Here is a 57,671-nt window from a genome sequence, read left to right as displayed (position 1 = left end):
AGCGGCCCGCCCTTGTGGGGGCAATGGTCCTCGATCGCGAAAACCTCGTTCTCGGCCGTGCGGAACACGGCGATTTTGCCCTGAGGGGTCTTCACGCAGCGCGCGCCACGCAGCGGGATGTCGTCGATGTGCCCGATCTCGATCCAGTTCATCGTCATCTCCTCACTCGGCAGCCTGGTTGAAGCCGATGGTCGCCATGGGCTTGAATTCATGCTTGTCCTTGCCGGAGACGCGCTCCGACCAGGGATCGACCTGGGCAAATTTCTGGGAAAAGACGAAGCGGTCGTAATACGCCTTGCGCTTGTCGGCATCACCCATGATCTGACGGCGGATTTCTTCGAGACCGATGCGCTTTGCCCATTTGTAGATGCGCTCCAGATAGCGGGCTTGTTCGCGATACATCTGTGTCAGCGCCACGATATGCTCGAGCGCGTCGTCCTCGGTCTTGACGAGGCCGAGAACCTCCGTGCCCTTGATGTCGAGGCCGGCGGCGCCTGCGAAATGGATCTCGAAGCCGGAATCGACGCAGATGACACCGATATCCTTGCAGGTCGCCTCCGCGCAGTTTCGCGGACAGCCGGAGACAGCCATCTTCAGCTTGGCCGGCGTCCACGATCCCCACATGAATTTCTCGATGCGGATGCCGAGCCCCGTCGAATCCTGTGTGCCGAAGCGGCACCAGTCGGAGCCGACGCAGGTCTTTACCGTGCGCAGGCCCTTGGCATAGGCTTGGCCGGAGACGAAGCCCGCCTTGCCGAGATCGGCCCAGACGGCCGGAAGGTCCTCCTTCTCGATGCCAAGAAGGTCGATGCGCTGCCCACCGGTGACCTTGACCAGCGGGATCTCGAACTTGTCGACGACGTCCGCAATCGCGCGAAGCTCATCCGCGTTGGTGACCCCGCCCCACATGCGCGGCACGACCGAATAGGTGCCGTCCTTCTGGATGTTGGCGTGGACGCGTTCGTTGATGAAACGCGATTGGTAATCGTCGGCATATTCATCCGGCCAATCGCAGACGAGGTAGTAGTTGAGCGCCGGCCGGCATTTGGCGCAGCCGCAGGAGGTCTTCCATTCCAGCTCCTGCATGACGGCGGGAATGGTCTTCAGCCCCTTCGCCTTGATGAGGCGGCGCACGTCATCGTGGCCGAGTTCAGTGCAGGTGCACATCGGCGTGACGGCAGCAGGGTTGTAGCTGTCGCCAAGCGTCAAAGCCATCAGCTGCTCGACAAGGCCGGTGCAGGACCCGCAGGAAGCCGACGCCTTGGTGTGGGCGCGCACGTCATCGAGCGAGGTCAGTCCCTTGCCCGAAATGGTCGAGACGATCTTGCCCTTGCAGACGCCGTTGCAGCCGCAGATTTCCGCATCATCCGGCAAGGCTGCAACGGCCGCCATAGGGTCCAGGGGAGCTCCTCCCTGGTAAGCCTGGCCGAAGATCAGCGTGTCGCGCATCTCCGAAATGTCGGTGGCTTTCTTCTTGAGATCGTTGAACCAGGCGCCGTCGGAGGTCTCGCCGTAGAGAACCGTGCCGATGATGCGGTTGTCCTTGAGCACGAGGCGCTTGTAGATGCCCGCGGTCGCATCACGCAGGACGATCTCCTGGCGGTCGTCGCCATCGGCGAAATCTCCGAGTGAATAGAGATCGATGCCGGTGACCTTGAGTTTGGTCGGCGTGTCGGAGTGCACGAAGGCGGGCTTGGTATCGCCGGCGAGATGCGATGCCGCGACGCGCGCCATTTCGTAGAGCGGAGCGACGAGGCCATAGACCATGCCGTCCACCTCGGCGCATTCGCCGACCGAATAGATATCGCCGTCCGAAGTCTGCATGCCGGCATCGACGACGATGCCGCGGTTGACCGCGAGACCGGCATCCTTGGCAAGTCCGGCATTCGGGCGGATGCCGACGGCCATGACGACGAGGGTCGCAGGAATGATGCGGCCGTCGTCAAGCTCGACACCTTCCACCTTGCCGTCACCGATGATCGCCTTGGTATTGGCCTTGCAGACGACCTTGATGCCGCGCTCCTCGACCGCCTTCTGCAGCAGATAGCCGGCGGCCGGATCGAGCTGGCGTTCCATCAGCGTCGGCATGACGTGCAATACCGTCACGTCCATGCCGCGCTGTGCGAGGCCTGCGGCGGCCTCGAGACCGAGAAGCCCGCCACCGATGACGATTGCCTTCTGACGTGACTGCGCTGCGAGAAGCATCGCCTGCACGTCGTCCAGGTCGCGATAGGTGATCACGCCCGGCAGGTCCTTGCCGGGCACGGGGATGATGAAGGGCACCGAACCGGTGGCGATCACGAGCTTGTCATAGCTCTCGGTGACGCCGTGGTCGGAAGTCACGGTCTTTTGGGCGCGGTCGATCGCAACAATCTTGTGACCTTTGTAGAGTGTGATGCCGTGCTTGATGTACCAGCCGTCGCCGTGGATGATGATCTGCTCGTAATCCTTCTCGCCGGACAGTACCGGCGAGAGCATGATGCGGTCATAGTTGACGCGCGGTTCGGCGTTGAAGATCGTGACTTCGTATCGGCCGGGCGCCTGTTCGAAAAGGTGCTCCAGCATGCGTCCCGGCGCCATGCCGTTGCCGATGATGACGAGTTTCTCGGTCATGATTCTTATTTCCTTGGTTCAGGTGGCCGCAACGGCGGAGACGGAGAGCCCACGGCGATCCATCTGCTTGATCGACACATGCATCCAGATCAGTGAGACGGCGACGACGGCAAAAAGAAGCAGGAAGCAACTGGACCAGAGGCCGGTTACGTCCTTGAGCAGCCCGAAGGCGATCGGCAGGATGAAGCCGCCAAGGCCGCCGACCATGCCGACGACGCCGCCCACTGCACCAACGCTTTCGGGGTAGTAAGCGGGGATGTGCTTGTAGACCGCGGCCTTGCCGAGGCTCATGACAAACCCGAGCATGAAGACGACCACGATGAAGACTATCGGCGTAACGCCCACCGGCAGCGACAGGACGAGCGTCGAGACCGCCGAGACGCCGAACATCCAGTACATGACGCTACGGGCGCCCTTCTTGTCGGAGAGCATGCCGCCGAAGGCGCGGAAGATGCTGCCAGGGATCGAATAGGCGGCGGCGATCATGCCGGCTGCGGCAAGATCGAAGCCGTAGACGCCGACCAGATAGCGCGGCAGCCAGAGGGAGAGCGCCACAAACCCGCCAAATGCGAAGAAGTAGTAGAGGCAGAAACGCCAGACCTGGGCGTTCTTCAGTGGTGCGAATTCCTGGGCGAGACTGCGGGGGGCGGCACCCTTTTCGCGGCGAGCGCGGTAGGCCGGGTCATCGGTGGTGATGAACCAGAAGACGATCGCCATGACGACGAGGGCGGCGGCCCAGATCTGGGCAACAGCCTGCCATCCCCAGGCGAGAAGGACGAACGGGGCGACGAATTTCGTCACCGCCGCGCCGACATTGCCGGCGCCGAAGATGCCGAGCGCCGTGCCCTGCTTCTGCGGTGGGAAGAATGGCGAGATATAGGCGACGCCGACGGCGAACGAGCCGCCGGCAAGCCCGACACCGAGACCGGCGAGCAGCATCTGCGGATAGGTGGTCGCAAAGGAGAGCAGGAAGGTCGCCACCGCCGAGGCGAGCATGGTCAGCGTATAGACAAGGCGGCCGCCATAGCGGCCGGTCCAGATGCCAAGCACGATGCGCACGAGCGATCCGGTCAGGATCGGGGTGCCGACGAGAAGTCCGAATTGAGCCTCGGTGAGGCCGAGATCCTGTTTGATGCGGACGCCGATGATGGCGAAGATCGTCCAGACGGCAAAACAGATGGTGAAGGCGAGCGTGGACATCCACAATGCCTTTTCCGGTTCGTGGCCGCTGCTGATGTCGGTTGTCGAAATCTTGGTCATGCACTTGTTCCCTTGTCTGGTGGCCGACGGATTTTCGGACATAAAAAAACGCCGCTCGGAAAACGTGTCTCCAGGGATGGGAGGATCCCGGACACGAAGACCTTGCGACGTCGATGTCTTTGTGGGCGCTTATCGTGCGCTCATCCGCACCGATCGCCGTTGACCGGTGCGCTTTCTACCACGCAAACAGCGTGCCAGTTTTGGATGAGATGCGTAAGCGATTGTAGATAAACGTAAATTTAGGGAATAATTCGACGATTAAATTTTAGGCAGGCGAAATGGCCTGCAAATTGTTTATGCTGTTGCTTTTCTGAAGAGCCCGACTGATAGGCAGCCGATACGGAAGTCTCAGACTTCGTCGCCGTTCGAGCCAGCCCCCGAGCGGCTCCTAACAGCGAACCTATCCACGTAATCGCCGATATCCGAAGGATCGAAAACATGGCCATCCATGAAGCGGTCGCCCTCGACGTTTCCTTCCACGCGAATGTCTCCGCCCTCAGGCATATCTGCCTTTCCGAGCGCGGTGCGATAGAGATCGGGACGATAGGCGCTTGCCGCAGCCTGCAGCCCTTCCTCGGTCAGTCGCGCCTGGCCCCAACGGATCATCTGGCTGTAGATCCACAATGCCTGGCTGGGACGGGGATAATTCGCAAAACCCTCATGGAAGGTGAAGTAGCGGTCTATGACGCGTCGGTTGCCTCGCGCGTCGAGGCTGAACTGCCCGCCGAGCACGTGGCGGATGATATCGACAGGGGCCGCGATATAGCGGGCGTCCGCCAGAACTTCGGCCAGCGCATCGTGGTTTTCGGGCCGGTCGCACCAACGGGCGGCCGCATCGAGCGCGACGAGGAGGCGGGATACGGTTTCAGGATGGCTTTCCGCCCAGTCCGGACGCATGCCGATCACCTTTTCGGGTGCGGACGGCCAGATGTCCTGCTTGGCCGCAACGATGCGGCCGACGCCACGCTCGGAGGCGACCATGTTCCACGGCGCACCGACGCAGAAGCCGTCGATCGCGCCTGCTGCAAGCGCATCGGACGTCAGCGGGGGAGGGACCACGACCAGCTTCACATCCTTGTCGGGATCGATGCCGCCTGCTGCCAGCCAATAGCGGAACTCGTAATTGTGGGAGGAGAAGGGATAGGTCATGCCGAGTGTCGGCAGAGGCTCGCCACGCTCCTTCATCTGCCGCACCACAACCGCGAGCGCCTCGGCGTTGTCGAGCGCATTCGCCGTTTCGGAAAGGCCGGCCGCCTCGCGCATCCGTTCGAAAAGCCGCAGGGAAAGGGTAATGGCATTGCCGCCTCGCCCGAGTGAGAAGGGCGTGATCGTCGGGGAGGGGTTGGAGCCGAGGCCCAGCATGGAGGCAACCGGCATCGGCGAAAGCATATGGGCGATATCGAACTGCCGGAAGGCCAGGCGATCGCGGACATTGGCCCAGGAAACATCCCGCACAAGATCGAGCGTCAGTCCCTCTTTCGTCGCAAAGCCGAATTCCACCGCCGCAATCAGCACCGACGCATCGACCAGCGGGATGAATCCGGCCCGCAGGATCTTCGGCCCTTCGCCAATGATGCGGCGCGGAGCGGAAAGAGCGTCTCGGCTGCTGTCAATCTTCGTCATCATGCTCATCCGGCTTCCCGAGAGGCTGTGTCTGCCGCCTCCTCACATCAAAAGTCCTGCGGCCGTCACCACGCTCTGGGCGATTTCCGCGATCTTCTTCTTCTCGTTCATGGCTGACTGGCGAAGCAGCGCAAAGGCCTCTTCCTCCGAAAGCCCCTTCATCTTCATGAGGATGCCTTTGGCCCGCTCGATGACCTTGCGTTCTTCGAGCGCCGATTTCGCTTCGGCGAGTTCCCGCTGGAGCCGGCTGAAGGCGTTGAAGCGGCTGACCGCCATGTCGAGGATCGGCTTGACGCGCTCCTTCTTCAGCCCGTCGACGACATAGGCGGAGACGCCGGCCTCGACGGCGGCCTCGATCGAGGCCGTATCGGAACGGTCGACGAACATGGCGATCGGCCGGCTGACGGTGCGCGTAAGTTGGAACAGGTGCTCCATCATATCGCGGTTCGGGTTTTCGATATCGATGACGATCACGTCCGGCTTCAGCGTCTCGATGATCTTGGCAACCCCGTTTACCTCATGGATGACGGTGACCTTGCTATGACCCGCCTCGCGCAACCCCTCCTCGATGATCGAGGCGCGGATCGCGTTTTCGTCTATCACAAGAATGGTCAGGTCAGGCGCCGGCATTGACTAGTGATGCCGCACTGCAGCAAGCTTGGCAAGCGATCCGCAACGAAGATTATCGATGCGGCTGTTCCGCCTGCTCCCGCCAGGCCGCACGATAACCGGAGAGATCCAACGACAAGGCGCCGGCTTTTGATTGGACGCGAATAGATTGCAGGGAACTGCCCGCCAACATCGCCGCGCCCTGGCTCGTGCCGGTCGAACCGGAAATCGCGATCACCTCGCGCTTGAGAAGAGCCCCAAGCGCCTGCAGATAGGCGGCATTTGCCGAGAAGGGGCCCTCCACCAGGATAGGTCCGCTTGCGCCGATGAGGTCCAGACAGGTCTCCGTCATCAGAGCGAGGTAAAGACAAGCGGCAGCCCAGCGCTCATCGACGATTGCGCTTTCGTCATTCACCCATTCATGGCTACGAGCTGGATATGGGCCGGAGCCCGATGCTATATTTGGCAGCAGCATCAGGCCTTTTTGAACGACCTGCGGCATGGCGGAAAGCGCAGCTTGGGGGGAAAGCTTTCCAAGTTCGGCCGTCAAAAGCTCGAATTCGCGCCCGCCCATGAAGCGGGAAGAAGGCACCGCACGGCCATAGRCATCGACATTGGCCAGCGTGTCGCGCTTAGGGTCGAGATGGTCGAGATCGCCACCGACGGCGAAGCTGATGACCCAGGTGCCGGTCGAGACAACAGCAAATGGCGCTTCCCGCGCGATCAGATGCGGCAATAGCGAGGCGTTGGAATCGTGAATGCCGCAAAAGACAGGGATGGGCTTTTGCAGGCCCAGACTTTCGGCGATGTCCCGCCGCATCGGCCCTAGCGCATCAAAGGCCGAACGCACCGGCGCCATGAGATCGCCAATGCCCAATTCATCGACCAATGAAGAATAGCGGCCATGCCGGGGGGCCCAAAGGTCCGTGTGGCAGCCAAGCGATGTGCCTTCGTTCGCCGCAACGCCCGTCAGTCGCCACGCCCAATATTGCGGATAGGTCATGATGGTTCGAACGCGGGCGAAATCCTCCGGAAAGGCGGTCTTCTGGTAGTGGAGCTGCGCGCCCGCGTTCAACCCGCCGGAAAGGGCAGGGGAGAAGGTTTCTGAAAACGGCGGACGGATCTCCCGGTAGGCCGCTTGAATTTCCCGCGGATACTGGTGCTCATAGTCGAGCACGGGCAGGGCGAGCCTTCCATCGGCATCGAGCAGCGCCATGGATGCACCATGCGTGGTGATCGAAATGGCGTCGAAGCCGGGCGCGCTGGTGAAGGCGGTCAGCGCCTCCAGGGCGAAGGCCCAAAGGGCGTCGATATCGTAATGCGGGTAAGGCGGGCCGGGCAGGGCCCGGTTCGGCATTCGTTTCTCTCCAACCTCTTCGCCTGTCGCGCAATCGAGCACGACGACCTTGGCATTGGTCTTGCCGATATCGAGGACGGCGATCTTTGCAGGCTTGCTCATGGCAGATGGAAGACCGTCGCGAGATCGCGTGCCACCGGCGAATTGTCCGGATTGGTTTCCATGATATCGGCCATGTGAGCCCACCATTTCTGCATCACTGGATGCTCGGGAAGCTTCGCCATGGCGTGATCTCGCGGGCGCGTCAGCACACCGAACAGGATATTGGTCTCTCGATCCAGATGGATCGAGTAGTCGCTGACGCCGGCCTCATGCAGCAGGACGACCAGCTCCGGCCAGATTTCGTCATGCCGTTTCCTGTATTCGGCCTCCATGCCGGGGTTGAGCTTCATCTTGAAGGCATATCTTTCGAGCGTCATCGGCTCATTTCCTTGATGCGACGGGCGACGATCGGGATCGCTATGGTGGTGATGAGAAGCAAGCCGACGAAGATCGACATGACGATGCCGGGCACGTTCAAAAGGCCAAGCCCAAAGGTGACGAGCCCCATGACGAAGGCGGCGATGACGACGCCGGGTATCGTTCCGGAGCCGCCGAGGATCGAGACGCCGCCCAGCACGACCATGGTGACGATCTCGAGTTCCCAGCCCTGGGCGATCGAGGGCCGCGTCGAGCCCAGCCGCGAGGTGAGGCATATGGAGGCGATACCCGCCATCAGGCCCGTCAGCAGGAAAAGGGTGAATTTCACCCGCTCGACGGAAATGCCGGAGAAACGCGCGGCGAACTCGTTGTTACCGATGACGTAGATCTGGCGGCCGAAATTCGTCGCGTGCAGCAGGATGGCGAAAACGATCGCCAGTAGGATGAAGAGGACGAACTCGAAGGAGAAGACCCAGAAGACATAGCCCTGGCCGAAATAGGCGAAGCTGTCGGGATAATTCCCGTAGGCCTTGTCGCCGAGGACGATGTAGGAAACTCCCCGGAAGAGGCTCATCGTGCCGATCGTCACGACGATCGAAGGCAGCCTCAGAACCGAAACCAGAAAACCGTTGAACGCACCGCAGGTGAGCCCGACACCGAGGCCGATAGCCACCAGTCCCGGCGTGCCGATGCCTGCCTGTGCGGCCGCTCCCATGGCGGTCGAGGCAAGCGCGATGATCGCTGCAACCGAGAGATCGATCTCTCCGGCGATGACGAGCAGGGCCATGGCAAAGGCGATCATTGCCTTTTCAGTGAAGTTGAACGTGGCGTCCGAAAGGTTCCAGGCGTTCAGGAAGTAGGGCGAGGCGAACGAGTTGAAGACGAAGATCGCGACCGCCACTCCGAGGAGCAGAACCTCCCAGCTCGACAGCAGCCGGGACGTCCGGGTTCCGAGCCGATCTGGGATCACGCGCTTTGAATTGGCGGCATCGCTCATGCGGAGACCTCCGGAGCTGCGCGATCGCGCAGGATGATGCGGCCGGCCTTGCGCTCGGCCCGGGCGTTGAAGACGACGGCAAGCACGATGACGATGCCGGAGATCGCCATCTGTGCGAAAGGCGAGATGCCGATCACGGGCAGCGCATTCTTGATGACGCCGAGGAAAAGCGCGCCGAGCACGGCGCCTGCGACCGAACCGATCCCCCCGGCGATCGAGATCCCGCCGATGACACAGGCCGCGACCGTATCGAGTTCAAATCCGACGGCAATATCGACATAGGCGACCGCATAGCGCGATACCCAGAGATAGCCGCAAAGACCTGCAAGCGCACCGGAAAGCATGAAGGCGATGAAGCGCGTCCAGCCGATATCGATGCCCGCATAGACGGCGGCTGTCGGATTGCCACCGGAAGCGTAAGCCGAGCGTCCGAAGGGCAGGCGGGTCAGCACGAACCAGGCGCCGAGCACGATGGTGATGGCGATCCAGGAAAGCACGGGCAGGCCGAGAAGCTGCGTGCGGGGGATATTGAGAAACGGCGCCGTCATCTGGTGGGCGTTCACCCAGCCGCCACCCGAAAGCACGAAGGCCATGCCGCGATAGATGGTGAGCGTGCCGAGAGTGACGACGATCGGCGGTATCTGCAGGGCCCAGACGAGGAAACCGTTGATTGCTCCGAGAAAGGCGCCGATTCCCACCGCCATCACAATCAAAAGCGCAAGAGGCACGTCCGGGAAAGCGGCATTGGTCATGGCGACCGCCATGCCGGTGAAAGAGAGATTCGCCGCGACGGATAGGTCAATCGACTTCGTTAGGATCACCGTCATCTGACCGAGCGCCAGTATGATCAGGATCGACGTATCATTGAAGATATTGGCGAGGTTGCCAGGCGAGGCGAAGCCCTGCGCGCGTGTCGCAAAGCCGATCACCATCAAGCCTATGATGACGATGAGCAGAAGTTCGCGGTTCTTCAGGAGATTGGTCATCGGCTTTCCTCACGCATTACCGGTCGCCGCGCGCACCAGTACCTCGGCACTCAGGCGCTCGCGATCGAAGATGCCGGCGGCAAGGCCCTCGCGCATCACCATCACGCGATCCGACATGCCGAGGATTTCTGGCAGTTCCGACGAGACCATGATGATCGAGAGCCCCTCGGCGGCCAGTTCACTGATGAAACCGTGGACCGCCGCCTTTGAGCCGATATCGATGCCCTTGGTCGGCTCGTCGAGAATGATGACCTTGGGCTGTGTCGCCAGCCATTTGCCAATCACCACCTTCTGCTGGTTGCCGCCGGAAAGCGTGCCGACCGGCACGGAAAGGGCCGCCGCGCGCAGGTCGAGCCGCTCGGCATATTTGCGGGCGAGCGCCAGTTCGTTTGCGGCCTTGAGAAAGCCGGATCGCGAGGTGCGCGAAAGCGAAGGCAGCGACATGTTCTGGAAGATCGGCATGGGCAGCGCCAGACCGTGGCGGCCGCGCTCCTCCGGCACATAGACGATGCCGGCGCGGATCGCATCGCTCGACGAGCGGATGTCGAGGGGCTCGCCCTCCAGCGTCAGTCGGCCGGAAGAAGGGCGCGTGATCCCGAAAAGCGCCTGGCAGAGCTCGGAGCGCCCGGCCCCGATCAGACCGTAGATGCCGAGGATTTCACCGCGCCTGAGTTCGAAGGAAATATCGCGGAACTCGGTCGGATGGCTGTAGCCTTCGACGGCAAGCACCGGTGCGCCGATTTCAACCTTCACCTTCGGAAAGACATCCTTGACGTCCCGTCCGACCATCAGCCGCACGATCTCGTCCTGTGCGGTTTCCTTCAATCTGCCCTTCCCGACAGCGCGGCCATCGCGGAAGACCACGAAATTTTCGGCGATCTCGTAGACTTCGTCGAACTTATGGCTGATGAAGAGGATCGCCTTACCCTGGCGCTTGAGGTTGTTGACGATGCGGAAGAGGTCGTCGATCTCCTTGCGGGAAAGTGCCGCCGTCGGTTCGTCCATGATGACGATGCGCGCATCGACGGAAAGCGCACGGGCGATCGCCACCAGATGCCGCTGTGCGATCGAAAGGTCCTTCAAACGGATCGTGGGGTCGATCTCGCTTTCCAACGCCCGCAGGAGGTCGCCTGACCTTAAATTGATCTGCCGCCAGTCGAGCGTGCCGAAGCGGGTCCGTGGCGCATGGCCCAGGAAGATGTTTTCGCCAACGGAGAGTTCGTCGAAAAGCACGGTTTCCTGATGGATGGCCGTCACCCCCGCATCAATGGCGGCTTGTGCGCTGTGGAAGGCGGCGGGCTTGCCGTCGATCAGGATTTCCCCCTCGTTAGGGCGATAAATGCCGGTCAGGATCTTTACCAGGGTCGACTTGCCGGCGCCGTTTTCACCAATCAACGCCGTCACCTGGCCCGGAAAGAGCTGGATACTGACGCCATCGAGCGCTTTCACACCAGGGAAGATCTGGGAGATGCCGCGCATCTCCAGGATGGGCGCAGATTCAACCTGAGGTGCCGGATGAGGGGATCGATTTTGGGTTTTCGTCGCGCCATTCATTATGCGTAGCCGCTTTTCCGTAGCAAATTTAGCGTTGAGGCCGCGGCCCCGATCCGGCCTCCGCTTCGCTCAGTCCTCCTTTCCCGAGGGGAGAGGAGGACCGGGAACGTTGCGGCATTACTCTTCTCCCCAGCGGGAGAGGGAGTCGGCAGGTGGATGAGGGGGCCCACATCGCCTGCTGTTGGATCGGAGTCCCAGCGATCAGAAGATCTTCGAGAACTCGTCGATGTTCGAGGCGTTGTAAACGARGGGATCCGCCATGGCGGCTTCGCCGTTATCGCCGACCTTGATCTTGCCCATGCGGCCAGCTTCGATTTCCGCGCCCGGTGCGCCGTCCGTATCGCCCTTGACGATGTGGTAGGCAATCTGGGTTGCGGAATAGCCGAGGTCGATCGGGTTCCAGATCGCGAACTCCTTCGTGGCACCCGACTTGATGGCGCCCGCCATTTCAGAGGGCAGGCCAAGCCCGGTCACGTAGACCTGGCCGATCTTGCCGGCATCCTTGACTGCCTGAGAGGCGGCGAGCACGCCGACAGTCGTCGGAGCGACGATGACCTTCACGTTCGGCTGCGAGGTCAAGAGCCCCTGGGCCTCGCGATAGCTCTTGTCGGCCAGGTCGTCGCCATAGACGGTGGTGGCAAGGTTGAGGCCGGGGAAATCCTTCAGCTGCTTTTTCATTTCCTCGATCCAGGTGTTCTGGTTGGTCGAGGTGGTGGTGGCCGAGAGGATCGCGAAATCGCCCTTACCGCCTTCCAGATGGTTGGCCGCAAGCTGCAGGCACATCTTGCCGATCAGCTCGTTGGACGAGGGGTTCAGGTGCATGATGCGGCCTTCAGCCGCCACGCCGCTATCCCACGAGATCACCTTGATGCCACGCTGAGCGGCTTTCTTGAGTGCCGGAACGACCRCATCAGGGTCGTTGGCGGAGATGGCGATAGCGTCGACGCCCTGGGCGATCAGCGAATTGATGACCTCGATCTGGCCTTCCGCGGTCGTGGTCGTCGGTCCAGTATAGATGATCTCGACGCCGCCGAGTTCCTTGGCAGCTTCCTGCGCGCCCTTGTTGGCGGCTTCGAAGAAACCGTTGCCGAGCGATTTGACGACAAGTGCTATCTTCATGTCGGCGGCGCTTGCCGCCGTGCTCATGGCGGCGAAGGCGAGTGCCACGCCGAGAGCGAGTTTCCTTGCAAGTTTCATTTCCAGTCCTCCCAGTTTAAGATTTCAGTCCCCTCCCATCGGATGGCGTCACGCCGCCGATGGGGAATCCTCCTTTGCGGCAGAAACATCGACTGCGCCGGCCACGACCAGCCTGATGCCCGCGTCCTCGATCATGCGGACGGCTTCGTCCGAAACGCCCTCGTCGGTGATAATGGTTGTGACCCGCTCGAGCGGGCAGAGAATAAGGCTGGATCGGCGGCTGAACTTGCTCGAATCCACCATGACGATCAGCTCTTCGGCCTGATGCATCAGTTTCTGCTCGCTCTGGATCACCAGCGCATCCGCCTCCATCACGCCGAGGGGGCCGACCCCTTGCGCGCCGATGAACATGCGCCGCGCATAGAAATTGCGGATCGCATCATTATCGAACGGCGACAGGATGAGGCTCTGCTCGCGATAGATCGCCCCGCCCGGCACGGAAACTGTGCTTTTCGAGTGCTTGACCAGATGCTCGGCTATCGCGAAGGAATTGGTCATCACCTGCAGGCGCCGAGCCGACATGTAATGGACCATCTGGAAGGTCGTCGTGCCGCCATTGATGATGACGGAGTCGCCTTCCTCGCAAAGCTCGACGGCAGCGCGAGCGATCGCGCGCTTCTTGTCGATATTGACCGATTCGGAAACACGGAACGGGCGAGCGGCGAGATTGCCGAGTTGCGGAGGGTGAACCGCTTCGGCACCGCCGCGCACGCGCCGGAGCTTGYCCTGTACATGCAGCGAGGCAATGTCGCGCCGGATCGTTGCCTCGGAAGCATCGGTCAGCTCGGCGATATCCTGCACGGTGATCACCGGCTTTTCCTGGATAGCGCTCAAGATGATGCGATGGCGTTCACGTTCGTGCATGGGGCTCCTCCTGATGCTCAACTATCGCTGGAAAACTTACGTTGTCAATCATAAACGATCAAATTCGAATTTACCGCAGCGCACAATGAACGTTTGTGATCGTTTTTGATTGACATAGGCTACGGCAATGCGCGATACCGACGTCATGGGATAGCGGCCACCCTGGCCGCCGTGAGCCGAAAACATCTGGGAGGAAAGCGATGTCGGGCAAAACCCGCCTTCTCGAAAATCGTTGGGATGATTCCCATGCCGCCGGCCTCGATGAGCCGGGCAAGCTGCTCTATCGCTCCAACCTCCTTGGTGCGGACAAGCGCATCACCAATTACGGCGGGGGGAATACCTCAGCCAAGGTTATGGAGATCGATCCGCTGACCGGCGAGAAGGTCCGCGTCATGTGGGTGAAGGGCTCCGGCGGTGACGTTGGAACCATCAAGCTCGATGGTTTCGCAACTCTCTATCTCGACAAGCTGGAAGCTCTCAAAGGCATCTATAAGGGCGTGGAAGACGAGGACCGCATGGTTGGCTTCCTGCCGCATTGCACTTTCAATCTCAATCCGCGCGCAGCATCCATCGACACACCGCTGCATGGCTTCGTGCCCTACAAGCATGTCGATCACATGCACCCAGACGCGATCATCGCGATCGCGGCGGCGAAGAACTCCAAGGAACTCACGAAGCAGGTTTTCGGCGGTGAGATCGGCTGGCTGCCCTGGCGGCGTCCCGGTTTTCAGCTCGGCCTTGATCTCGAAGCCTTCGTGAAGGCCAATCCGAACGCCAAGGGTGTCGTGCTCGAAAGCCATGGCCTCTTTACCTGGGCCGACGACGCCAAGGCCTGCTACGAGCTGACGCTCGACATCATCAACAAGGCGATCGATTGGTTCGCGGGGCAGACGGAAGGCAAGACGATCTTCGGCGGCGCTGTCGCACAAAGCCTGACGGTGGCGGAGCGTCGTGCCATCGCCGCCAGGCTCATGCCGGAAATTCGCGGCCGGATAGGCAGATCTGAGCGCAAGCTCGGTCATTTTGACGATCAGGACGCGGTACTCGAATTCGTCAATTCGAAGAACCTGAAGCCGCTTGGAAGCCTCGGCACGTCCTGCCCGGACCACTTCCTGCGCACCAAGATCCGGCCGCTGATCCTCGATTTCGATCCGGCCAAGCCGGACATCGACGGCGTGGTGGCCTCTCTCGATCAAGCGCTGGAAGATTATCGCGCCGGCTACACGCGCTATTATGAAACCTGCAAGCACGACAATTCGCCGAAGATGCGGGATCCCAATCCGGTCATCTTCCTGGTGCCGGGCGTCGGCATGCTGTCTTTTGCCCGCGACAAGGCGACGGCCCGCATCGCCGGCGAGTTCTACGTGAACGCCATCAATGTGATGCGTGGTGCTTCGACTGTCTCCGAATACCAGGGGCTACCGGAGCAGGAAGCCTTCGACATCGAATATTGGCTGCTTGAAGAAGCGAAGCTGCAGCGCATGCCAAAGCCGAAGAGCCTCGCCGGCCAGGTCGCCTTCGTCACCGGCGGCGCCGGTGGCATCGGCCGCGCGACCGCCGCTCGTCTGATGGGCGAGGGGGCCTGTGTGGTGCTTGCCGATATCGATGGCGGAGCACTGGGCGAGACCAAGGCGGATTTCGAAAAGTCCTTCGGCAAGGATGCCGTTCGTGCCGCCATTCTGGACGTCACCAAGGAAGACGCCGTTATCTCCGCCTTCGCGGAAGCTTGCGTCGAATTCGGTGGCGTCGATATTCTCGTCTCCAATGCCGGCATCGCCTCCTCCGCGCCGGTGGAGGAAACGACACTGGCCATGTGGAACAGGAATATCGACATCCTGGCGACCGGCTACTTCCTTGTGTCCCGAGAAGCGTTCAAACTCTTCCGCAACCAGAAGCTCGGCGGCAATGTCGTCTTCGTCGCGTCCAAGAACGGGCTTGCTTCCTCGCCGAACGCTTCGGCCTATTGCACCGCCAAGGCGGCCGAAATCCATCTCGCGCGCTGCCTGGCGCTCGAAGGAGCCGAAGCCGGCATTCGCGTCAACACAGTCAACCCGGATGCAGTGCTGCGCGGCTCGAAGATCTGGAGCGGTGAATGGCGCGAGCAGCGTGCTTCATCCTSCAAGATCGAGGTGAGCGAGCTCGAGGAGCATTACCGCAAGCGCTCGCTCCTGAAGCTCAACGTCTTCCCGGAGGATATCGCCGAGGCGATCTACTTCCTGGCATCCGACGCGTCCGCCAAGTCGACCGGCAACATCATTAATGTGGATGCCGGCAACGCACAGAGCTTCACGCGCTGACAATCGCCAGGGGAGGAAGAAATGGCCGAGTTCAAGATCGCGGCGGATGTGGTTTCCGCCGAAAATGAAAAACGCAGAGCAGCGCTGAAATCCGATTACGAGGCTCTCGGGGACAATCTGTCCCGTCGCGGCCTCGATATCGAGGCGGTGACCAAAAAGGCGGCTGAGTTCTTCGTCGCCATTCCCTCCTGGGGTGTGGGCACCGGTGGCACGCGCTTTGCCCGCTTTCCGGGGCAGGGCGAGCCGCGCGGCATCTTCGACAAACTGGACGACTGCTCCGTCATCCAGCAATTGACGCAGGCGACGCCCACCGTTTCGCTCCATATTCCCTGGGACAAGACGGATGCGAGGGAGCTAAAGGCGAAGGGCGATGCGCTCGGCTTGCGCTTCGACGCAATGAACTCCAATACCTTTTCCGATGCTCCTGGCCAGATCCATTCCTACAAATACGGCTCGCTCAGTCATACGGACGCCGCGACACGCAGCCAAGCCATCGAGCACAATCTCGAATGTATCGAAATCGGCAAGGCGATCGGCTCCAAGGCGCTGACGGTGTGGATTGGTGATGGCTCCAACTTCCCGGGCCAAAGCCATTTCACTCGTACTTTCGAGCGCTACCTCGCCTCCATGGCGGAGATCTACAAGGCACTGCCGGATGACTGGCGGCTGTTTACCGAACACAAGATGTACGAGCCCGCCTTCTATTCGACGGTGGTGCAAGACTGGGGTACGAACTACCTCATCGCAAATACGCTTGGGCCAAAGGCCTTCTGCCTCGTTGATCTCGGGCACCATGCGCCGAACACCAATATCGAGATGATCGTCGCGCGCCTCATCCAGTTCGGCAAGCTCGGCGGCTTCCATTTCAACGATTCGAAATACGGCGACGACGATCTCGACGCCGGCGCGATCGAACCCTATCGGCTGTTCCTCGTCTTCAACGAACTGGTCGATGCGGAGCACCGTGGTGTGAAAGGTTTCCATCCGGCGCATATGATCGACCAGTCGCATAACGTCACCGACCCGATCGAAAGCCTGATTTCCAGCGCCAATGAAATTCGCCGCGCCTATGCGCAGGCACTGCTCGTCGATCGCAAGGCGCTCGATGGCTATCAGCAAGAAAACGACGCGCTGATGGCATCCGAGACCCTGAAACGTGCCTATCGCACCGACGTGGAGCCGATCCTTGCCGAAGCTCGTCGCCGGACGGGCGGGGCGATCGACCCGGTTGCGACCTACCGCGCCAGCGGCTATCGGCAAAAGGTTGCGGCCGAACGCCCGCAATCCCAAGCAGGCGGCGGCGGTATCGTGTAGCAGGAGCCGCCGTCAGGGCCGTCGCGTGAGTAGCCAGAGAAGGTACGGCCCGCCGATAAGGGCCGCGAATAGTCCCACGGGTACCTGATAGGGATATATCACCACCCGCGACAGCCAGTCCGCCAACACCAGCACGCAGGCTCCGATCAGCAGCGTGGCCGGCAGTTGGTGGGCCGGCCGGTGAAAACCGATGAGCCGCGCCAGATGCGGGGCGATCAGTCCGGTAAGGCTCAAGGGACCGACCAGGAACGAGGCGATCGCCGTCATCAGGGCCGCCAAAACGGCGAGCACGAGCCGGGAGGGCATGATCCGCAACCCGACGCTTCTGGAAAGCCCCGAACCGAGCGGCAGTATGGAAAGCCAGCGCGTCATCAGGAAAAGCGGGGTCACCAGCACGGCCAGCGAGATCAGCGCTGTCCACGCCTCAAAGGCCCCCGCGCGGTTGGTGGAACCGGAAAGCCAGGTGAGCAGGATATAGCCGCGCATATCGCCCTGGGCGAGAACGATGCTGACGATCGCCATGGAGAAGGCGGCCACCGCAATACCTGCGAGAAGCAGCCGTTCCGCCGACAGGCCAGAGCGGGCGGCGACCCCCATGATGATGACGAAGGCGGCCAGTGCGCCGAACGCCATGCTTGCAATCATCAGAAGCGGAGAGGGAAAGCCGAAGAGAAGAAGCGCCAGGGTAAGCCCGGCGCCGCTTCCGCTCGATACGCCAAGTACTTCGGGACTGGCGAGCGGATTGCCCGTAACCCGCTGCATGATCAGGCCGGCGGCTCCCAGCATGGCTCCTGCGCCCATGGCGACCACGATGCGCGGCAGCCGGAAGGGCAGGAGATCGGATAAGAGAGCGCCTGTAGCGATGTTCCAGCCACTGTCGCCTCGGCCGAGGACGAGAGCGACCCCCAGGGAAACGACAAGCAAGACGGCAAGGATCAGCATTCTTCCAGGCGCGCCAAGGCGGCGGATGCCCGCGCCGGCTTCCGCCGTCACGGCGGAAAAGCCATGGACGCGTGGCAGGAGAAAAAGCAGCAAGGGGCCGCCGAGCAGGGCGGTGGCCACACCCGTCGGCACGAAATCGGAAAAGCCGGAACCGAACAATTGCGTGAGGCAATCAGCGAGGAAGAGGATAGCCGCTCCGGCGAGCGGTGCGGCCAGCATGACCTGGCTTGTGGTACGGGCGCCGCAAAGCCTTGCGAGGGTTGGAGCAGCCAGACCGAGAAAGCCGATAATGCCGACTGTCGCCGTGACGGAGGCTGACAGCCAGACGGCAAGGAGAAGGATTGCGAAGCGCACCGTTTGCAGCGCCACGCCAAGGCTTTTTGCGCTCGCGTCATCGAGCGCCAGGACCGTCAGCGGCCGCCTGAGGAAAAGTGCGGCGGCAAAACCGAGCGCCAGTCTCGGCGCCAGCGACAGAACACCGTTCCAGTTCTGCTGGCTGAGCGATCCCGCGCCCCAGATATGGATAGACATCGCATATTCGCCGCGCGCCAGAATGGTCGTCACGCTGAGCGAGCCTGCAATCAGGCTTATGATCATGCCGGAGAGCGCCACCGTTACCGGATCGAGCCCCCGCCGCCAGCTCAGCACGAGAACGATGAGGAGAGCAGCGAGCCCGCCGCCGAACGCGAGGAGTTCGCGCGACGCGCCGATCAGCAAGGGCGAGAAGCTCAATCCGAGGGTAAGTGCCAGTTGCGCGCCGGAAGCGATGCCGAGTGTCGAGGCGTCGGCGATCGGATTGCGCAATACCCTTTGCAGAAGCGCGCCGGCAAGACCAAGTGCTGCACCAGAAACGAGCGCGATCGCGGCGCGTGGCAGCAGGCTGTTCCAGAAAAGCAGGTCGTTCAGGGCCGCAGCGGTAGCGGGATCCCCAAGCACGCTGGGCCGATAGATGAGCAGCAGCGCGAAGCTGAGTGCGCAGGCAAGGGTGAGGATGACAATAGGGATAACCCCTGTCCGGGTTCCACGGCTACTCGCCGAAAGGCTAACGGTTTCGGGCACTGGAGAGTCCCTCCGCCAGGAAATCGGCAAATCTGCTGGCCGCGGGCAGGGCGCCATACGGGTTGACTGAACCAATGGTAAGAACCCGGCCCTCGCGTACCGCCGGCAGGGTCTTCCAGAAGGCGCCTTCCACCAGTTCCCGGAACGCATCCTCGGGATGCGGCGGGATCAGCACGATCCAGGCATCTGGCATGGTGGCGAGTGTTTCGATGCCGACCGGGGCCATGGCCGAATAGCTGGTAGTGCCAGACCAGGCGTTGCGCAGGCCGAGGCGGGCCAGAACCTCGCCGAACATGCTGTCCGAACCGAAGACACGGTAGTGGCGCGCATCGCCGAGATTGATCGGCAGGATCGGCCGGCCGTCGCCGCCGGCGAGTTCCTTTCTATAGCGGTCGAGCCGTGCCGAAAGCTCGTCGACCAGGCTGCGAGCAGAGGCAAGCTGCAACCGGTCGCCAATCGCGAGCGTCGCCTTTTCGGCAAGCTGATAAGGGCTCTCGCCCGGCACATAGACAGAATGGCTTTCCACCGGAGCGATCCTGCTCATCAGGGGATCGGCCCAGGCATAGAAGTTCGAATTGAAGACCAGGTCCGGCTCGGCGAAACGTAAAACCTCGAAATTCGGCGTTCCGCGCAAGCCGAGATCGGCTACGGTTCCGGGGACTTCGGGCGTCACCGCCACCTGCCGGAACTGCAGTAGTTCAGTTCCCGCCACCACGTTCGCGCCGATCGCAAGCAGGGTTTCGAGCAGAGCCCAGTCCAGGGTTGCCACTCGTGGACCGGGCTGTTTTGCGCGCACGCGGCCGGTGGTCGCCAGGAGGGCGGCGGCTCCGGCCAACATGGCCCTGCGCGTCAGCGAAAACGGGTCGTTCAAATGGTTCTCCAGTCGCAGAAGAAGGCCCATGGGAGGGCCTTCCTGCAAAACCGCACTTCGGGAGTCAACTTACCAAACTTTGCTGAGCTTGAAGGTGAGGGTGCGTGCATCACCATAGCCGCAGGCGCCAATGCCGCCGCAGCTCTCGACATATTCCTTGTCGAACAGGTTCGTGACGTTCAGCGAAGCGGTCCAGTCGTTTTTCTTGTAGCGAATGGCGGCATCGACCACCGTCGCATCCGGAACCTTGAGCGTGTTGGCTTCATCCGCCCAGGATTCCCCCTTGTAACGCAGGCCGGCGCCCAGGCTCAGCCCTTCGAGCGCACCGGTCGTCACGGTATAATCGAGCCACAGCGAGGCGGTCACGTCCGGTACGATATAAGGCGTCTTTCCGACCAGCGCAGGGTTCAACGGGTTCTCGGTGACTTCGACATCCGTATAGGTGAAGGAGCCAAGAAGTCGCCAATTTTCATTGAGGTTTACCTTGGCCTCGAGCTCGATCCCTTTCGATTCTACCTCGCCGAGCTGCGACCGCGTGAACGGAGGGGTGGGCAGCGAAACGACATAGTTCTGCTTGTTGATGTGGAAAACGGATGCGGTCAGAGAACCGTCGAAGAAGGTCGGATCGTATTTGATGCCCGCTTCGAATTGCTCTCCTTCCTCAGGAACAAGAGGACCAGAGGCTCCGGTCCCGACAAGAGGATTGAAGAAGGTGGCGGCGCTCACATAGGGCGTCAGGCCATTGTCGAATTCGTAGGCAAGACCGGCGCGACCGCTCCAGGCGTTGTCGGAGCTTTTGTAGCTGCTGGCCGGCGTGAGCTGGTTCTCGAAATTGCTATGGACATAGTCATAGCGGCCGTTGAGGGTGAGAAGCCAGTTATCCGCAAAACGAATTTGGTCCTGAGCATACAACCCGACCTGGTTCATCGTCACGACTTCATCGTAAAGCGGGCTCAGCGGTGGCTGTGTCTGCCCATAATCTGGATTCAAGACGTCGATCGTGCCCGGGAAGGGCGAGGGCGGAAAGCCAGCGCCGAAAACAGAATTCTGCACGTTGTCGATGCGGTAGTAGCGATAGTCGATGCCGGCCATCACTTTATGCGTCGCACCACCCAGCTCGAACTCGCTCTCGATGYGGTTGTCCCAGGCAAGGCTGTCGGCGGTCGTGTCACCCTCGAAGCCGATCCGATTGAGTTCCGTCGGGGAAGCATAGAGATATGGATAGGGGCCGAACTCGTATTTATCGAGATGTCCGTAGCGGAAGTTCGACGAGACCTTCCAGCCTCCGTCGAATTCGTGCTCCAGATCGTAGCCGATCATCTGCTGGTCATAGCGACCCTTGTCGAGATCCGGTTCGCCGGGGAAGAAGTCGCGGGGGATTCTTCCAAAAGGCGCATCGACGACGGTACCGACATAGGGAAGGAAGCCGTTTCCGACATGCACCTGATCGAGCGCGCCCGCATAGCCCCAGATCGTGAATTTCGTCGCATCGTCGGGCGAAACCGTCAGCTGCGGCATGATGAAGCCGCGCAGATCGTGGCTGTAGTCGGAGTAGTTGTCGCCGCCGGCGATCTTGCCCGTCAGGCGATAGGTCATGGTATCGCTCGACCCGACCTTGTCGGAGATATCGAAGCCGCCGAAGGCGTTTCCGTTACTGTTGATGCCCGTCTCGGTATAGTAATACGGCTCGTCGGTCGGCCGCTTGCGCACCATATTGACGATGCCGCCGGGATTGGAACCGCCATAGAGGACGGACGCGGGCCCTTTCAGAACCTCGACCCGTTCGAGCATGAACGGGTCGATCTGAAACCCGCCGAAGCCATAGCTGAAGAGATGCAGGCCATCCATGAAAACGCCGGTCTGCGTAGCCTCGAAACCGCGGATATAGAACCAATCGGTATCCGGGTCCGTCCCGTAGGGCGCGGCGACGACGCCCGGCGTATAGCGAAGCGCCTCATCGACCTTGTTGACCACGCCGCGATCGTCCATCTCCTGCTTTCCGACGACGGAAACGGCCTGCGGAATCTCGTTGAGCGGCGTTCCGGTCTTGGAACCCGTAGCAGAGCTCTTGGCCACATAGCCCTCAACAGGCCCCGTCGCGTCAGACGCCGCATCGGCGCTGATGGTGATCTGCTCGAGCACCGTCTCCTGCTGCGCGAACGCCGGCCAGGCCGCTGCAAGCCCGATCGCAGCCGTGCCGGCCATCAAACCCGCTCTCACCGTGAAAACCGCAGCCCTCTGCATCATCTTGCCCCCAGTTCAACCATATGCGGCAACGCAATAAGATGAGGCATTAACTCAGATTTACTTGCGGGGCTTGCCTGGATTCACGGCAATTGAACGTTCTTGGGCAAATTTTATCTTGTCGGGCAGAAGTTCGGGCGTTGCTAACTTCGCCGGGCCTTCTGCCAGCGGGCCGGCGTTGTTCCCACATGCTTGCGGAATACCCGCGTAAAGTGGGCCTGATCGGAAAAGCCGGTCTCGACAGCGATATTGGTCAGTGGCTGATCGTCCGCGGCAAGCAATTGCTTAGCTTGCTCGAGGCGGGCATTCATCTGCCATTGATGCGGCGCCATCCCGGTTGACGCCTTGAAGGAGTGACTGAAATGGGAAGGTGAGAGGCCGGCGAGGCCGGCCACCTCATCGAGGCGGATATTGCGCAGGCAGTTGGCCTCGATGAAGTCGGTCACCTTCCGAAGCTGCCAGGACGTAAGCGCACCGCGCCTGCGAGGCGCGGTCTTCGTGAGTTTCAGGACATCGATGATGAGAGAGAGCGAAAGCCCRTCTCCATAAAGATCGTGAAGCGGTTTCGGATTAGCGACTTCCGCGGCGATCAGTTCGGCAAGCGCCACCACGCGCGGATCGTGGAAGAGCAGTTGCGGATCTCTGAGGCGTGCCGGATCGATCTCCTCCATCAGGCGCCGACTGATGGTTTCGGCATCGAAATGCAGGTCGAGATGCCGGATATACTGGACATCCGTGATATCGACCCAAAGATCCATATCGGCAGGCACATAGGAAATCGGGCTCTCGCGACTATCCTGCGGGGCGCCGCGCCCGGTCGGAGAGAGTTTGATGGATGGGCGGCCTTTTCCGCGGTGATCGAGCAGGATGAACAGCCTGGGATCGTGCGCCACGTAATATCCGCCGGCATAGGATGCGCATTCCACATCCCAAAGGTCGGCGGTAATACCGTTCCAGTGACGGCGACGCAATCCGCCGATCACTGAAAACCCCTCGATCTTGTTACGCATACGCGGCTGGAAAGTCATGCTGGTATCTCTGCAGCAGTAGCCTAAAACTATCCTTTACTTATCAAGTTTTAAAGGTGCTATCAATCGTCAGCACTCGCATCCTGCCGGATGCCCCCGATCTGGGCAGCGTGAAGCCGGCTATAGGCGCCGCCAGCCCTGGCAACCAGGTCCTGATGAGTACCTTGTTCGACAATGCCGTTCCCATCGATGACAACGATCCGGTCGGCGCCCTGGATGGTGGCGAGACGATGCGCGATGATCAGCGTCGTGCGCCCCTCGGCGAGCTCTGCCAGTGATCGCTGGATTGCGCGTTCGGTTTCGGTGTCGAGCGCGGACGTGGCTTCGTCCAGGATGAGGATCGGCGGGTTCTTCAGGAACATCCGGGCAATCGCCACGCGTTGCTTTTGACCGCCGGAAAGCTTTACGCCGCGTTCGCCGATAACCGTATCGAGCCCCTCGGGAAGGGCGGCGAGCATGTCTTCGAGGTGGGCGCGGCGAGCTGCCTCGAGGATATCGGCTTCACTCGCTGCAAGYCGGCCGTAAGCGATATTCTCCCGGATCGTGCCGGCGAAGAGGAAGACATCCTGCTGCACGATCCCAATCTGCTGACGAAGCGATCGCTGCGTCATCTTGCGGATGTCGATCCCGTCGATCGTGATGCGACCGTCAAGAATCTCGTAAAAACGGGGCAGCAGTGAACAGATGGTCGTCTTGCCCGCCCCGGAAGGACCCACAAAGGCGATCGTCTCCCCAGCGTGGATATTGAGGTCGATGTCCAGCAGGATCGGTTTTTCGGGCGTGTATCCGAAGGAGACGTTTTCGTAGACGATTTCGCCCTTCAGATGGTCGACCTCGATAGCGTCAGGCGCGTCGGCGATATCGGGTTCGGTATCGACAAGCTCGGTGAAGCGGCGAAAACCGGCAATCCCCTTCGGATAGGTCTCTATCACAGAATTGATCTTCTCGACGGGACGGAAGAAGACGCCGACCAACAAGAGGAAGCTGATGAACCCGCCGGTCGTGAGTTCTCCGGCCAGCACGAAATAGGCGCCGCCAATCATCACGATCATCTGCGTCAGGCGCATGCTCATGTAACTCAGCGATGTGCTGGCGGCCATGATCTTGTAGGCTTCGAGCTTTACGCGGCGATAATTTTGATTGTCTTCTTCGAACAGCCTCCGCTCGTGCTGTTCGTTGGCGAAGGCCTGCACGACGCGGATACCGCCGACATTTTCCTCAATGCGTGTATTGAACGCGCCGACCCGGTCGAAGAGCCTGCGGAAGTTGCGGGTCATGCGGCTGCCGTAGCGGCTCGTCACCCAGGCTGTCAGCGGCACGATAAGGGCAGTGAGCAGCGCAAGCTGCCAATTGACGGAGAACATCAGCACCAGCGCCCCCGCAAAAGTCATGATCGCGATGAAGAGGTCTTCCGGCCCGTGATGAGCGACCTCGCCGATCTCTTCGAGATCCTTGGTCAGCCGCCCGACGAGATGGCCGGTCTTCTGGTTGTCGTAATAGCTGAAGGAAAGCTTCTGCAGGTGATCGAAGGCGGCGCGGCGCATATCCGTCTCGATATTGATGCCGAGCATATGACCCCAATAGGTGACGACGATCATAAGACCGGTATTGATCGCGTAAACGACGAGCAATGCCGCCGAGGCGATGAGAATCAGCAGCCACTCCTGACTGAAGAGCAGCCGGTCGACGAACAGTTTCACCGCCATCGGAAAGGCGAGTTCAAGGATGCCCGACAAAATCGCGCAGGTAAAATCGAGGATGAAAAGGCCTCGATAGGGCCGGTAATAGGTGAAGAAACGGCTTAGCATGCTGAAATCTCGAAGCGGGCAATATGGAAGGCCGGTTGACCATGCGGGTGAAATTGGCGAAAGGTGAGCCGATTTCTCCATATTGAAAACCGATCCGGACGGATAGTGCTCCAATGACACTGCATTTGAACGAACGGCATCTCGCGGTGCAGAATTCTCCGCTTCTGTCCCTGAGAGAGGTGAGTTTCGCGATCGAGAGACAGGTGCTCCTGCATCCACTCAGCCTCGACCTGCCGGCGGGCAAGTCGATTGCCCTGATCGGGCATAATGGCTCGGGCAAATCGACGCTGCTGAAGCTGATCGGCCGTCAGCAGGAGCCGACCTCCGGCAAGATCCTGTTCGAAGGGCAATCCCTGGAAAGCTGGCCGGCCCGCGCATTTGCGCGGCGGCTTGCCTATCTGCCACAACGGACGCCTGCCGCACCCGGCATGCTGGTGAAGGAACTGGTGGCGCTTGGACGTTACCCCTGGCACGGCGCACTTGGGCGGTTCAGTGCGGCCGACCGCGCAAAGGTCGAGGAAGCGATCGAACTGACCGGTATCGGCGCCTTCGCCGACCGCATGGTGGACAGCCTCTCGGGTGGTGAGCGCCAGCGGGTCTGGCTCGCCATGCTGGTGGCGCAGGATGCCACTTGCCTTCTGCTCGACGAGCCGATTTCGGCACTGGACATAGGCCATCAACTCGAAGTGCTCCAGCTCACCCATGATCTTTGCCGCGAGAAGGGCATCACGATCATCACCGTGCTGCACGATGTGAACATGGCCGCCCGCTTCTGCGATCAGATCATCGCGCTTCACTCCGGCCGGCTCATTGCCAATGGTCGTCCGGACGAGGTGATGACGCCCGAGGAACTGGCGCGCATCTACGATGTGCGCATGGATATAATCCACCAGCCGTTGAGTGGGCGGCTGGTGGCCTTGGCGCAGTAGCTAGGGATCGGAATCGAGGAGGCAGGGCGAAAAACGCCCCGCCTCGGGACCTGTGTGTCAAACGGCGATCTTGCCGCCGCCGATCCTGGTGATGGCGAGGACGGAGGGCCGCACCGGCATGTCATCCTTGAAGTCGGGCCAGCGGGTGGAAAGGTCCTCATAATAGGACGGGCGGCCATGACCATCCCAGTCCTCGCCACCATCGCCGGGATGCTGGACGGCGACGAAGGCCGTTTCATCATCCGGCGTGAAAAGCGGACCACAGAGTTCGGCGCCCACCGGCACGCGGAAGAACAGCTTCGAGGTCGCGCGAGCCTCTCCATCAGTATCGACCGCCCACAGGCCATCGGTGCGGCCCGTCGCCTTGTTACTGTTTCCGTCGGTCGAAACCCAAAGCCGCCCAGCTGAATCAACCGCACAGTTGTCGGGCATTCCGAACCAGCCGTTCTTGGTCGTTTCGGTCGAGAAGGTCGCGCCGACCTCGGCAACGGAAGGATCGCCGCATTTCAGGAGCACTTCCCACCTACCAGAAGTCGCGGTGAAGTCGCCGCCTTCCTCGGCAATCTCGATGATATGCCCGAAGGCATTCTCTGCCCGGGGATTGGCGGCATCCACCTGGTCGGCCTTGCGCTTGGTGTTGTTGGTCAGCATCACATAGACCTTGCCGTTGACGCTATTCGGCTGAACGTCTTCCGGACGGTCCATCTTCGTGGCGCCGAGAAGGTCGCCGGCCCGGBGCGTCTCGATCAGCACGTCCGCCTGGCTGGCAAAGCCGTTCTCGGCCGTCAGAGGCCCTTCGCCATGCACCATCGGCAGCCACTGCATGGTGCCGTCCTCGTTGAACCTGGCGACATAGAGCGTGCCGGTGTCAAGCAGGTTCATGTTCGCCGCGCGGTCGTCAGGATTGTAGATGCCGTCGGTGACGAACTTGTAGACATAGTCGAAGCGCTCGTCGTCACCGAGATAGAAGACGACCTTGCCGTTCTCGGCCACTATGGATTCCGCACCCTCATGTTTGGTGCGGCCGAGCGCGGTGCGTTTCTTCGGGGTCGACGTCGGGTCCATGACATCCACCTCGACGATCCAGCCGAAGCGGTTCGGCTCGTTCGGCTCCTTGGAAAGGTCGAAGCGGTCGTAGAAATTGGCCCAGTCGTAGCCACCTTCCGGAACCCCGTATCGCTTGTAATTCGCCGCTTCCGCATGACCGGCGGGAAGTTCGCCGGAGAAATAGCCGTGGAAGTTCTCCTCAGCCATGATGTAGGTGCCCCAGGGGGTCACCCCGCCCGCACAGTTGTTGAGTGTACCGATGACCTTGGTGCCCGTCGCATCGGCAGAGGTCTTCACACGGTCGTGACCGGCAACCGGGCCGGTCAGCTCCATTTCCGTGGTGGAGGTGATGCGGCGGTTATAGCGGCCTTCCGGAACGACCTGCCACTTGCCGCCCACCTTGCGGATTTCGACGATCGTGCCGCCATGGGCGGCCATTTCGATGTCGACCTGCTCCTTCGAGAGCTTGCCCTGCTCGATCTTGCCGTCGACGACCTTAACGAGACCAGGGAACATCAGGTGGGGATTGGTGTACTCGTGATTGACGACGAGCAGGCCGTGTTCGGCCGAGCCTTCCAGCGGAATATAGCCGACGTAATCGTTGTTGTAGCCGAACTGGCGTGCCTGCGCCTCGGCCGTCTGGGATTTTGGATCAAAGACGGGGGAATCCGGGAAAAGCGCATCGCCCCAGCGCAGCAGGACATCCGCATTATAACCTTCGGCGACATGATGATTGGCGTCCACGCCGGCTTCGACTTCCGGGAAGGAGAAGGCCGATCCGCCGGCTGCGCGCGCCTGGTCCGCCGTCATCAGCGCAACAGGGCTCACGGTCGCCGCAATCGCGGAGACGGCAAGCGAGCCCTGAAGGAAGTTGCGGCGCGAGAAGCGCTTGCTGATGATCTCGCCCATGGTCGGGTTGATGCTCGGATTGTGACCGTCGCCATCGGCATCTTCTAATTGGGTGGTCGGGAATATCTTTTGAGAAAGATGTTCGGTCATCGCCTATCTCCGGATTTTAAGGAAGACTACCAGTTTGGAGCCGTTCTAAATCTAGAGAGGTCGTATTGCGGTTTTGCGACAGCCACCCGGGATAGCTCTCATGTCGGCGCCTGTTCCACAGAGATGAAAAGCCGGCCTCAGACCTTGGTCGTAACCGCGGAATGCAAAAGTCCAATGGGCCCCAGATGCGGGAACAGTCGCAGGGTTGGACCGTTCAAGACTCAAGGTAGGTAGGAGCTATGGCTGCATATTTCCGCAACTTTGGCTTCGCATGGCTGGCAGGACGGGAATGACGCAAAACTACTTTCTGCAGTCGCGCGATTTCGGTGGCTCCTGCAAACCTGCGCCGGCCGTGTCCCTCTCCGCGCAGGTCGTTTGCTCGCCGGTCTGTCAGCCGGCGAGCTTTTTACTCTTCCGGAGAACACTGGTGGGCCTCACCTTTGACCGCCATATTGAAGCTGAGCAGCATTGCTGTCGGTGACAGGGAAACCGTCATGTTCTCGCGCAGAAAATTCCTCTCCAGCCTCGGTCTCCTGTCCTCGGCGCTTATCTGCGCCGCCTCGCCCTACCGGCTGTCCGCCGATCCGGCTTCTTTCCTGCGGGAAGAAAAAGCCCTTGCGAAGAACGGAAACGGAGGAAGCGGGAGCGAGGGAGGAGGAGGGGGAGAAGGCCGAGGCGAAAGCAAGGGAGAGGGCCGAGGTGAAAGCAAGGGAAATGGCGAGGGAAAAGGCGGACGAGAAAAAGACTCCGATCGCGAGGGCGATCGACGCTCCCGGCGGTCCGGGGAGCAGAGCCGAGAACGCGAAACGAAAACCAATGCGAAGACGGGCGACGCAAAGAAGGCCGAAGATTCACAGATCGAAGTGAAACATCGCAGCGGCATTGCGGAAGAGACCCGAGGCGGTCGCTATATTATGCGGGATCGTCGCGGACGCACGATCATCAACCGCACCGCCACAACGGCGGACAAGGACCGGCTAAGATCCCTGCAGAAAAGGTGAGGACGCGACCGCCGAAGCGACCAGGGAGCCCGGCTCAAGGCCTCCGGACGTCCTGCTCTGGGCAGCTTCCCTCCATATGATCGCCGCAGTCGTCCGGTTGCTGACCTGCAGCTTCGCGAAGATACGCGTCATGTGATGCTTGACGGTTTTCTCATGCAGATCGAGCTGGCGGGCGATTTGTTTGTTGCTCAAGCCGATCGCGACGAGATCCAGGACTTCCCGCTCGCGCGATGTCAGTTCTTCCAGCTGCTCGCCCTGGCTGCTCTCGTTCGAGGCCGCACCGGTATCCGCCAGGATCTTGGCCGAAAGGCTCGGCGAGACATAGCTTTCTCCACCGGCGATCGAACGCAGTACATCAGCCAGATCTCTTGATCCAACGCCCTTCGGCACATAGCCCTTGGCGCCGCTCTGCAGGGCGCGTCTGATATCCTCGCCGGTCTCCGATACCGTTAGCATGACGATCTTCTGATCTGGGCATTCGTCGAGAATCGGGGCGAGGGCATCCAGCCCGCCACCCGGCATCGAAATGTCCATGAGCAGGATATCCGGCCGTTGCGTGACGGCGATCATCACCGCCTCGTCACCCGTGCTGCCTTCCGCAACGATCTCAAATCCAAGCTCCGACAAGCTGCGCGAAACGCCTTCCCTGAACAAGGGGTGGTCGTCGACGACAGCTATACGCAAGTCTCTCGTCATGCTTGCTCCGTTTCACAGACATTCAAGGACATCGTCACCGTCGTTCCGCGTTTTGAGGAACTGATCTCGAATCGACCGCCAAGACTTTCAACACGTTCACGCAAACCGGCAAGACCCAGGCTGGCCGGTTTGACCAGAGCAGGATCGAAGCCCGGTCCGGTGTCGATGACTTCGACAACAACGCAATTGTCCTCCAAACGTTGCACCACTCGTTGGCCGAGGCCGCCAGCATGACRCCAACCATTGTTGAGCGCTTCCTGCACGAAGCGATAGATACAGATCTTAGCTGCGTGGGAGATATCCTGCGGCAGATCAGTGAGAGACAGTTGCACCTCGGTCCCGCTACGATCGCGGTGCGCCTGAACGACTCTTTCCAGCATCTCGGTCAATCCTGTCGATTCGATGTCCGGCAAGATAAGCCCGGCGCAGATGTTGCGGATTTCCCGCATCGCCTCGTTCAAGCTACCCTTGATCGAGGCGATCTCTCGTTCGCGCTTATCGAGGGGCGTCTGTGGATCCAGCACCGCCTCGCTATCCAGCCTTAGCGAGGCGTAAGCCACCAATTGAGCCGGGCCATCATGAAGATCGGCGCCGACCCGGCGTAGAAAACGCTCGTTCAAGGCCGCGGTTCGCTGGGAGGCTCTTTGTACCCGGGCATTGAGCGCCTGGTTCTGAGCCAAGAGTGCGGAAAGCTCGTTGACGCGGTCGTTCAGCATGTGCCGCTGCCTCTCGATCGTGCGGCTGCCGCCAAGAACGATGAAGGAGAGGGCGAGAAAAAATGCGAAGGTCGCCGCCGCCACGGCAAGCCAGCTATGCAGCCTGGCGTTTCGCAGACTACGCTCGAAGTCGTTCGCCATCTCGTAGAATTCGATGACGGCGACGACTTCGCCCGACCAGGGCTGAAGCACAGGATTGTAGATTGCCAGGAGCGGCAGGTCTTTCGCCTGTTCGGGAATGTCGGCGGCATTGTCGATCTGATCGAATTCGGCGACCATCTGCCCGGAAAAGGCCGAGCGCAGGTCTTCCCCCGGCTCGAAACGCTTTCCCGTCAGGCTTTTGTCTTTCGAATAGAGTATCGTCCCATCTTTCCGCCAGAGCTTGAACGACAGAAGGCGTGTTCCCAATGTGCCTTGCGTCAACGTCTCGTCAAGCGCCCGCGCAACCGATTCATCCAGTGCCTCGGTGGTGGTCATGTCGGGAAGGATGGGCGCTATCACGCTGTCGACATAGAGCGCGGTCGACGCCGCCGAGTTGCGGGTTACCGCCTGCTCGATCAGGTCCGAAACGAATGCGCCGATCAGCAGCATCGCCGCGACGGCTACCAACCCGCCGGTGAACAGGAACTGCCTGGCCAGTGACTGGGAGCGCCAGTACGCGAATAGTCTGTCTAGCCGCACAGGATGTATCGCCACGTTTTCAGTCCAGCGCTCATACCTATGTCATGGGCCGCGCCCGTCAATGCCCCGAGCGACAGCAAAGCCGCGCCGGCGGCAAACTAGCCCGCTTGAGCATATGCTCAAGCTTGGAGGTAAATGTCACATGACGGTTATGAGTTCTCCTTAGAACGAAGGCAGGCACAGGCTTGTGACGCCTGCTGTTTCCAGCGGCCTTCCCGCAGTTCAGAGGATTTGTTCAGATGACTCGTCTCCGTAAACGCACGTTAGCTGCCGTCTCCATGCTTGCCGTCCTGACCACGCCGGCATGGGCGCAGGCCAAGACCTCTATCGAGTGGTGGTATGCCAATAGCGGCCGCATCGAGGAGGGCATTCAGAAGATCATCRCCGACTTCAACAAAAGCCAGGACGATTACGAGGTCATCGGCATCCGCAAGGGCAATTACGAGGAAACCTTCGCGGCCATGATTGCCGCATATCGTGTCGGGAAACACCCCACGATCATCCAGTCGAGCGAACGCACCTTCCTCACGATGATCGATTCCAACGCTATCGTTCCCGTCAGCGAATTGATGACGAAACACGACTATTCGATCGACTGGGACAATTTCGTCAAACCTGTCGCGGATTATTATCTCGAAGGCGACAAGCCCGCAGCCATGCCGTTCAACTCCTCCACGGCCATCTTCTGGTACAATGCGGATCACTTCAAGGCGGCCGGCTTCGAGGCTCCCGGCCAAACCTGGGACGAGGTCGAAAAGCAGCTTTATGCCATCAGGGATCAGGGTGTCGCCAAATGCGGCATGGTACTGGACAGTGATTTCTACTGGAGCCTGATTGAGGGCTATTCATCGATCAACGACTATCCGTTCGGCACGAAGGGCAACGGCTTCGAGGGGCTCGATACCGAATACGTCTACAACAGACGCCCGTGGTGAAACAGGTCGAGCGGCTGAAGCGCTGGATCGATGATGGCATCATCCAGCTTGCCGGACAGGGTCTTTCGCCGAAGCAGCTCTATACCTCCGGCACCTGCTCGACGATCGTGACGTCCACGGCGGCCCATGCAGAAGTGGAGACTAACGCCAAGTTCGACTGGTCGGCGACCTACATGCCGCATGAGACAGGCGTTTCTCCGCGCAACAGCAATATCGGCGGAGCAGCGCTTTGGGTGCTCAAGGGCAAGTCAGAAGATGAAAGCGCTGCGGCTGCCGCCTTCCTCAACTATGTCGCCAAGCCGGAAACCCAAGCCTATTGGGCCGAATGGACGGGCTATGTGCCGGTGACCAATGCCGCCTACGACAAGATGAAATCGGATGGCTTCTTCGAGAAGTATCCGACCCGTGAGATTGCTATCCTTCAACTCACCCGTGGCGAGCCGACGGTCAATTCCCGCGGCTTCCGCTTCGGCAACAGCAATCAGAGCTCGGCTATTCTTGTCGAGGAGCTGCAGGCGGTCTGGACCGGTAAAAAGACGCCGCAGGAAGCTCTCGATTCCGCCGTCGTGCGCGGCAATCAGGTTCTCCGCCAATACGAGGCTCTCAATGGCGGCAACTGATATAGGCATGGTGGAGGAGGAGCGGTCAGGTTCCTCCTTTCCCGCTCGGCGGAACGCCATCCGCAAATGGCTGGCGTCTAGCGAAAACGGGCTCAAGCGCGCTCACTATCGAGGAACGGGGCTTGCCGCTGCGCTGATTTCGCCTCAGCTCATCATCCTGCTGTTCTTCTTCTTCGTGCCCTCGTGGAAGGCGCTTTCGCTCGCTTTCGTGCAGATCGACCCGTTCGGCGGCAAGGCCATATTCGTCGGCATGCAGAACTTCATCGATCTTTTCGCAAGCAAAACATATCGTTACAGCGCTTGGCTGACATTCTGGTTTACGCTTGCACAGAACATCCTGACATTGGTGATCGCCGGCGCGCTCGCCTTCGCCACCGACCACGTCATTCGCGGCCGTTACGGCTACCGCACCGTCATCCTGCTGCCCTATGCCATCGCTCCGGTCGTATCCGGCACCATTTGGGCCTTCCTTTTCAACCCGTCCGTCGGGCCGATCGCGACCTGGCTGCACGGCATGGGTTATCCCTGGGACCCGAACCTCAGGACGACGGATGCCGTCATCCTCATCACGCTCGCCTCGGTGTGGAAGCACGTCTGCTACGACTACATTTTCCTGACCGCGGCCATGCTGGCAGTTCCGCAATCCCTGCGGGAGGCAGCCGCCATCGACGGAGCGAGACCATGGCGGCGTTTCGTCACTGTCTCCGTGCCGCTGATCATGCCGACGGTCTTCTACCTCTTCATCATGAATTTCGTTTATGGGCTGTTCGAGACCTTCGGCATCATCGACTCGGTCACGCGCGGCGGTCCTGCCGGATCGACCACCACGCTTGTCTACAAAGTCTATCAAGATGGCTTCGTCAACCTGAACCTCGGCTCGTCGGCGGCCCAATCCATCGTTCTCATGGTGCTCGCAATCCTCTTCACCGTCCTGCAGTTCCGGGCGATCGAGCGCAAGGTCAATTACGAGGTCTGAGCATGGTCGAGCGAAATCCGCTGCTTTCCGTCATCTGCCATCTGATCCTCATCCTCGGGGCGCTGATGGTGGGCCTGCCGCTCTACTTCACTTTCGTCGCCGGCTCCCTGACGCCCGCCGAAATGCATCAGATTCCGTTTCCCTTGCTGCCAGGCGATCATTTCACCGAGAACCTATCCATTGCCTGGGAGAAAGGCGATTTCACCAGGGTCTTCCTGAACTCGCTCTTCGTCACCCTGGGCATCGTTTTCGGGAAAATCTCCATCTCGATCATCGCAGCCTTCGCGATCACCTATTTCCGCTTTCCCTTCCGGATGACGGCGTTCTGGCTGATCTTCATCTCGCTGATGCTGCCGGTCGAGGTGCGCATCATTCCAACCTATGAAGCTGTGGCGGATGCGGCCGGGCCGCTTCGCTGGCTGCTCAATACGGTCGGGATCGGTACGGTTCTTCAAACTGTGGCGGGAATCAGCATCGACGCGACCATGAACTGGAGCCTCGTGAACACCTATTACGGTCTGATCTTTCCCATCATCGCATCGGCGACGGCCGTGTTCCTGTTCCGACAGTTCTTCCTGACCGTGCCGGACGAGCTTTGCGAAGCAGCCAAGCTAGACAATACCGGACCGCTGAAATTCCTGTTCACGATCCTGCTGCCCCTTTCCGTGCCGAACATGGCCGCACTCGCCATCATCCTCTTCATCGGTGGCTGGAACCAGTATCTCTGGCCGCTACTGTTCACCACGGACAAGGAAATGGGAACGGTCATCGTAGCGCTCAAGAGCTTCGTTCCCGTCGGCGATTCAGAAGGCGGATGGGAAGTGGCGATGGCCGCTTCCCTGCWGGTCATGCTGCCGCCGACGCTGGTCATTCTCTTCCTACAGCGCTGGTTCGCCAAAGGGCTGGTCGACGCCAGCAAATAATTCCACCCCAAGACATGCAGGTATGACATGACTAAAATCGTAGGCCATCGTGGCGCCAGAAACCTCTGGCCTGAAAATTCCATGGAGGGTTTCCGCCGCACCCTCGAACTGGGCGTCGATGCGATCGAGTTCGACGTGCATCTCACGGATGCAGGCGAACTGGTCGTGATCCACGACGCGACGCTCGAGCGGACAGCCGAGGCAACCGGCGTCGTCAGAGGACTGTCTCCGACGGATCGGCCGGTGACCCGACTCAAGGGCTCGTCTGAGGGTATTCCAACACTGGACGAGGTGCTGGCGCTCTTCGCATCCTCCAGACCGGTCGACCTGCATGTGGAATTGAAAGCGGATGCGGGCGGAGTTCCCTATCGAGGGCTGGAGGCTCTCGCCGCAGAAGCGATCCGGCGTCATGGCCTGACCGGCAGAAGTTTGCTGACGAGTTTCAATCTCGACGTGCTTGCCGAATGCCGGCGCGTGGCGCCGGAAATCGGCCGGCTGTGCTCGATCAATGCGAGGTCGGCGGAGGCCTTGGGCGCTCAGACGATGGTCAGGAGGGCGGCGGCCCTGGTTGAGATCGTCGCCGTGGAGAAAACGCTGCTCGCGGCTGCTTTCGAGGAAATCAACGCTATCATTCCCCGGACACGGCTGTGTGCCTGGGTGTTGAACGATGGCGAGGGACTTCAGACCTGGCTTGCGCACGGCGTCGGCTGGATCACCAGCGACGACCCGGCCTTAGCATTGCAGATTCGGGCAGAGGCGCTGGATGTCATCCATTGACCGCCGCACGGCACTCAGCGGGATCGGTGTCAGTCGGCGACATGATAAAGATTTCAACGTGAAAACAGGCTCATGAATAGCATTGATCTTATTATTTTCGACTGCGACGGCGTTCTCATCGACAGTGAACCGCTTGCGGCGCGCACTCTGGCTGAAGCCGTAACGCGTGGTGGCTTGCCGATGACGGCCTATGACGTCCTCGTGGAGTTTACCGGCAAGTCCGAGCCCGAAATACGTGCAATCCTCGAAACGAGGGGCCTTGAAAACATCGAAGCCGTCTTTTCGGCATGGCATGCGGAAATCTTCGCGACCTTCAGACGCGAGCTGAAGGTCATGGCCGGTATGGAGGATGTATTGCGAGCGCTCGATGTCGCTAAATGCGTCGCCTCAAACAGTTCGGTGAGAAGATTGAAAGCCAGCCTTGGGCTGCTCGACATATGGGACGAATTCGCGCCCCACGTGTTCAGCGCGGAAATGGTTGCGGCCCCAAAACCGGCACCCGATCTCGTTCAACTCTGCCTCTTGAAGATGGCGGTTACGAATACGCGCAGTCTTCTCGTCGACGACAGCGCGGCCGGCATCATGGCTGCGCGAGCGGCAGGGGTGAAGGCGATCGGCTTCGTCGCGCCAAGCGATCCTCGACCCGGCAGACGCGAACTTCTGCTGCAAGCCGGAGCGCAGGCCGTGGCTTTCGGTACTGCCGAGCTGCACGAATTGATCGGCGAACTCGTCCACCGGCGCCAATCCGTTCAGGCCTCGGTCGGAGGGCTTGGAAGTTGATCAGTACCGCACGACCCAGCGCCCACGCATCGGAAATCACGCTTCCGGCCAGGGCGCCGGCGTGAAGAGGGGAGGGTAAATACCATGGTCGTCAAAAGGGACGTGAATAGCAGCCGTCTCGACTTCACGGCGAAGGCAGGCTGGCTCTATTACATTGCCGGCAACAGTCAGGACGAGATCGCACATAAACTGGGCGTGTCGCGCCAGACGGCACAGCGTCTGGTATCTCGCGCCGTTTCGCAAGGGTTGATCAAGATCCGGCTCGATCACGCGGTCGGCGACTGCATGGAGCTGGGCGCCCGACTTAGCGCAAGGTACGGGCTCAAGTTCGTGGAAGTCATCCCATCTGACCCTCAGGTACAGACGGCAACCGCGGGATTGGCGCAGGCGGCGGCAGCCGAAATCGAGCGCCGGCTGGCATCCGAAAAACCACTCGTCATCGCGATCGGAACTGGCCATACCCTCAAGGCGGCGATCGAGGAGATGGTGCCGTTCGATGCCCCGCACCACAAGATCGTGTCGCTGACCGGCAATATCACGCGCGAGGGTTCCGTCTGGTTCTATAACGTCGTGTTCAAGATGGCCGATCTGATCACTGCGAAGTGCTTTCCGATGCCTGTACCCGTCATCGCCTCGTCACAGCAGGAGCGGGCGACGCTTCACAGCCAGCCGGGCATTCGTCAGACACTGGGGCTGGCAGCCAGGGCCGATGTCGCCTTCGTCGGCGTCGGTGACATAGGCCCCCAGGGAGCGCTCTTCATAGATGGCTTCATCGCCAAGGACGAGCTGGCGTTGCTTCAGAAAGCAGGGGCTGTCGGAGAGATCGTCGGCTGGACTTTCGACAAGGAAGGAAAGCTCATCAAGGGCATCACAAACGACCGGGTCGCCAGCGCGCCGATACCCTCATGCGACAGGACGCTGGTCATCGGCGTCGCCAAGGGTGAAAGAAAGCTCCCAGCTCTTCATGGCGCTCTGAGGGGGCGGTTAATCAACGGCTTGATAACCGATGCGGTGACGGCCGAAAAACTGCTGATGTGACGAAACGACGGGGGAAGCCGGCTGCTCCGCCGACGCTTCCCTGGCAGTGAAATCGTTTTGCGAACTCGGCTACACCGCCTCAAGGTCGCGTTGCCTCCAAGGAGCAAACCACCGACAGAAGACATGATCGTTGTCAACTCGGTTGACAACGATCATTTTGTCCGCAAATGTATTCTACATGGATACATCATATTCAAATAGAATACAAGAGGAAAGCGGGGTTCGCCCTCTCTCCACCGTTTTGAAGACGATGGCGGTGCTCGATGTGCTGGCGGCGAGCCCTCGGGGGATGAAGCTGCCGGAGGTGGCGTCGGCCATGCAGCTCTCCCGGCCGACCGCCTATCAAAGACTGCTGACGCTCATCGAGGCGGGGTGGGTCGAGCAGGACAGGGAGATGCGCTACCGGCTCTCCATGCATGCCTGCCGCATCGCAGCCTCGGCTCTGGAACAGGCCGATCTCGGCACGCGCGTCCAGCCGATCATCGAGATGCTCGTGCAGCGGGTGAAAGAGACGGCGTCTCTGGCGGTGCTGGACCGCGGCCTTCCCTGCATCGTCTCCCGCGTCGAATCCGAAAGCGTGCTGCGCGCCGAGCAGAAGATCGGCACAACGATGTCACTCGAAGGTTCGGCCTCGGGCCGCGTGCTGACCGCATTCGCCGACGAGATGACGCTCGGCAAGCTTAAAGAAAGCGGCGAGCCACTCGCTTCCGAGGATATCCTGAGGACGACGAAGGCCGACGGCTATGCCCTTTCCAGCGGCTATACCAAAAGCGGCGTGATCGCGATCGCCGCGCCGATCTTCGATCTCAACGGCAAGTGCACTGCCACCCTCTCTCTGGTCATGCCGGAGTTCCGGTTCGACATCGAGACATTCCGCGAGCCGTTGCTGGAGGCGGCCAGGACCATCACCAAAATGCAGCAGGGAGAGCGTTGACGGTCATGACCGCGACTTCCGAACAGGCGGCGATGCCGCATCCAAGACCGGGACACGAGGTGATGAAGACCTCGCGGCTCGCAGCCATCCAGCCGAGCCGGCTGAGCATCACCCGGGCTCTCATGAACAAGATGATCCGCGAGCGCTGGGACATTTCCTGTGCACTCTTCGACGTGGACGCGAATGCCGAGGGGACGGTGGTCTACTCCATCAAGACGCCCGGACAGGACTTCTCTTTCATCGGCTTTTCGCGCCCGCCCAGCTCGACCGCCCGCACAGGCCGCATCATCGGCCAAGCCTGGGACATGATGGGCGCCCTGATCGAAGGAGCGGCCACGGAGGCGGACATCGAGACGGCGCGGCGGGAGATCCCAAAACTCTATATGGGGCGCGCAACCCCCAGCACACTGATCTGGTGCCGCTCCAATCGTTCGATGCGGGTCTTCAACCAAACGCTTGAAGCGCTTGCCGAAGGGCGGCAGCCGGAAGTCGCCGACCTCGCCAAGGTCTGCTACCTGATGCGTAACACTGGCCTCGACGGCAACGGCACGTTCGGCACCCGCTCGTTCCCTTCACTCGGCGCCGGTCATGCGCTCGGCGGGGTTCTGCAGGCGCAGCTTCTCACCGCCTATCTCATGCGGGAGTTTTCCTGTGATCTCGTCGAACACCTTGCCGCCAGGAGATCCGAGAAGGCGGTCAAGCTCGATCCGGAACTCCGTCGTTATATCGGTGTCGGCAACGGCTCGGCGCTCGGCCTCATCTTCTTCGTGCATAAGCATCCGAGGCTGATCGGTGCGCTTCTCAGCGCACGCGAGACCGCGATCGCGAAGGCGAGGGGGCTGAAGCTTGCAGCAGGCGATGAGCCGGTTTCCCGGCTCATTGGGCTCCTGCGCCAGGCAATCGTCTTCCGCAGACAGGATCAGATGGTCTATGAGACATTCACGTCCAGTGCCGAAATCGCCGATGATCTCGAGCAGGTGGTCGCTGCCCTTGAGGAATTTCAGGCGAACGGCACGGTGAACGGTCGTGCGGCCGACCGACCGCTCGACATCCTGGCCTGCGAATTCGACGGCGACCTTTCGCCCGAGGCCTACGAAACCTTCCTTTCCTTGATGATCGAGCTCGTGCCGGAGGAAGCCGACCGGCTTCTCGAAGCCGTATCCGGTGCTGACGAATTCAACATCGCTCCCGCCGAGACGGTCGAGGACATCTCTCGACTCCTTCGCGAGGAATACCAGTGGGCGCTCGATACGGACATGTCAGGCCCGGAAGCCTACAAATATGTTTGGTACAAGTCCGAAACCGCAGAAGAGCCGCGGCGTGGTGCCCGCGAGGAAGTTCCCGATGCGCTTGATCTCGGCTTCGACGCCTGCGGGGACATACAGGCGCTTGCCGTTGATCTCGGCAAGACGGAAGGCTCGCTTACAATCGCGCGCTTCCTTCTAAAGCATCCCGAGCACCGCTATCTCATTGCGCGTATCCAGAGCCTGCGCGGGCACGGCTATCACACGCCTATCGCCAACATCAATGCCGAGCAGTTTGTGCCGATTGATCTGGTGCGGCTGATGAATGTCGGCATTCACGGCATCGACAAGACCCGCGATTTCTTAAGCCGCAACCTGCGCGGAGTTCTCTATCACGGGGCTCCGACGCCCGACGATCTTCGCGCCGGTTATACCGGCACCTGGTATTATCCGGCGGAACCTGTCCTATGACCTCTTCATCGACCCAGACCCCGTTGCGCATCATGCCCCGCGAGATGCGGCTGATGTCCGAGCGCATATTCTCACTTACCAGCCTGCCGAAAGGATTCTTCCTCGTCGTCGGTGACTTCCCCATGTATTCGCAAAAACTGGGACTCGGCGGCTTCCGGCTGCTCGAGGAACGTTTCGAAAGCTTTGGCTCGGCTGATCCGTCCCGCATTTCGATCTCCTCGGAGGAGGGAACACGGATCGTGCTCGATGCCGCGGGGCAGCATGCCTGGTTCGTGCTCCCGGCGGTGATCGATCTCCTCGGAGAACTCGTCCAGAGGTTCGGCGCGGCGGAGTTGACCGTCAATGACGCAGTCGATCCGGCCGAACTTGCCGTTGCCGCAAGCCTTGGGGGGCGCACGGGCCTCACGATTACCGTTTCCGGCAACCTGCTGAAGGCCGCGCCGGTGCCGGTCACCGGCAATGTCCGACAGGACGACCCTCTGCTTTGGGCCTTGCTCGAAGGCGGAGTGGAGGTCGAATCCGATCTTTGGTGGCGCATCTACCATCTGGCCAAGAAGGCGCTTGCCACAGACAGCGTCGTTTCCCGCCGCCATGCTGGTCCTATGATCATCACCGAGGACGGTACGGTTATCGGCCGCAAGGACAATGACGACGAAACGGATGTGAGCTTCCTCGCATCCAAGCTCTCCGAACGCGAAAGGGAAGGCGCCAAGGCATGATCATCGATGGGTTGCAATGTGGACATTTCGATCGCGGCGCCTTTGAAACCCTTCTCAAAGGAACGGTTGGCGGGGTCGTCAACACCTGCGGCTTCTGGGAGGGCACGGTGGAATCGCTCGATTCGATYGGCCGCTGGCGGGACCTGGTGCGCGAGAACTCCGACATTGCCGAGATTGCGTTGACGGCAAGCGACATCACCCGCATTTCCACTGCGGGCAAGCTTGCCATCATCATGGGTTTCCAGAACAGCAATCTATTCGAGGGCCGGATCCGCTTCGTCGAGATGTTCGCCGAACTCGGCGTGCGCGTCGTGCAACTCACTTACAACAACCAGAACGAACTCGGTGGCTCCTGCTATGAGGCGGAAGATTCCGGCCTTGCCCGCTTCGGCAAGGAAGTGGTGCGCGAGATGAATTCAGCCGGCATTCTGGTCGATTGCAGCCATGTGGGTGACCGCACGACGCTGGATGCGATCAAGGTTTCTGAAAAGCCGATTGCCGTGACCCATGCCAATGCTCAATCGCTATTTTTCCACAAGCGCAACAAGTCGGATGACGTGATCCGGGCGCTGAAGGACACGGGCGGCGTAATTGGCTGCGCGGCCTATCGCAACATCACCGGCGACGAATTCTGTGCCTCGATCGAGGCCTGGTGCACGATGGTCGCCCGTACCGTCGATATCGCCGGCATCGACTCCGTCGCGATCGGCACCGACAAGAGCCACAATTTTACCGCGCCCGACTATGCCTGGATGCGCAAGGGCCGCTGGACCCGCGGCGAAGATTACGGCGCAAGCGCCGCCGGCAAGCCGCTCAAGGCTGCGCCGCCGGAATGGTTCCAGAAGGTCGAAGACATCCGGGTGATCCCGGAGGGCCTCCGCGCGGTGGGCTTCTCCGAAGAGGAGGTCGCGAAGATAACCCACAAGAACTGGCTTCGGCTCTACGAGGCTACCTTCAGAAAAGCATAGGAGGAGAACAAGACATGCCTGGAAGGAAAACTTTTCTCATGCCGGATCGCCGTACGTTTCTGAAGACGGCGGGTGCGGCCGTGGCTGCTTCGCTCGCCGCGCCCTACATCGCGCGCGGTCAGGAAAACGTGCTCTACGTCAACACCTGGGGCGGCCCCTGGGAAGAGGCGGCCAAGGCGCATCTGATCGACCCCTTTACCGCCGAGACAGGCATCCAGGTGAAGACGGTTTCGCCGGTTTCCTTTGCCAAGCTGGCCCAGCAGGTGAATACGGGCATCTACGAGTTCGACGTGACGACGCTCGGTGCCGGCGAACTGGTGCGCGCCAACGACGCGGGCATCATTGAAGAGTTGGAAGCCCCCTATGAGGGCGGCCTGTTCGAGAACGGCGTCGCTTCGCACGCCTTTGCCACCGTGCTCGCCTGGCGTACCGACAAATACAAGGAGGTGCCGAAGACCTGGACGGACTTCTGGAACGTGGGGAAATTCCCAGGCGGGCGTTCGCTGCAGCGCTATGCCGCGCGGGTTCTACCGATCGCGCTTCTCGCTGACGGTGTCGCCGTGAAGGACCTCTATCCACTCGACGTCGACCGCGCCTTCGCGTCACTCGACAAGATCAAGCCTCATATCCGCGTCTGGTGGACGGCCGGAGCTCAATCAACCCAGATCCTGCGCGACGGCGAAGTGGACATGATCGGCATCTGGCACGGCCGCTTTTTCGAAGCGGAAAAGGCCGGCGCGCCGGTCGCGATGACCTGGGACCAGGGCGAAATCGACCGCTCCTATTGGGTGGTGGCCAAGGACACGCCCAATCTCGAGAACGCCAAGAAATTCGTTGAGTTCRCAACCAGCGCCAAGCCGTTGGCCGGGTTCTGCAAGGCGGCCGACTATGGTCCGCTGAACCCAGCTTCCGGTGAATTCGTCACCGCGGAGGAAGCCAAGCGCATGCCGACCTCGCCGGAGAACTATTCACGGACCTTCGAGCAGGACATGRCGAACTTCGGCGCCGACCCAGCCGAGATTGCCGAGCGCTTCGAGGAATGGATTGCGAGCTGATCCGCTCTTCGGGATCGCCTCGATCACCCGTTTGAAGGCATCGCGCAGAGCGCCGCGGGATCCCATGCGACATGCCGAAACGAGAACAAGGGGAGCGGCAATGGGCACAAGTCTTTCGAAACTCACGGAAAAGCCGAATATCTGGCCCTGGCTTCTCCTGGCGCCGCTGGGCATCTACATGCTCATCTTCTTCGTGGTTCCGCTCGCCGATGTGGCGATCATGAGCTTTACCGAACCGCGCCCCACGCTCGCCAACTACACGAAGGTGCTGACCGGAGCGCTTTACCAGCGTGTCTTCCTGAATACCTTCCTGACCGCAGCATTCGTAACCGCATGTTGTCTTATGGTGGGATATCCGCTCGCCTACCTGATGGCCCATTCCAAACCTCGCACCGCGATGCTGATCCTGCTTCTGGTGACCATGAGTTTCTGGACCAGTTTCCTGGTGCGCACCTATTCCTGGATGGTGCTGCTCGGCAATAACGGGCCGCTGATCGCCTTCCTGCAGATGATTGGCCTCGCAAGCCCGCCRCAGCTTCTCTTCACGCGCTTCTCCTCGACGCTCGCGATGATCCATATCCTGGCGCCCTACATGATCATGAACATCTACTCGGTGATGAAGAAGATCGACCCGGCGCTCGTGCGCTCGGCTGAAAGCCTCGGCGCCAAGGGCTTCTCCTTGTTCCGGCATGTCTACCTGCCGCTAACGGCACCCGGCATCGCCAACGGCTCGGTGCTGGTCTTTGTCATCTGCCTGGGCTTTTACGTGACGCCGGTTCTGCTCGGTAGCCCGCGCGAGCAGATGATCGCCGGCCTGATCGGGCACCAGATCGAGGAATTCCTCGCCTTCGGCCTCGGCTCCGCCATGGCCATGGTGCTGCTCGCCGTCACCCTCATCATTCTCACCATCTATCACCGCCGCTTCGGCCTCGACAAACTCTGGGGGTGATCGTTCATGAACACGTTCATGCGCTGGGCCGGCTTCCTTGTCGTCCTCTTCATCGCGGCACCCCTCGTCATCGTCGTGCCCATGTCGTTCTCTGAGGCGCGGTCACTGCAGTTCCCGCCGCCGGGCTACTGGCTCGGCTATTATCGGGCCTACTTCACGGACATGAGCTGGCTCGTTCCCACCTGGAACAGTATTCTGATCGCCACCGCGACGATGATCCTCACCATGCTTCTGGTGGTGCCGGCGACCTTCGCACTGGTGCGGCATCGCTTTCGCGGCAAGGGGTTTGCCGATCTCATGATGCTGATGCCGCTTGCCGTGCCGCACATCGTGATGGCGGTGGGCTACTATTCCTATTTCGGTCAGCTGCGGCTCGTGCACACGCATTTCGGCGTCATCCTGGCCCATACCTGCCTGTYGGTTCCAATCGCCTTCCTAGTGTTGTCGGCCAACCTGAAGGGCTTCGACCGGAACCTCGAGCGGGCGGCTCAAAGCCTCGGCGCCAGCCCGACAAGAACGTTCATTCATGTGACGCTTCCGATCCTGAGACCGGGTCTCATCATCAGCGCACTGTTCGCCTTCGTTCAATCCTTCGACGAGACCGTGGTGGCGATCTTCATCTCCGGCCGCGGCGCGGAGACCCTGCCGCGCAAGATGTTCGACAGCATACGCCAGGAGGCCGATCCGGTGATCGCGGTCATCTCCACGCTTCTGTTCGCCATAGTCCTCGTCGGCATCGTGGCTCCCTACTTCATCAGCGCGCTGCGCAGCCGCGCTCCGAAGCCGAGCAGACCCGCCGGCGCACACTGATTTCCAAGGAATTCCAATGACCAGTTACCTGCAACTCTCCGGCATCACCAAAACCTACGGACATTTCACGGCGCTCAGCGACGTCAATCTTTCAGTCGAAAAAGGAGAGTTCGTAACCTTCCTGGGCCCAAGCGGCTCCGGCAAGACGACGACGTTGATGATCATCGCGGGTTTCGAAAAGGCGACGTCCGGACTTGTTCAAGTGGGTGGCCAATCGATTACCCAGCTCGCGCCGCATGAACGTAACATCGGCATCGTGTTCCAGAACTACGCGCTCTTTCCCCACAAGACTGCCGTGGAGAACGTCTATTTCCCACTGCAGATGCGTGGCATCAGCCGCAGCCAGGGTTTGAAAAAAGCCGAGGACATGCTTTCTCTCGTCGGCTTGAAGGGTTTTGGGCACCGTCATCCCAAAGAGCTGTCGGGCGGCCAGCAGCAGCGCGTGGCGCTTGCCCGCGCGCTGGTATTCGAGCCCTCGCTGCTCCTCCTCGACGAGCCGCTGGGGGCGCTCGACAAAAACCTGCGCGAACAGATGCAGATCGAGATCAAGCGCATCCAGCGCAGCCTCGGCGTGACGACAATATTTGTTACCCACGACCAGTCGGAAGCCATGTCCATGTCCGACCGGATCGTCGTCTTCGAAAGGGGATGCATCGAGCAGGCCGCAGCGCCACTCGACATCTATCACCGTCCGCAAACATCCTTCGTCGCGGCCTTCATCGGTGAAAGCAACCTCATTCCCGCAACGATCTCCAGCGCGGCGGGAAAGACCGCCGAGAACCCGGCGCTCGGCGCATTTGACTATGCGGGCGCCGACAATGCCCTGGCCGACGGCCAGAAGGTGACGCTGCTGATCCGCCCGGAACACATCAAGCTGTCGCGCAATCCGATCGAAGGGCGCAGGAACGTCCGCATGACGGTCGAAACGATCGTCAATTACGGCGACAACGCTCTGGTCATCGGCCGCGCAGGGGAGGTGACGATGCGGGTTCGCGTGCTCGGCGCCGACGTCGTCATCATCAAGGAGGGCGAAGAGTGCTGCATCAGCTGGATGCCCGAATCCGTCTTCGTCATCACCAAGTAAGCAGGCAGCAAGATCATGACCGCAGATTTCTCCTCCATCATTCAGCGCTTCGGYGTGGGCAAGCGCGGCAGCCTCGCCGTTGTTCACCAAGGCACCGGCTACTTCGCCTGCACGCCGCAAGCGCCCTATGACGGATCGCTCAGCGCGGCAGAGCAGACCCACCAGCTGCTCGCCAAGGCGGAAGGGCGACTGGCCGAAATCGGCTCAGCCAAACAGGGCCTGATCTTCTGCGCGATCATGCTGGCGGACATGGACGACTATGCCGCCATGAACGAGGTCTGGGATGAATGGGTCTCCGACATCGCGCCGCCGGCGCGCGCTTGTTTCCAGGCGCGGCTCGCAAGCCCGGACATGAAGGTCGAGATGATCATGGTCGCAGCCACCGGGACCGTATAGCCCCTGCCAACAATGTCATGTCCGCTGGATCAGGCAATGACGGCTTCTATGAGGAACGGTCCCTTGCGACCGAGCGCGCCCTTATAGAGCGTCACGAATTCCTCCGTCGTCGTGGCGCGTCCGGATTCGACGCCGAGCCCCTTGGCGAGCGAGCACCAATCGAGCTTCGGCTGATCGAGGTCGAGCATCTTGCGAGCGTTCACACCGAAGGAGTTGACGCCGACATTGACCATCTCGCCCTGCAGGATCTTGTAAGCGCTGTTGGCGAAGACGACGGTGACGACGTCGAGCTGTTCACGCGCCTGCGTCCACAGCCCCTGCACCGTGTACATACCGCTGCCATCCGCCTGCATGGCCACTACCTTGCGGTCCGGCGCGCCAATCGCAGCGCCGGTCGCCAGCGGAATACCGATACCGATCGAGCCGCCGGTAATCGGCAGATGGTCATGCGGGTGAAGACCGGGAGCCAAGGCATTGTGCTGGCCGATCGAGGTCAGCGCCTCATCGATGACGACCGCGTTTTCAGGCAGGTGGCGGGCAATAGCCAGGCTGAGTGCGTCGGGCGTCAAGGCGCCGCCGGGAACTTGGACATTGTTCTGTAGGAACGGATTGCGCGCGAACTCGGCATCCGGCTTGATACCGAGTTCATCGGCCAACTGCTCCAGGACTTCGGAAAGATCGTGTTCATGTCCGGCCAGCTGGATAACATCGCAGCCGGGAGGCAGCGTGGTGCTCGGCTTTCCCGGATAGGCGAAGAACGTCACCGGCCGCGAGGCGCCGATGCAGATCGCCATCTCGAAATCCTTCAGCGCCTCGATTGCGAGTTCGATATTGTAGGGCACGGGCCTGACAAAGGCACGGCCCGCGCCACGCGCGCTTCTCGCGGAGGAGGTGGAGAAGAGAGCCGCGCCGGTCGCGGCGGCGATCCGGCCTGCAGTATTGACCGGCTTTTCCCGCATGGCCTTTCCTGCAAGGAGGATGACAACGCGCTTGCCGCTACGAAGTGCATCGGCCGAAGCCTTGAGCGCTTCTGGATCGATCAGGGGAGGAGAGGGGATCGCAACCGGCGAAAGCTGCTCGGGCGAAACGTTGCCCCAAGCGGCATCCGCGGGCAGGATCATGGTGGAAACGCCTCGCCGTGCGATGGAGGCAGCAAAGCCTTCCTCCGTGCAACGGCGGATGTCCTGAGCGCCGCCGGCACGGCCGACCCAATGCGACATAGGCCGTGCCAAGCTCTCGATATCGCTCGTCAGCGGCGCGTCATATTGTAGGTGATAGGAGGCATGGTCGCCGACGACGTTGAGGATCGGCGTGCGGGCGCGGCGGGCGTTGTGAAGGTTTGCCAGACCGTTTGCGAGACCGGGGCCGAGATGAAGAAGCGTCGCCGCCGGCTTGTCGGCCATGCGGGCATAACCGTCAGCCGCACCGGTCACCACGCCTTCGGAAAGACCGAGGACGCAGCGCATGGTAGGCTTCCTGTCCAATGCTGCGACGAAATGCATCTCCGATGTTCCCGGATTGGCGAAGCAGACATCGACGCCATTCACCAGAAGGACATCACAAAGCATATCGGCGCCGTTCATGCACATTTCCTCTTCTACGGGGAGTGGCGAAGCGAACCGGGTTCGGGCCGCTCCGGGGAACAAGGATCAGGCCGCTGCGGACGCAATATCGAGAGGGCGGCTTCGATCGAGGTCTCGAGTATGTCCAGTCCTTCTTCGAGAACCTCCCATTCGATGGTGAGAGGCGTCAGCAAGCGGATCACATTGAGGCGCGTTCCGCAAGACAGGAGGATGAGACCGCGCGCTTCCGCCTCCGCGACGATGCGGGTGGTGATATCGGGTGCTGCAGCCTTTGTGTCGCGATCCTCGACCAGTTCGAAGGCGACCATGGCACCGAGACCGCGGATTTCGCCGATCCGCTCCATTCCCTGGCGCGCGGCGATGGAGGTGAGGCGATCGGTAATCCTGCGGCCGATCTCGGCTGCACGCTCGCAGAGTTTCTCTTCCTCGATGACGTCGAGCACGGCGTTGGCGGCAGCAACGGCGAGCGGATTGCCCGCATAGGTGCCGCCGAGACCTCCGGGATGCGCCGCGTTCATGACCTCAGCCCTGCCGGTGACCGCGGAAAGCGGAAAACCACCAGCCAGTCCCTTGGCCATGGTAACGAGGTCCGGCTTCACGCCCGCATGCTCGAAGCCGAACATCCTGCCGGTGCGAGCCATGCCGGCCTGAACCTCGTCGGCGATCAGTACGATGCCGCGCCGGTCGGCGATCTCGCGCAGACGGATCAGGAACTCCTTCGGCGCCACGTTAAAGCCGCCTTCACCCTGAACAGGTTCGACGATGAAGGCCGCGATCCGCTCTGGGTCGACGTCGGCCGCGAACAACCGCTCCAATCCCGCAATGGCCTCCTCGGTCGAGAAGCCGAGATAGGGATTGGGGAAGGGCGCGTGAAAAACCTCGGCGGGGAAGGGGCCGAAGTTCTTCTTATAAGGCATGACCTTGCCGGTGAGCGCCATGCCGAGCAACGTGCGGCCGTGGAAGGCGCCGGAAAAGGCGACCACGCCGGAGCGGCCGGTATAGGCGCGGGCGATCTTGATGGCATTCTCGACGGCTTCGGCGCCGGTCGTCACCAGCATGGTGCGATTTTCCGCACCGGTCGGCGCAATGGCGTTCAGGCGCTCCGCTAGCCGGATATAGCCCTCATAGGGCGCCACATGGAAGCAGGTATGGGTGAAATGCTCCGCCTGCTCGGCGACGGCGCGCATGATCTTCGGATGGCGATGGCCGGTGTTGTTGACAGCGATACCGGCCGCGAAATCGATGAAGCGGCGGCCGTCCACATCCCAAAGCTCGGCATTCAGCGCTTTCTTCGCAAAAATCGAGCGGGTGCCGACGCCACCCGCCACGGCGGCTCTCTGGCGCATTTGAAGATCTGCTGAGGCGGTCATGACAATCTCCCTGTTGTCGACGACACAGCTATAATGTTGCTCATTATTTTGAGCAATAGGGGCAATGCAGAATCAAAGGTAGGGCGGTGAACAGGCCGAAATGACGATGGTGCGGCGGTCGGAAAGATTTCGGAAACGGTGAGGCACGCGGCTGTCGAAGAGGTAGGATTCACCTGCCTTCAGCACCCGCACCTCGTCGCCCACGGTTACCTCCAGCTCGCCTTCGACGACAAAGCCGCCTTCGGAAGACGCGTGCTGAAGAAGAGTATCTCCAGTATCGGCATTTGGCTCATAGACTTCGTGCAAAATCTGGAGGTTATGGGCTCGCGCATCGCCGATCTGCCGGAAAATCGGCGTGCCGTCGCTGCCAGAGATCGGGGAGGTTGCAATCTTGGAGGTGAGATCGACGAGTTCACCCGCGGAGAAGAACGGGCCTTTCGGTGGGCTTCTTTCCGGTTCGAAAAAGTCTCCCATGCCGACCCCGAGGCCATTCAGGATCTTCCTCAAGGTGGCGACTGACGGGCTGACCTTGTTGGTCTCGACATTCGATATCTGGGCATGTGGCACGCCTGCCCGCTCAGCCAGCTGGCGCTGCGAAAGGCCCGCGGCGACGCGCATGGCGTTCAGGCGGGCGCCGATGTCGAATTTCTGGTCCATTTTCACATCTTTCCACTCGCTGCCGGTCGGTTATGACGTGGAACGATGGATTGTTCAACTGGATGATATTTTGAGCATGACTATTACCAAACGAGACCCATTCATCGRTTACTGCAGATCCGACACGGTTTCTGCTGCCACCGGAGCACGTGAAGGCTCAGCAGGCAAGGGCGCTGGGCCTACGAGCGGGAAGTAGGCAGCCACTGCCAGCTTGCTGCCCTCGACCGAGAAATGTTCGGCGTCCTCATACAAATACTGGCCTTTTTCCCGATACGGGCATTCCAGACCGGAACAAAGTGAGGGCAATGGATCGATGAATGCAGCCGTGCCGGCATAGCGTTTGATTTCGGCGTTGATGGCCGGGTCGAAGAAGATCTTCCATTTGTCCACGGCGTCCGGATCGCGACTTCCCTTCGCGTAGGCGATCACCTGCACGCTGGTGGAAAACTGCGGTGACTGGCCGATGACGTAAACCTTCGTACCAAGCGGCTTAAGTTGCGCGAGCGTGCTTTCGAGCTGGTCCAGCCCGCGCAACTGCAGGTCCGTCCAGCGGGCGCTGAGGATCACGGTGTCGATGTTCAGATCCTTGATGATCTTCAAAGCATTGGCGTTGAACTCGGTGCAGCGCGGCCGGGCGTAGGAATAATAGGAGATGATCGGCGGGCAGCCCGCGGCCGTGTACTGGAAAATCTTCATCGGGATCCGTGCCGAATTGGCAGCGATCCCCGGGACATATTGGGCGGCAAAGGAGTCACCCCACAGAAGTGCCGCCGGCCCGTCACTTTGCGTGATCGCGCAATCGTCGGCACTCCATTTGCGATAATCCGGGTCGTTGGACAGGAAGCACTTGCCCTGGTTCCATTGCTCATGACCGGCAATCTTCTGCTCGGTAAAGTCCGGTCTGCGCCCGGGGAAGCCTTCGGAGGCGATGCCGACAGCGCCGGCCGCCGCGAAAACAACGATTGCGGCCACACCGCCTGCCAGGAGCCGCGGCTGCGTGATCGCGGGGTTGGGTGTGCGGAACGGCTGCTCGACGAAACGCCACGACAGGTAGGCGAGGATGAAGCTGGCGGCAACGATGGCGAATGCCTGGATTGTCGTCGGGTGGTCGAGCGTTTGATAGCGAAAAAAGGAAACGATCGGCCAATGAACCAGGTACAGGGAATAGGAGATCAGGCCGATCCCGACCATCGGCGGCAGGGACAGTATGGATGTCGCGAGAGGCCGGGCAGGGGATTTGCCGATATAGATCAAAAGAACGCTGCCGAGGCACGGATACAGCGCGTTCAAGCCCGGAAACGGCGTGGTCTCATCGAATGTGAAGACCGCAAAGGCGATCAGGCCGAGACCGAGAAAGCCAATCACCTCGGCGAGCCAGCGGGACCTCACCACGGGAATCGTGCCGAGCGCGAGCGCTGCTCCGATCAGCAGTTCCCAGGCACGGGTCGGYAGGACGTAGAAATTGGCGGTCGGAGCGGTGGTCGTCGCATAGACACTCAGCGCGAAGCTGACCAGAATCACAGGCAGCAAGGTCAGYAGCCACCGCTTTCCGAGAAAGCGATAGATGATGAACGTCGCAATGGGCATGAATATGTAGTATTGCTCTTCAACAGAGAGCGACCACGTATGCAGCAACGGGCTGAATACTGAATCGGCGGCAAAATATCCGGATGCCTTCCAGAAATACATGTTGGACATGAAGATCGATGTCGCAAGAAGGCTCTTTGAAAAATCAAGAAAGTACGAGGGGATGAACAAAAGATAGGCGATGACGCATGTGACAGCGACGGTCACGAAGAGGGCCGGGAAAATGCGCCGGACGCGCTTGGCGTAAAAACGAAAGATGGAGAATTTTCCATTCTCGAGATCGCTGAGCAAGCTCATCGCGATCACATAGCCGGAGATGACGAAGAAGACGTCGACGCCGACGAAACCACCTGAAAAACCTGAAACACCAGAATGAAAAAGCAGCACCGGTAGAATGGCGACAGCCCTCAGGCCATCCACGTCGGGGCGATACTTCATGCACACCTCACTGTCTGAACAAAAACCTAGAACCGTGAATTCGTGACAACGCAGGAGAGGCGCAGCCTCTCAATTCATAGGCATGCTTGTGCTGGAGGCCACCGCAATGCAGGAGAATGGCCTCACAGACAGATGAGGTGAAGCACTCTGGATCAAACGAGTGCTCGCCTTTCGGGCAGAGACAACCGGTCAGCCCAAACGCATGTAACGGCAGAAATGTCACGAGAACAAGAAGGTTGTCATCTTAGGCTGGAATTTTGCCCTGCGCTGTCACGGATTCAGTCCGCATCACCCGGGACGATCACTGCCACTTTGTGAGCCAGCTTCAGCCTTTGCGGTTTACAATGGGTCGGCTTCCGCCGATTTGCCGGCTAGGCCGTCGGGGCCGCCATCGCTGAGGCTTGTCTATGAAACTTTGAGCGCTATTTAGCTGGCATGACAGAGAACCCTTCAATCGCAGAAGAGAAACTTCGCCCGATGGATGAGAGGCGGCGCCGCTTCGAGCGGACCCACGAAGTCGCCATATCGATAATCGACGAGGAAACCGAACGGCGGCGCGCAAAGACGGAGAAGCTGAAAGCAATGAGGCTGGCTCGCGCGAGGTAGTTTAAGCGAACGACAGGTTTGGAATGCCAGGTCCGATCTGCCGGGATGTAGCAGCATTCAAGGTCACCGTAAGAGCGTGGCCAACTCGCACAGATCGTTTCGGATCGCGGTCGCGGCTACGCCTGCCTGTCCCATGGCATGACCGATCTGGTCGAGTCCCACGACGACGTCGCCGGCAGCGTACAGTCCAGGCACCGAAGAGCGCTGGTGGGCATCGACTATGACGCAGCCGTCACCAGATCGCCTCGCTCCCAGCCCCTTCACCAGTTCCGAGCGAACATCGGAACCGAGGGCCGGATATACAGATGCGAAGCAGAGCTTCATCCCACCGAGATCGGTGCTGATCGTTTCCTCCTGGAGTTCGAGCTTGGTCACAGGGCCAGACACCGTGCGTACGTCGCAACCGGCAAGATGCCGCTTCTGCTTCGGGGATAGCTCATGCGAGCCGTTCGGTGAGATCAGCGTAACGTCGCGGGTGTAGCTGCGCAGGAACAGCGCTTCCTTGTAGCCTTTCGTCCCCGTGCCGATCACCCCGATTGCCCGATCGGTCACCTCGAATCCATCGCAAACGGGGCAGTAGCGGATCAGACCCCGTGCCACAGCTTCGTCGTGCTGCGCCTGAGGCATTGGCGGCCGGCGGTTGATTACGCCAGTTGCCAGCAAGACGGACCGCGCGCTGATCGCGCCACCCTCATGATGTGCGGTGAACACTGCCCCGCTCTTCTCAAGCGCTAAAACTTTCCGGCGCTGGATGGCAACTCCATAGTGGATGGTCTGCTTCCGCATCCGATCGAGAAGGTCCTTGCCGCTGATCCCATCCGGAAAACCTGCATGATTGTGGGAGACTGGAATAACCGCTGCGCGGCTCGTGTTGTCATCGAACACCGTGACTGACAGATGATAGCGGGCGAGGTAGATTGCCGCAGTCAGTCCAGCCGGTCCGCCACCGATCACGATGCAGTCTGCCACCTCATCTGCCATGCCTTAGCCGCTGCCTCCTCTCCTGGGATCRTCCTTTTCGGGCAGGGTCGTTCCGTCTGAGGTCCTGCATCATCGATTGATGGTCGGGGGTGCGGACGTGTTGTTCGTGATCGTTGCACATGTGGATAAAGTAGGGCGGGTGCAGGCCGCGGAAAGCAGTGTTGCCGGACGTCAGGGCTGGCGACCCCGTGTTCGGCATTGATCGGGTCGTCGATGTCGACGTCCAGCTCGGCGGCGAAATTCCGAGAAGCTCGAAATCGGTGGCGGCGGCTTTGCCCTCGTCGCTATCGAGGAGCATGGTGAGATCGTAGTAGTGTCGCGAGAAATATTGTGGCGTTGGGGACTCGGCAGGGCGATGCGCCTCGGCATGCAAAGCGGTCGCCTGCTCCCAAACGGTGCGGCGGGCGGAGAGAACGACGAAGAAAGCGGGATAATCGTCTGCCGCATAGGGTCGGATCATCCGTTTCTCTGTCGGCCAAGGATCTCCGCGGGCGCCGAGTTCCAGTTTCACCCGTGGGGTGATGTACCCCATGCTTTCGTACTCGGCTCTCGCAAGCGCCGTGGGATAGTGAAAGTTCACCGTTTGCGCGTCAGCGGCATCTATCTCCAGCGACCATTCCCCTTTCGTCGGCTCGCCGAGTTGGTCGACGATTGCAGACCGGAGAGCAGGAAGCAGCTTCTCGGCAATATGCTGCTCGACGTTGCTCACAAGGGCTTCGATAAGCTTGTTCGCCTGCTTCTTGCTGATGCCTTCTTTCGCGGGATCGCGGTCACCTGTGTAACCGAGATCCGCTCGGTCGAAGGAAAGGTCGATATCCTCGGAAAAAATGACACCAAACGCCTTGAAGAGGGAGGTGCCACCCTTGAATACAAGGGTAGCCGCATCCTTCTCATGCAGTCCAAATAGTCGCTTCAAGGTCCAGCAGACCAGAAGTCCTTTTCGATGATCGTATCTCCGACTCCTCGGCCAGCGCCCGTTTCGCCAAACAGCGCTGCCCGAACAGCGGCCGGAAGAAGAGCCACCTTATCCATCGATCTCCCCCGACGCTGCGTTCGCGATCGAGACGAGCGTCGGCCGCATCCAGGCAGGCGCTTGGACAGCAGTGGATGCGAGCGTCTTCTTATCGCTAGCCGACAGACGACGCGCCGCGATCTGCGCAACGTCGCGGGCACGTACCGCCCCTACGTGACGAAGCGCCTGTACGACTGTGCCGGCAGCGCTCCCTGGAGCTATGAGATGCTTGGACGATGCGTGACGCAAATCGACCACGCGCTTGCCCAATACGACACGGCGGGAAGGGCCATCGGTCAGATAGGTGCTTTTTGCCGGTACCTGGGTGGAAAGACCGAGGGCATTGGCTGCGCGCACACCTGCAATCTGCACCCGCGATCCTGTCTCCCGTGCCAATGCCTTTGCGACATCGTCTGAAGCCGGGGAGAGAGCGCCGAGTTGCGGATGAACCCTCGGAAAATCGTACAGGCCTCGCCCCAGGCGCCGGAGCTTACCGTTCTTGACGAGTCTGGAGAGCGCCTGATCGACGGCCGCACGCCCGGCGATGTCCAGAAAGTCAGTGGGCGTGAAAACGCCGCCACGCCCGCCTGCGCGGAGGCGCCTCATGATTTGATCCGGCACCGATGTCGCAACGATTTTCATGTGTCAGAAAATAGGCTATTTTTCCTGACATTCAAGCCAGCGTTGACGTGTCCGTTAGCCGCTACCGCTGTTCGCCGCCGCCGCCAAGCGCGAAGCTCAGGTCATCGCCGAGCAGCGAGAGCCAGAAGTCGAACTGCGGCAGATGACCGAGGGCCACAACGTGGTCGAGGACTACAGCCACACGGGCCTGACTCCTCGCGAGCATCCGATCGCGTTCCTCAGGCGAGACCTGCAGAAGCGGAACATCGTCACGTGCGAAGACGCGATGGCAGCCAGTGACGGACGCTGGCTGATGACGGCAAGTCTGGTCCTCGTTCGGCAAAATCCGGGCTCCGCGAAGGGTGTCATGTTCATCACCGTCGAGGACGAGACCGGTCCGGCGAACGTGGTTGTCTGGCCCAGCCTGTTCGAGAAGCGGCGGCGTGTAGTGTTGGGGGCCAGCATGATGGCGATCAACGTCCGCATCCAAAGGGAGGGAGAGGTCGTTCATCTCGTGGCACAACAGCTCTTCGACCTGAGTGAAGACCTGTCCAGGCTGGCGGATCGTGACGCCGGGTTCAAGCTGCAGCCGGGCAGGGGAGACGAATTCTTCCATGGGTCTCCTGGAAGTCCGGATCCGAGAGACCGTAGGAAGCCGCCTCAGCCGAGAGACATCTTCGTCAAGGACTTGCACATCGACACGCTGAAGGTGAAGGCGCGGAATTTTCACTGACAGCTGACGATTGGGTCCGCGCCTTCACCACTTACCACTTCATTCGGAAGCCGACCGTGCCGGTGAACGCGTGGCTGTCGCCGAAGTCCTTCAGGCCGGTGCGGGCCATGACCTCGCCGTAGAGCGAATATTTGCCCTCGGCCCAATCGACCGTGCCGCCCATGCCGAGACCGCCCCACAGTCCGTCATTCTCGCTGCGGATCGGGGTGCCGGCGACATCCACGGTCGAACCGTCCTTGAAGTCGTAATAGAGATTGGCGATCCCGTAGATATGTGCCCGGCTGATGTTGCCGGCGGCGTCCCGCCATTCCGTCTGCCGGTCGATAGCAAGCCCGAGCCTGCCGATCAAACTGTCGCCGCTTCCAAGCGCCACACCGGCGCCGAACGGATCGGCGAAATCGTCGAAATCGACCGACGACCAGGCAAGCTGTGCCTGCGGCGTGAACGCCCATTCCGGATCGATCGGGATACGCTTGCCGACCTCGATGCCGAGAGCATAGCCGAAACCATTGTTGCCCTCGGTGAGGCCGATGCCGGCGGTTTCGGAAAACAGATCGCTGTCATACCAGGTCGCCTGCGCCTGGCTGTCCACATACCAGCCGTCATTGCCGTACCAGGTCAGCATGCCCGAAAGTCCRTARCCCTTCGTGTCGATCGAACCCGAACCGTATATCGAGCTGACATCGGCCGAGACCGTGCCGTAATGCACCGCCACGCCGCCGATGAAATTGCCGGCGGCGCCCTCGTAAAGCGATGTGTCGAAACCCGCCTTGAGCCGCCAGATCGTGGTGTCATACTGCGCACCGGTCGTGCTTTCCGGATTGAATTCGGCGCGCGCGCCCTCGATCTCGCCCCACATCCCGATGCCCGGTGAGACGGTCATCTCGTTTGAAATACCGTCAGCGCCCTGCGCCACCACCGTCCAATGGCGGTTGCCGAGCCGCTGCTGCAGCGTGCCGAGCTGATTGAAGGTCTGCAGCGCGCCGGCATAGGCCTCGTAAATCGGCACGCCGGCTTGATAGAGCGGCGTGGGTGCCGGCTCATGAGGGCCAGGACCCGGCCCAGGCCCTGGAGCAGGTTCGTCGGGAGAGATCAGGGCGGAGCGGAGATACCAGTCACCGTCTGCCGGATCACTGACGCCGTTCTTGTAAAGGCGATAGGCATAGGCACCGGCGACGACGGCCTGATCGCCCTGGTAAACATAGTCGCCCTGCAGTGCGAAGGCCCCGTTAGAAGCTCCGCCGACATCGACGATCTTGATGCCTTCCACGGTTTGAGCGCCCGCGCCCCCGAGATTGACGACCTGCACATTGGTGGAACCCGACGTGCCGCCGGAAATCACAAGAAGGTCGGTAGACGACACGTCGTCACCAAGCACGGTCTCGACTTCAAGCGTGCCGCCACTCCCCACATAGTCGCCGTCGATCGTCAGCGTACCGATCGAGTTGCCCGGCGCGATCGTGCCGGCGCTTGTCAGCGATCCGACAACGGTGCCGGTGCCCTGCAGCCGGCCGTCGGCCAGGACGTCGATACCACCCCCGGCGATAGCCGTTCCGTTGACCGCGAGTTTACCGCTTGCCACCTCGATTGAGGCGGAGGTTGAGCTGCCATCGAGCTGGAGGGAACCGGAGTTAACCGTCAGTGCGTCGATACCGGTAATAGAAAAGGGTGCACTATAGACAAAGCTGCCGCTGCCAAGGTCGAACGTTAGCAGGTCAGTACCGTCTCCAGTGATGTTGCCACTGATGTCGCCTCCAGTGACAGTCAGGGTATCGGTGCCGCCCCCCAGAACTACGTCACCGGTGAGCGTGCCTGCCGTCGTGATCGTAGCGCTGCCATTGTTCTCGTCGCTGCCATCGCGATCGGCGTCACCGTCTCGCAAAGCCACTCCGGAGGCAGAGCCGTCAATGATTACCCCGGCGTCAATGGTCACCGTCCCGTTGCCCGCACCCGCTGTATGTATTGCCGCGCCGTTCCCACCGCCTCCCGTGACAGTGCCGCTAGCGACGTTGATGTTATACGTTCCGGCACCGTTGTTTCGGGCGAATAAGCCGTCGCCGCTGCCGTTGTTCGTAACTGTGCCTCCGCTCATGCTGATGCTGGCAGTGCTCGTGGCCACTGCATTGTTGACCACCGCGCTCAGGACGGGATTGGTGCCGCTTTGGACCGTGACCGCGCCGCCTGCCATGGTGATGCCGGCGCTGCCCAGCTCGGACTGGCTGAGGATGCCTGTCCCCGAAGCGGTCGTGACCGTACCGTCGCTGATGGTGACACTGGCCGCGCCAGAGGAGG

The 57,671-nt window shown here is 60.8% G+C and carries 45 protein-coding genes and 2 pseudogenes (1 of these 47 running past the window's edge); 19 read left to right on the top strand and 28 right to left on the bottom strand.

The features are described 5' to 3' along the window. The 12 genes from nirD to LCM4573_RS19345 all read right to left on the bottom strand — a co-directional run. On the bottom strand, positions 1-158 hold the 5' end (the start) of the coding sequence (gene nirD / locus LCM4573_RS19400) for a nitrite reductase small subunit NirD (RefSeq protein WP_071008026.1). 178 nt of this gene lie to the left of the window's left edge; the window shows 158 of its 336 coding nt (coding positions 1-158); it begins with the start codon at positions 156-158; the stop codon falls past the left edge of the window. 4 nt (positions 159-162) lie between these two features. After that, a complete protein-coding gene (gene nirB / locus LCM4573_RS19395) occupies positions 163-2,613 on the bottom strand; it encodes a nitrite reductase large subunit NirB (RefSeq protein WP_071008025.1) in 2,451 nt (816 codons plus the stop codon). An 18-nt stretch (positions 2,614-2,631) separates the two neighbouring features. Beyond that, positions 2,632-3,873 carry a nitrate/nitrite transporter gene (locus LCM4573_RS19390; RefSeq protein ID WP_071008024.1) on the bottom strand — a complete coding sequence of 414 codons (1,242 nt, stop codon included), beginning with the start codon at positions 3,871-3,873 and terminating at the stop codon, positions 2,632-2,634. A gap of 348 nt (positions 3,874-4,221) precedes the next feature. Further along, on the bottom strand, positions 4,222-5,505 hold the full coding sequence (locus LCM4573_RS19385) for a CmpA/NrtA family ABC transporter substrate-binding protein (RefSeq protein ID WP_071008023.1): 1,284 nt from the start codon (positions 5,503-5,505) through the stop codon (positions 4,222-4,224). 33 nt (positions 5,506-5,538) lie between these two features. Continuing rightward, complete coding sequence (locus LCM4573_RS19380) at positions 5,539-6,126, bottom strand: ANTAR domain-containing response regulator (protein WP_071008022.1); 588 nt, start codon at positions 6,124-6,126, stop codon at positions 5,539-5,541. A 52-nt stretch (positions 6,127-6,178) separates the two neighbouring features. Further along, positions 6,179-7,564: an FGGY-family carbohydrate kinase gene (locus LCM4573_RS19375; RefSeq protein WP_071008021.1), complete on the bottom strand. Its 1,386-nt coding sequence runs from the start codon at positions 7,562-7,564 to the stop codon at positions 6,179-6,181. Continuing rightward, on the bottom strand, positions 7,561-7,881 hold the full coding sequence (rhaM, locus tag LCM4573_RS19370) for an L-rhamnose mutarotase (protein WP_071008020.1): 321 nt from the start codon (positions 7,879-7,881) through the stop codon (positions 7,561-7,563). The genes LCM4573_RS19375 and rhaM overlap by 4 nt, the downstream gene beginning before the upstream one ends. After that, the gene (locus LCM4573_RS19365) at positions 7,878-8,879 is read right to left on the bottom strand and encodes an ABC transporter permease (RefSeq protein WP_071008019.1); all 1,002 of its coding nucleotides are present in this window, start codon (positions 8,877-8,879) and stop codon (positions 7,878-7,880) included. The genes rhaM and LCM4573_RS19365 overlap by 4 nt, the downstream gene beginning before the upstream one ends. Further along, entirely contained in the window at positions 8,876-9,865 is a 990-nt protein-coding gene (locus LCM4573_RS19360; protein ID WP_071008018.1) for an ABC transporter permease, read from the bottom strand. Before LCM4573_RS19360 ends, LCM4573_RS19365 begins: the two co-directional genes overlap by 4 nt. 9 nt (positions 9,866-9,874) lie before the next feature. Further along, positions 9,875-11,419 carry a sugar ABC transporter ATP-binding protein gene (locus tag LCM4573_RS19355; RefSeq protein ID WP_071008017.1) on the bottom strand — a complete coding sequence of 515 codons (1,545 nt, stop codon included), beginning with the start codon at positions 11,417-11,419 and terminating at the stop codon, positions 9,875-9,877. A gap of 201 nt (positions 11,420-11,620) precedes the next feature. After that, positions 11,621-12,616: a rhamnose ABC transporter substrate-binding protein gene (gene rhaS, locus LCM4573_RS19350; RefSeq protein WP_071008016.1), complete on the bottom strand. Its 996-nt coding sequence runs from the start codon at positions 12,614-12,616 to the stop codon at positions 11,621-11,623. A gap of 48 nt (positions 12,617-12,664) precedes the next feature. Further along, entirely contained in the window at positions 12,665-13,480 is an 816-nt protein-coding gene (locus tag LCM4573_RS19345; protein WP_071008015.1) for a DeoR/GlpR family DNA-binding transcription regulator, read from the bottom strand. 200 nt (positions 13,481-13,680) lie between these two features. On the opposite strand from LCM4573_RS19345, the gene LCM4573_RS19340 reads away from it, so the two are divergent. Together LCM4573_RS19340 and rhaI are read left to right on the top strand one after the other, a co-directional pair. Beyond that, positions 13,681-15,777, top strand: coding sequence for a bifunctional rhamnulose-1-phosphate aldolase/short-chain dehydrogenase (locus LCM4573_RS19340; protein ID WP_071008014.1), 2,097 nt, complete (start codon positions 13,681-13,683; stop codon positions 15,775-15,777). Between the two features lie 21 nt (positions 15,778-15,798). After that, on the top strand, positions 15,799-17,091 hold the full coding sequence (gene rhaI, locus LCM4573_RS19335) for an L-rhamnose catabolism isomerase (protein ID WP_071008013.1): 1,293 nt from the start codon (positions 15,799-15,801) through the stop codon (positions 17,089-17,091). Positions 17,092-17,103: 12 nt separating this feature from the next. On the opposite strand, the gene fhuB is transcribed toward rhaI, so the two are convergent. The 5 genes from fhuB to LCM4573_RS19310 all read right to left on the bottom strand — a co-directional run bounded on the left by fhuB (position 17,104) and on the right by LCM4573_RS19310 (position 25,043). After that, complete coding sequence (gene fhuB, locus LCM4573_RS19330) at positions 17,104-19,092, bottom strand: Fe(3+)-hydroxamate ABC transporter permease FhuB (RefSeq protein WP_071008012.1); 1,989 nt, start codon at positions 19,090-19,092, stop codon at positions 17,104-17,106. Then, positions 19,076-19,993, bottom strand: a complete 918-nt coding sequence (locus LCM4573_RS19325) for an ABC transporter substrate-binding protein (protein ID WP_071008011.1) — start codon at positions 19,991-19,993, stop codon at positions 19,076-19,078. The genes fhuB and LCM4573_RS19325 overlap by 17 nt, the downstream gene beginning before the upstream one ends. A 39-nt stretch (positions 19,994-20,032) precedes the next feature. Next, complete coding sequence (locus tag LCM4573_RS19320) at positions 20,033-22,210, bottom strand: TonB-dependent siderophore receptor (protein WP_198539762.1); 2,178 nt, start codon at positions 22,208-22,210, stop codon at positions 20,033-20,035. A gap of 140 nt (positions 22,211-22,350) precedes the next feature. Beyond that, the gene (locus LCM4573_RS19315; RefSeq protein ID WP_071008010.1) at positions 22,351-23,235 is read right to left on the bottom strand and encodes a helix-turn-helix domain-containing protein; all 885 of its coding nucleotides are present in this window, start codon (positions 23,233-23,235) and stop codon (positions 22,351-22,353) included. A 62-nt stretch (positions 23,236-23,297) separates the two neighbouring features. Then, positions 23,298-25,043, bottom strand: a complete 1,746-nt coding sequence (locus LCM4573_RS19310; protein WP_071008009.1) for an ABC transporter ATP-binding protein — start codon at positions 25,041-25,043, stop codon at positions 23,298-23,300. Between the two features lie 113 nt (positions 25,044-25,156). Here LCM4573_RS19310 and LCM4573_RS19305 point away from each other — a divergent pair, with 113 nt between their 5' ends. Continuing rightward, positions 25,157-25,972 (top strand): ATP-binding cassette domain-containing protein, encoded by an 816-nt coding sequence (locus LCM4573_RS19305; RefSeq protein WP_071008008.1) that lies wholly within the window; start codon positions 25,157-25,159, stop codon positions 25,970-25,972. Positions 25,973-26,029: 57 nt separating this feature from the next. Here the strand turns inward: LCM4573_RS19305 and LCM4573_RS19300 are convergent, their stop codons facing one another. The 3 genes from LCM4573_RS19300 to LCM4573_RS19285 all read right to left on the bottom strand — a co-directional run bounded on the left by LCM4573_RS19300 (position 26,030) and on the right by LCM4573_RS19285 (position 31,112). After that, positions 26,030-28,018 carry a PhoX family phosphatase gene (locus tag LCM4573_RS19300; protein WP_071008007.1) on the bottom strand — a complete coding sequence of 663 codons (1,989 nt, stop codon included), beginning with the start codon at positions 28,016-28,018 and terminating at the stop codon, positions 26,030-26,032. A gap of 977 nt (positions 28,019-28,995) precedes the next feature. Further along, positions 28,996-29,715, bottom strand: a complete 720-nt coding sequence (locus LCM4573_RS19290) for a response regulator transcription factor (RefSeq protein WP_083347538.1) — start codon at positions 29,713-29,715, stop codon at positions 28,996-28,998. Further along, positions 29,712-31,112, bottom strand: a complete 1,401-nt coding sequence (locus LCM4573_RS19285) for a sensor histidine kinase (protein WP_407071757.1) — start codon at positions 31,110-31,112, stop codon at positions 29,712-29,714. Before LCM4573_RS19285 ends, LCM4573_RS19290 begins: the two co-directional genes overlap by 4 nt. Before the next feature lie 278 nt (positions 31,113-31,390). On the opposite strand from LCM4573_RS19285, the pseudogene LCM4573_RS28955 reads away from it, so the two are divergent. From LCM4573_RS28955 to LCM4573_RS19210, 15 genes and pseudogenes are all read left to right on the top strand, one after another. Beyond that, positions 31,391-32,667: pseudogene (locus LCM4573_RS28955) on the top strand (extracellular solute-binding protein). After that, positions 32,654-33,643, top strand: a complete 990-nt coding sequence (locus LCM4573_RS19275) for an ABC transporter permease subunit (protein ID WP_083347536.1) — start codon at positions 32,654-32,656, stop codon at positions 33,641-33,643. The pseudogene LCM4573_RS28955 and the gene LCM4573_RS19275 overlap by 14 nt, the downstream one beginning before the upstream one ends. 2 nt (positions 33,644-33,645) lie before the next feature. Next, positions 33,646-34,566, top strand: coding sequence for an ABC transporter permease subunit (locus LCM4573_RS19270; protein ID WP_071008005.1), 921 nt, complete (start codon positions 33,646-33,648; stop codon positions 34,564-34,566). Positions 34,567-34,593: 27 nt separating this feature from the next. Beyond that, positions 34,594-35,343: a glycerophosphodiester phosphodiesterase family protein gene (locus tag LCM4573_RS19265; RefSeq protein ID WP_071008004.1), complete on the top strand. Its 750-nt coding sequence runs from the start codon at positions 34,594-34,596 to the stop codon at positions 35,341-35,343. 72 nt (positions 35,344-35,415) lie between these two features. Next, positions 35,416-36,123: an HAD-IA family hydrolase gene (locus LCM4573_RS19260; protein ID WP_071008003.1), complete on the top strand. Its 708-nt coding sequence runs from the start codon at positions 35,416-35,418 to the stop codon at positions 36,121-36,123. An 84-nt stretch (positions 36,124-36,207) separates the two neighbouring features. After that, positions 36,208-37,161 (top strand): sugar-binding transcriptional regulator, encoded by a 954-nt coding sequence (locus tag LCM4573_RS19255; RefSeq protein WP_071008002.1) that lies wholly within the window; start codon positions 36,208-36,210, stop codon positions 37,159-37,161. 178 nt (positions 37,162-37,339) lie between these two features. Continuing rightward, the gene (locus LCM4573_RS19250) at positions 37,340-38,095 is read left to right on the top strand and encodes an IclR family transcriptional regulator (RefSeq protein WP_071008001.1); all 756 of its coding nucleotides are present in this window, start codon (positions 37,340-37,342) and stop codon (positions 38,093-38,095) included. Positions 38,096-38,100: 5 nt separating this feature from the next. Continuing rightward, the gene (locus tag LCM4573_RS19245) at positions 38,101-39,810 is read left to right on the top strand and encodes a hypothetical protein (RefSeq protein ID WP_071008000.1); all 1,710 of its coding nucleotides are present in this window, start codon (positions 38,101-38,103) and stop codon (positions 39,808-39,810) included. After that, complete coding sequence (locus LCM4573_RS19240) at positions 39,807-40,529, top strand: hypothetical protein (RefSeq protein ID WP_071007999.1); 723 nt, start codon at positions 39,807-39,809, stop codon at positions 40,527-40,529. The genes LCM4573_RS19245 and LCM4573_RS19240 overlap by 4 nt, the downstream gene beginning before the upstream one ends. Then, entirely contained in the window at positions 40,526-41,497 is a 972-nt protein-coding gene (locus LCM4573_RS19235; RefSeq protein ID WP_071007998.1) for a membrane dipeptidase, read from the top strand. The genes LCM4573_RS19240 and LCM4573_RS19235 overlap by 4 nt, the downstream gene beginning before the upstream one ends. A gap of 38 nt (positions 41,498-41,535) precedes the next feature. Beyond that, a complete protein-coding gene (locus LCM4573_RS19230) occupies positions 41,536-42,552 on the top strand; it encodes an ABC transporter substrate-binding protein (RefSeq protein WP_244505367.1) in 1,017 nt (338 codons plus the stop codon). A gap of 100 nt (positions 42,553-42,652) precedes the next feature. Beyond that, the gene (locus LCM4573_RS19225) at positions 42,653-43,501 is read left to right on the top strand and encodes an ABC transporter permease (RefSeq protein ID WP_071007996.1); all 849 of its coding nucleotides are present in this window, start codon (positions 42,653-42,655) and stop codon (positions 43,499-43,501) included. A gap of 6 nt (positions 43,502-43,507) precedes the next feature. Beyond that, positions 43,508-44,311, top strand: a complete 804-nt coding sequence (locus tag LCM4573_RS19220; protein ID WP_071007995.1) for an ABC transporter permease — start codon at positions 43,508-43,510, stop codon at positions 44,309-44,311. A 16-nt stretch (positions 44,312-44,327) separates the two neighbouring features. Then, the gene (locus tag LCM4573_RS19215) at positions 44,328-45,395 is read left to right on the top strand and encodes an ABC transporter ATP-binding protein (RefSeq protein ID WP_071007994.1); all 1,068 of its coding nucleotides are present in this window, start codon (positions 44,328-44,330) and stop codon (positions 45,393-45,395) included. A 15-nt stretch (positions 45,396-45,410) separates the two neighbouring features. Continuing rightward, positions 45,411-45,791, top strand: a complete 381-nt coding sequence (locus tag LCM4573_RS19210) for a RidA family protein (RefSeq protein WP_071007993.1) — start codon at positions 45,411-45,413, stop codon at positions 45,789-45,791. A 29-nt stretch (positions 45,792-45,820) separates the two neighbouring features. Here the strand turns inward: LCM4573_RS19210 and LCM4573_RS19205 are convergent, their stop codons facing one another. The 7 genes from LCM4573_RS19205 to LCM4573_RS19175 form a co-directional block, all read right to left on the bottom strand. Next, the gene (locus LCM4573_RS19205; protein ID WP_071007992.1) at positions 45,821-47,374 is read right to left on the bottom strand and encodes an acetolactate synthase large subunit; all 1,554 of its coding nucleotides are present in this window, start codon (positions 47,372-47,374) and stop codon (positions 45,821-45,823) included. A 14-nt stretch (positions 47,375-47,388) separates the two neighbouring features. Further along, complete coding sequence (gabT, locus tag LCM4573_RS19200) at positions 47,389-48,744, bottom strand: 4-aminobutyrate--2-oxoglutarate transaminase (RefSeq protein ID WP_083347535.1); 1,356 nt, start codon at positions 48,742-48,744, stop codon at positions 47,389-47,391. A 72-nt stretch (positions 48,745-48,816) separates the two neighbouring features. Continuing rightward, on the bottom strand, positions 48,817-49,401 hold the full coding sequence (locus tag LCM4573_RS19195) for a cupin domain-containing protein (RefSeq protein ID WP_071007991.1): 585 nt from the start codon (positions 49,399-49,401) through the stop codon (positions 48,817-48,819). Between the two features lie 108 nt (positions 49,402-49,509). Beyond that, the gene (locus LCM4573_RS19190; RefSeq protein WP_071007990.1) at positions 49,510-51,426 is read right to left on the bottom strand and encodes an acyltransferase family protein; all 1,917 of its coding nucleotides are present in this window, start codon (positions 51,424-51,426) and stop codon (positions 49,510-49,512) included. A gap of 669 nt (positions 51,427-52,095) precedes the next feature. Next, the gene (locus LCM4573_RS19185; protein ID WP_071007989.1) at positions 52,096-53,013 is read right to left on the bottom strand and encodes an NAD(P)/FAD-dependent oxidoreductase; all 918 of its coding nucleotides are present in this window, start codon (positions 53,011-53,013) and stop codon (positions 52,096-52,098) included. After that, a complete protein-coding gene (locus LCM4573_RS19180) occupies positions 53,003-53,929 on the bottom strand; it encodes a nucleotidyl transferase AbiEii/AbiGii toxin family protein (RefSeq protein WP_244505366.1) in 927 nt (308 codons plus the stop codon). The genes LCM4573_RS19185 and LCM4573_RS19180 overlap by 11 nt, the downstream gene beginning before the upstream one ends. Before the next feature lie 108 nt (positions 53,930-54,037). After that, the gene (locus LCM4573_RS19175; RefSeq protein WP_071008498.1) at positions 54,038-54,631 is read right to left on the bottom strand and encodes a DUF6088 family protein; all 594 of its coding nucleotides are present in this window, start codon (positions 54,629-54,631) and stop codon (positions 54,038-54,040) included. A gap of 94 nt (positions 54,632-54,725) precedes the next feature. On the opposite strand from LCM4573_RS19175, the pseudogene LCM4573_RS19170 reads away from it, so the two are divergent. Next, positions 54,726-55,379 (top strand): annotated as a pseudogene (locus LCM4573_RS19170) (OB-fold nucleic acid binding domain-containing protein); the annotation flags it as partial. A 31-nt stretch (positions 55,380-55,410) separates the two neighbouring features. Here the strand turns inward: LCM4573_RS19170 and LCM4573_RS19165 are convergent. Next, positions 55,411-57,671, bottom strand: a 2,261-nt coding sequence (locus LCM4573_RS19165; protein ID WP_116285612.1) for an autotransporter outer membrane beta-barrel domain-containing protein, incomplete at its 5' end; no start/stop codon positions are given.

Origin of the sequence: Rhizobium sp. LCM 4573 (genome assembly GCF_001854865.1) — a bacterium.
In the GTDB taxonomy this organism is placed as follows: Bacteria; Pseudomonadota; Alphaproteobacteria; order Rhizobiales; family Rhizobiaceae; genus Neorhizobium.
This window is presented reverse-complemented; position numbering and strand designations above follow the sequence as displayed.

Bases quoted from the DNA above. Each gene is read 5' to 3' on its own strand.
- LCM4573_RS19385 (WP_071008023.1), bottom strand. From the start codon at position 5,505: ATGAGCATGATGACGAAGATTGACAGCAGCCGAGACGCTCTTTCCGCT.
- LCM4573_RS19325 (WP_071008011.1), bottom strand. From the start codon at position 19,993: ATGGGCCTTCTTCTGCGACTGGAGAACCATTTGAACGACCCGTTTTCG.
- LCM4573_RS19290 (WP_083347538.1), bottom strand. From the start codon at position 29,715: ATGACGAGAGACTTGCGTATAGCTGTCGTCGACGACCACCCCTTGTTC.
- LCM4573_RS19305 (WP_071008008.1), top strand. From the start codon at position 25,157: ATGACACTGCATTTGAACGAACGGCATCTCGCGGTGCAGAATTCTCCG.
- LCM4573_RS19245 (WP_071008000.1), top strand. From the start codon at position 38,101: ATGACCGCGACTTCCGAACAGGCGGCGATGCCGCATCCAAGACCGGGA.
- LCM4573_RS19240 (WP_071007999.1), top strand. From the start codon at position 39,807: ATGACCTCTTCATCGACCCAGACCCCGTTGCGCATCATGCCCCGCGAG.
- LCM4573_RS19205 (WP_071007992.1), bottom strand. From the start codon at position 47,374: ATGAACGGCGCCGATATGCTTTGTGATGTCCTTCTGGTGAATGGCGTC.
- LCM4573_RS19250 (WP_071008001.1), top strand. From the start codon at position 37,340: ATGGATACATCATATTCAAATAGAATACAAGAGGAAAGCGGGGTTCGC.
- LCM4573_RS19275 (WP_083347536.1), top strand. From the start codon at position 32,654: ATGGCGGCAACTGATATAGGCATGGTGGAGGAGGAGCGGTCAGGTTCC.
- LCM4573_RS19185 (WP_071007989.1), bottom strand. From the start codon at position 53,013: ATGGCAGATGAGGTGGCAGACTGCATCGTGATCGGTGGCGGACCGGCT.
- LCM4573_RS19255 (WP_071008002.1), top strand. From the start codon at position 36,208: ATGGTCGTCAAAAGGGACGTGAATAGCAGCCGTCTCGACTTCACGGCG.
- rhaI (WP_071008013.1), top strand. From the start codon at position 15,799: ATGGCCGAGTTCAAGATCGCGGCGGATGTGGTTTCCGCCGAAAATGAA.
- LCM4573_RS19355 (WP_071008017.1), bottom strand. From the start codon at position 11,419: ATGAATGGCGCGACGAAAACCCAAAATCGATCCCCTCATCCGGCACCT.
- rhaM (WP_071008020.1), bottom strand. From the start codon at position 7,881: ATGACGCTCGAAAGATATGCCTTCAAGATGAAGCTCAACCCCGGCATG.
- LCM4573_RS19390 (WP_071008024.1), bottom strand. From the start codon at position 3,873: ATGACCAAGATTTCGACAACCGACATCAGCAGCGGCCACGAACCGGAA.
- LCM4573_RS19195 (WP_071007991.1), bottom strand. From the start codon at position 49,401: ATGGACCAGAAATTCGACATCGGCGCCCGCCTGAACGCCATGCGCGTC.
- nirB (WP_071008025.1), bottom strand. From the start codon at position 2,613: ATGACCGAGAAACTCGTCATCATCGGCAACGGCATGGCGCCGGGACGC.
- LCM4573_RS19365 (WP_071008019.1), bottom strand. From the start codon at position 8,879: ATGAGCGATGCCGCCAATTCAAAGCGCGTGATCCCAGATCGGCTCGGA.
- LCM4573_RS19215 (WP_071007994.1), top strand. From the start codon at position 44,328: ATGACCAGTTACCTGCAACTCTCCGGCATCACCAAAACCTACGGACAT.
- LCM4573_RS19175 (WP_071008498.1), bottom strand. From the start codon at position 54,631: ATGAGGCGCCTCCGCGCAGGCGGGCGTGGCGGCGTTTTCACGCCCACT.
- LCM4573_RS19265 (WP_071008004.1), top strand. From the start codon at position 34,594: ATGACTAAAATCGTAGGCCATCGTGGCGCCAGAAACCTCTGGCCTGAA.
- LCM4573_RS19380 (WP_071008022.1), bottom strand. From the start codon at position 6,126: ATGCCGGCGCCTGACCTGACCATTCTTGTGATAGACGAAAACGCGATC.
- LCM4573_RS19360 (WP_071008018.1), bottom strand. From the start codon at position 9,865: ATGACCAATCTCCTGAAGAACCGCGAACTTCTGCTCATCGTCATCATA.
- gabT (WP_083347535.1), bottom strand. From the start codon at position 48,744: ATGACCGCCTCAGCAGATCTTCAAATGCGCCAGAGAGCCGCCGTGGCG.
- LCM4573_RS19260 (WP_071008003.1), top strand. From the start codon at position 35,416: ATGAATAGCATTGATCTTATTATTTTCGACTGCGACGGCGTTCTCATC.